The organism is Spirillospora sp. NPDC052242 (assembly GCF_040679555.1).
In the GTDB taxonomy this organism is placed as follows: Bacteria; Actinomycetota; Actinomycetes; order Streptosporangiales; family Streptosporangiaceae; genus Spirillospora.
Genome location: NZ_JBFAUZ010000041.1, coordinates 1 through 57,671 on the forward strand (window position 1 = coordinate 1; position 57,671 = coordinate 57,671).

The 57,671-nt window shown below is 74.2% G+C and carries 46 protein-coding genes (1 of these 46 running past the window's edge); 17 read left to right on the forward strand and 29 right to left on the reverse strand.

From position 1 onward, the window contains the following. Positions 1–67: 67 nt before the first annotated feature. The gene (locus AB0L25_RS29135) at positions 68–841 is read right to left on the reverse strand and encodes an NAD-dependent epimerase/dehydratase family protein (RefSeq protein ID WP_500175921.1); all 774 of its coding nucleotides are present in this window, start codon (positions 839–841) and stop codon (positions 68–70) included. A 9-nt stretch (positions 842–850) separates the two neighbouring features. After that, on the reverse strand, positions 851–2,275 hold the full coding sequence (locus tag AB0L25_RS29140) for an NDP-hexose 2,3-dehydratase family protein (RefSeq protein ID WP_500175922.1): 1,425 nt from the start codon (positions 2,273–2,275) through the stop codon (positions 851–853). A gap of 85 nt (positions 2,276–2,360) precedes the next feature. Here AB0L25_RS29140 and AB0L25_RS29145 point away from each other — a divergent pair, with 85 nt between their 5' ends. Beyond that, a complete protein-coding gene (locus AB0L25_RS29145; RefSeq protein ID WP_500175923.1) occupies positions 2,361–3,335 on the forward strand; it encodes a Gfo/Idh/MocA family protein in 975 nt (324 codons plus the stop codon). Positions 3,336–3,369: 34 nt separating this feature from the next. After that, a complete protein-coding gene (locus tag AB0L25_RS29150) occupies positions 3,370–4,227 on the forward strand; it encodes a phytanoyl-CoA dioxygenase family protein (RefSeq protein WP_500175924.1) in 858 nt (285 codons plus the stop codon). A gap of 9 nt (positions 4,228–4,236) precedes the next feature. On the opposite strand, the gene AB0L25_RS29155 is transcribed toward AB0L25_RS29150, so the two are convergent. Continuing rightward, entirely contained in the window at positions 4,237–6,324 is a 2,088-nt protein-coding gene (locus AB0L25_RS29155; RefSeq protein ID WP_500175925.1) for an MMPL family transporter, read from the reverse strand. A 104-nt stretch (positions 6,325–6,428) separates the two neighbouring features. Here AB0L25_RS29155 and AB0L25_RS29160 point away from each other — a divergent pair, with 104 nt between their 5' ends. Both AB0L25_RS29160 and AB0L25_RS29165 read left to right on the forward strand, forming a co-directional pair. Beyond that, complete coding sequence (locus AB0L25_RS29160; RefSeq protein WP_500175926.1) at positions 6,429–6,914, forward strand: MarR family winged helix-turn-helix transcriptional regulator; 486 nt, start codon at positions 6,429–6,431, stop codon at positions 6,912–6,914. Between the two features lie 290 nt (positions 6,915–7,204). Then, a complete protein-coding gene (locus tag AB0L25_RS29165) occupies positions 7,205–8,254 on the forward strand; it encodes an LLM class flavin-dependent oxidoreductase (protein ID WP_500175927.1) in 1,050 nt (349 codons plus the stop codon). A 96-nt stretch (positions 8,255–8,350) separates the two neighbouring features. Here AB0L25_RS29165 and AB0L25_RS29170 read toward each other — a convergent pair whose 3' ends face one another. From AB0L25_RS29170 to AB0L25_RS29180, 3 genes are read right to left on the reverse strand one after another with little or no spacing between them, the layout of a single operon-like run. Continuing rightward, complete coding sequence (locus tag AB0L25_RS29170) at positions 8,351–9,541, reverse strand: ferritin-like domain-containing protein (protein ID WP_500175928.1); 1,191 nt, start codon at positions 9,539–9,541, stop codon at positions 8,351–8,353. Next, positions 9,538–11,520 (reverse strand): GMC family oxidoreductase, encoded by a 1,983-nt coding sequence (locus AB0L25_RS29175; RefSeq protein ID WP_500175929.1) that lies wholly within the window; start codon positions 11,518–11,520, stop codon positions 9,538–9,540. Before AB0L25_RS29175 ends, AB0L25_RS29170 begins: the two co-directional genes overlap by 4 nt. Further along, positions 11,517–12,134 (reverse strand): hypothetical protein, encoded by a 618-nt coding sequence (locus AB0L25_RS29180; protein ID WP_500175930.1) that lies wholly within the window; start codon positions 12,132–12,134, stop codon positions 11,517–11,519. The genes AB0L25_RS29175 and AB0L25_RS29180 overlap by 4 nt, the downstream gene beginning before the upstream one ends. A gap of 240 nt (positions 12,135–12,374) precedes the next feature. Between AB0L25_RS29180 and AB0L25_RS29185 the strand changes: the two genes are divergently transcribed. Beyond that, positions 12,375–14,723, forward strand: a complete 2,349-nt coding sequence (locus AB0L25_RS29185; protein ID WP_500175931.1) for a glycosyl hydrolase family 95 catalytic domain-containing protein — start codon at positions 12,375–12,377, stop codon at positions 14,721–14,723. Between the two features lie 103 nt (positions 14,724–14,826). Here the strand turns inward: AB0L25_RS29185 and AB0L25_RS29190 are convergent, their stop codons facing one another. The 13 genes from AB0L25_RS29190 to AB0L25_RS29250 all read right to left on the reverse strand — a co-directional run bounded on the left by AB0L25_RS29190 (position 14,827) and on the right by AB0L25_RS29250 (position 27,547). Then, the gene (locus AB0L25_RS29190) at positions 14,827–15,885 is read right to left on the reverse strand and encodes a LacI family DNA-binding transcriptional regulator (protein ID WP_500175932.1); all 1,059 of its coding nucleotides are present in this window, start codon (positions 15,883–15,885) and stop codon (positions 14,827–14,829) included. After that, the gene (locus tag AB0L25_RS29195; protein ID WP_500175933.1) at positions 15,882–16,958 is read right to left on the reverse strand and encodes a Gfo/Idh/MocA family protein; all 1,077 of its coding nucleotides are present in this window, start codon (positions 16,956–16,958) and stop codon (positions 15,882–15,884) included. The genes AB0L25_RS29190 and AB0L25_RS29195 overlap by 4 nt, the downstream gene beginning before the upstream one ends. A gap of 14 nt (positions 16,959–16,972) precedes the next feature. Then, positions 16,973–17,824 carry an amidohydrolase family protein gene (locus AB0L25_RS29200; protein WP_500175934.1) on the reverse strand — a complete coding sequence of 284 codons (852 nt, stop codon included), beginning with the start codon at positions 17,822–17,824 and terminating at the stop codon, positions 16,973–16,975. Further along, positions 17,821–18,165: an L-rhamnose mutarotase gene (locus tag AB0L25_RS29205; RefSeq protein WP_500175935.1), complete on the reverse strand. Its 345-nt coding sequence runs from the start codon at positions 18,163–18,165 to the stop codon at positions 17,821–17,823. Before AB0L25_RS29205 ends, AB0L25_RS29200 begins: the two co-directional genes overlap by 4 nt. After that, positions 18,162–18,653, reverse strand: coding sequence for a VOC family protein (locus AB0L25_RS29210; protein WP_500175936.1), 492 nt, complete (start codon positions 18,651–18,653; stop codon positions 18,162–18,164). Before AB0L25_RS29210 ends, AB0L25_RS29205 begins: the two co-directional genes overlap by 4 nt. Positions 18,654–18,657: 4 nt before the next feature. After that, a complete protein-coding gene (locus AB0L25_RS29215) occupies positions 18,658–19,935 on the reverse strand; it encodes an ABC transporter permease (RefSeq protein ID WP_500175937.1) in 1,278 nt (425 codons plus the stop codon). Continuing rightward, on the reverse strand, positions 19,925–21,520 hold the full coding sequence (locus tag AB0L25_RS29220; RefSeq protein WP_500175938.1) for a sugar ABC transporter ATP-binding protein: 1,596 nt from the start codon (positions 21,518–21,520) through the stop codon (positions 19,925–19,927). Before AB0L25_RS29220 ends, AB0L25_RS29215 begins: the two co-directional genes overlap by 11 nt. Further along, entirely contained in the window at positions 21,502–22,491 is a 990-nt protein-coding gene (locus AB0L25_RS29225) for a sugar ABC transporter substrate-binding protein (RefSeq protein WP_500175939.1), read from the reverse strand. Before AB0L25_RS29225 ends, AB0L25_RS29220 begins: the two co-directional genes overlap by 19 nt. 45 nt (positions 22,492–22,536) lie before the next feature. Then, positions 22,537–23,571: an alpha-ketoacid dehydrogenase subunit beta gene (locus AB0L25_RS29230; protein WP_500175940.1), complete on the reverse strand. Its 1,035-nt coding sequence runs from the start codon at positions 23,569–23,571 to the stop codon at positions 22,537–22,539. Further along, positions 23,564–24,520: a thiamine pyrophosphate-dependent dehydrogenase E1 component subunit alpha gene (locus tag AB0L25_RS29235; protein ID WP_500175941.1), complete on the reverse strand. Its 957-nt coding sequence runs from the start codon at positions 24,518–24,520 to the stop codon at positions 23,564–23,566. The genes AB0L25_RS29230 and AB0L25_RS29235 overlap by 8 nt, the downstream gene beginning before the upstream one ends. Next, the gene (locus AB0L25_RS29240) at positions 24,520–25,878 is read right to left on the reverse strand and encodes a class-II fumarase/aspartase family protein (RefSeq protein ID WP_500175942.1); all 1,359 of its coding nucleotides are present in this window, start codon (positions 25,876–25,878) and stop codon (positions 24,520–24,522) included. Before AB0L25_RS29240 ends, AB0L25_RS29235 begins: the two co-directional genes overlap by 1 nt. Further along, entirely contained in the window at positions 25,878–26,642 is a 765-nt protein-coding gene (locus AB0L25_RS29245; RefSeq protein WP_500175943.1) for an SDR family NAD(P)-dependent oxidoreductase, read from the reverse strand. The genes AB0L25_RS29240 and AB0L25_RS29245 overlap by 1 nt, the downstream gene beginning before the upstream one ends. A gap of 254 nt (positions 26,643–26,896) precedes the next feature. Beyond that, entirely contained in the window at positions 26,897–27,547 is a 651-nt protein-coding gene (locus AB0L25_RS29250) for a DUF305 domain-containing protein (protein WP_500175944.1), read from the reverse strand. A 217-nt stretch (positions 27,548–27,764) separates the two neighbouring features. Here AB0L25_RS29250 and AB0L25_RS29255 point away from each other — a divergent pair, with 217 nt between their 5' ends. Then, the gene (locus tag AB0L25_RS29255; protein ID WP_500175945.1) at positions 27,765–29,153 is read left to right on the forward strand and encodes an LVIVD repeat-containing protein; all 1,389 of its coding nucleotides are present in this window, start codon (positions 27,765–27,767) and stop codon (positions 29,151–29,153) included. Positions 29,154–29,244: 91 nt separating this feature from the next. On the opposite strand, the gene AB0L25_RS29260 is transcribed toward AB0L25_RS29255, so the two are convergent. Further along, a complete protein-coding gene (locus AB0L25_RS29260; RefSeq protein ID WP_500175946.1) occupies positions 29,245–30,504 on the reverse strand; it encodes an acyl-CoA dehydrogenase family protein in 1,260 nt (419 codons plus the stop codon). A 169-nt stretch (positions 30,505–30,673) separates the two neighbouring features. Then, positions 30,674–31,354, reverse strand: coding sequence for a TetR/AcrR family transcriptional regulator (locus tag AB0L25_RS29265; protein ID WP_500175947.1), 681 nt, complete (start codon positions 31,352–31,354; stop codon positions 30,674–30,676). A gap of 182 nt (positions 31,355–31,536) precedes the next feature. On the opposite strand from AB0L25_RS29265, the gene AB0L25_RS29270 reads away from it, so the two are divergent. The 6 genes from AB0L25_RS29270 to AB0L25_RS29295 all read left to right on the forward strand — a co-directional run bounded on the left by AB0L25_RS29270 (position 31,537) and on the right by AB0L25_RS29295 (position 38,546). Continuing rightward, on the forward strand, positions 31,537–32,088 hold the full coding sequence (locus tag AB0L25_RS29270) for an AMP-binding protein (protein WP_500175948.1): 552 nt from the start codon (positions 31,537–31,539) through the stop codon (positions 32,086–32,088). Beyond that, the gene (locus AB0L25_RS29275; protein ID WP_500175949.1) at positions 32,088–33,122 is read left to right on the forward strand and encodes an AMP-binding protein; all 1,035 of its coding nucleotides are present in this window, start codon (positions 32,088–32,090) and stop codon (positions 33,120–33,122) included. The genes AB0L25_RS29270 and AB0L25_RS29275 overlap by 1 nt, the downstream gene beginning before the upstream one ends. Before the next feature lie 26 nt (positions 33,123–33,148). After that, positions 33,149–34,162 (forward strand): cyclase family protein, encoded by a 1,014-nt coding sequence (locus AB0L25_RS29280; protein WP_500175950.1) that lies wholly within the window; start codon positions 33,149–33,151, stop codon positions 34,160–34,162. A gap of 248 nt (positions 34,163–34,410) precedes the next feature. Next, positions 34,411–35,037 carry a class I SAM-dependent methyltransferase gene (locus AB0L25_RS29285; RefSeq protein ID WP_500175951.1) on the forward strand — a complete coding sequence of 209 codons (627 nt, stop codon included), beginning with the start codon at positions 34,411–34,413 and terminating at the stop codon, positions 35,035–35,037. 26 nt (positions 35,038–35,063) lie between these two features. Further along, complete coding sequence (locus tag AB0L25_RS29290) at positions 35,064–35,564, forward strand: DinB family protein (RefSeq protein ID WP_500175952.1); 501 nt, start codon at positions 35,064–35,066, stop codon at positions 35,562–35,564. Positions 35,565–35,723: 159 nt separating this feature from the next. Beyond that, a complete protein-coding gene (locus AB0L25_RS29295) occupies positions 35,724–38,546 on the forward strand; it encodes an ATP-binding protein (RefSeq protein ID WP_500175953.1) in 2,823 nt (940 codons plus the stop codon). Between the two features lie 27 nt (positions 38,547–38,573). Here AB0L25_RS29295 and AB0L25_RS29300 read toward each other — a convergent pair whose 3' ends face one another. Both AB0L25_RS29300 and nirB read right to left on the reverse strand, forming a co-directional pair. Next, positions 38,574–40,085, reverse strand: coding sequence for an FAD-dependent oxidoreductase (locus AB0L25_RS29300; protein ID WP_500175954.1), 1,512 nt, complete (start codon positions 40,083–40,085; stop codon positions 38,574–38,576). Further along, positions 40,082–42,604 carry a nitrite reductase large subunit NirB gene (nirB, locus tag AB0L25_RS29305; RefSeq protein WP_500175955.1) on the reverse strand — a complete coding sequence of 841 codons (2,523 nt, stop codon included), beginning with the start codon at positions 42,602–42,604 and terminating at the stop codon, positions 40,082–40,084. The genes AB0L25_RS29300 and nirB overlap by 4 nt, the downstream gene beginning before the upstream one ends. Positions 42,605–42,795: 191 nt before the next feature. On the opposite strand from nirB, the gene AB0L25_RS29310 reads away from it, so the two are divergent. Continuing rightward, complete coding sequence (locus AB0L25_RS29310) at positions 42,796–43,167, forward strand: hypothetical protein (protein WP_500175956.1); 372 nt, start codon at positions 42,796–42,798, stop codon at positions 43,165–43,167. Positions 43,168–43,371: 204 nt separating this feature from the next. Here the strand turns inward: AB0L25_RS29310 and AB0L25_RS29315 are convergent, their stop codons facing one another. Beyond that, positions 43,372–44,763, reverse strand: coding sequence for an alpha/beta hydrolase domain-containing protein (locus AB0L25_RS29315; protein WP_500175957.1), 1,392 nt, complete (start codon positions 44,761–44,763; stop codon positions 43,372–43,374). Between the two features lie 315 nt (positions 44,764–45,078). On the opposite strand from AB0L25_RS29315, the gene AB0L25_RS29320 reads away from it, so the two are divergent. The 3 genes from AB0L25_RS29320 to AB0L25_RS29330 all read left to right on the forward strand — a co-directional run bounded on the left by AB0L25_RS29320 (position 45,079) and on the right by AB0L25_RS29330 (position 48,521). After that, complete coding sequence (locus AB0L25_RS29320) at positions 45,079–46,308, forward strand: PucR-like N-terminal domain-containing protein (RefSeq protein WP_500175958.1); 1,230 nt, start codon at positions 45,079–45,081, stop codon at positions 46,306–46,308. 198 nt (positions 46,309–46,506) lie between these two features. Further along, the gene (locus AB0L25_RS29325; protein ID WP_500175959.1) at positions 46,507–47,544 is read left to right on the forward strand and encodes an extracellular catalytic domain type 1 short-chain-length polyhydroxyalkanoate depolymerase; all 1,038 of its coding nucleotides are present in this window, start codon (positions 46,507–46,509) and stop codon (positions 47,542–47,544) included. 74 nt (positions 47,545–47,618) lie between these two features. Beyond that, positions 47,619–48,521: an NAD-dependent protein deacetylase gene (locus AB0L25_RS29330; RefSeq protein WP_500175961.1), complete on the forward strand. Its 903-nt coding sequence runs from the start codon at positions 47,619–47,621 to the stop codon at positions 48,519–48,521. A 7-nt stretch (positions 48,522–48,528) separates the two neighbouring features. Here AB0L25_RS29330 and AB0L25_RS29335 read toward each other — a convergent pair whose 3' ends face one another. The 4 genes from AB0L25_RS29335 to AB0L25_RS29350 form a co-directional block, all read right to left on the reverse strand. Then, positions 48,529–51,579, reverse strand: a complete 3,051-nt coding sequence (locus AB0L25_RS29335) for an FAD-binding and (Fe-S)-binding domain-containing protein (RefSeq protein ID WP_500175962.1) — start codon at positions 51,577–51,579, stop codon at positions 48,529–48,531. A 403-nt stretch (positions 51,580–51,982) separates the two neighbouring features. Continuing rightward, on the reverse strand, positions 51,983–52,618 hold the full coding sequence (locus AB0L25_RS29340; protein ID WP_500175963.1) for a TetR/AcrR family transcriptional regulator: 636 nt from the start codon (positions 52,616–52,618) through the stop codon (positions 51,983–51,985). A 149-nt stretch (positions 52,619–52,767) separates the two neighbouring features. Further along, a complete protein-coding gene (locus tag AB0L25_RS29345; protein ID WP_500175964.1) occupies positions 52,768–53,610 on the reverse strand; it encodes an ABC transporter permease subunit in 843 nt (280 codons plus the stop codon). Continuing rightward, on the reverse strand, positions 53,607–54,563 hold the full coding sequence (locus AB0L25_RS29350; RefSeq protein ID WP_500175965.1) for an ABC transporter ATP-binding protein: 957 nt from the start codon (positions 54,561–54,563) through the stop codon (positions 53,607–53,609). The genes AB0L25_RS29345 and AB0L25_RS29350 overlap by 4 nt, the downstream gene beginning before the upstream one ends. 220 nt (positions 54,564–54,783) lie before the next feature. On the opposite strand from AB0L25_RS29350, the gene AB0L25_RS29355 reads away from it, so the two are divergent. After that, positions 54,784–55,671 (forward strand): oxygenase MpaB family protein, encoded by an 888-nt coding sequence (locus AB0L25_RS29355; RefSeq protein WP_500175966.1) that lies wholly within the window; start codon positions 54,784–54,786, stop codon positions 55,669–55,671. A 68-nt stretch (positions 55,672–55,739) separates the two neighbouring features. On the opposite strand, the gene AB0L25_RS29360 is transcribed toward AB0L25_RS29355, so the two are convergent. Beyond that, positions 55,740–57,671, reverse strand: the 3' portion of a protein-coding gene (locus AB0L25_RS29360) for a DEAD/DEAH box helicase (RefSeq protein WP_500175968.1). It continues 861 nt past the right edge of the window; the window shows 1,932 of its 2,793 coding nt (coding positions 862–2,793); its start codon lies beyond the right edge, outside the window; it ends in the stop codon at positions 55,740–55,742.

The window sequence follows — 57,671 nt, forward strand, 5'->3', positions numbered from 1 at the left end:
CCACCAGCCGCGAGCGGCTCGGCGTCCCGGGGCCCGGGACCGGGCGGGACGGGCGGCGGCCCCGGCGTCAGGACGCGCGGAGCAGCGCGTCACGCGTGTAGGCGCCGATGTAGCGGTCGATGACCGAGCGGTAGTAGTCGGGGCCGAAACCCATCCAGGCGACCGCGGGCACGAGGGACGTCAGCCGGGTGAGGTCCACCGGCTCCTCGATGTTGCCGTCCGGCGGGTCGATCCAGTGCTTGTCGGCGGTGCGGCCGAGCCGCCGCTCGATGTGGGCGACGATGTCCTCGATCGGCACCGGCACCCCGGAGGCGATGTTGACGACCCGCCGGCCGATCCCCCGGAACAGCAGCGTGTCGAGGATCGCCACCATGTCCACGACGTCGAGCAGGTCGCGGCGGGCGCCCCGGTGCAGGGTCAGCGACCCGCGCAGCGCGCCCCGCACCAGGTGCGGGAACAGCTGGTGCGGGCGCTGGAACGGGCCGACCAGATGCGTCAGCCGGATGACGAGGTAGTCGATGCCCGCGGCGGCGAGGACGCCCTCCATCGCCAGGTTGTGCCGCCCGTAGGCCGACAGCGGGAACACCGGGGCGTCCTCGCGGCGCAGGCAGTCCGGCACCCCGTACATCGCGGCGGAGCAGGTGGAGAAGAACACCAGCCGCCGCCCGTCCGCCTTGCACCGGCGCACGACGTCGTAGAGCAGCACCGCCTCGCGGCGGAACTGGTCGTCCAGCGTCGTGCTCGTCGTCGGCACCCCGGCGGCGAACACCACCACGTCGTCGTGCGACCCGGAGATGGGCCGCAGGTTGCGCGCGATGAAGCCGCGCCCCACGATCTCCACGCCCGCTCCTCAGCCCGCCGGCGCCGGACCGGCGGGCACCGGCCCCGGCGCCATCGACCGCAGGCACGCGACGAGGCTGCGGGCCTGCATGTTCAGGTAGTGGCTGTGCCGGAGCAGCCCGGTGAGCTGGTGCAGGGTCATCCAGCGGTAGTCGTCCAGCTCGCCGATCATCTCGTCGATCTCGTCGCCGACCTCGATCACGAGGTAGCGGTTCTGGGCGTGGTGGAACCGCCCGCCCTCCTCCGAGAGCAGGACGTCGTAGCGGACCTGGCCGGGATCCACCGACCGGACGTAGTCCAGGAACGGCGGGCGGATCTCGGGCGGCAGGTCCTTGTAGTTGCCCGGGTTGAAGTGGACGGTGGGCGACAGCTCCAGCAGGTCCACGTACCCCGGCTCGATCCAGGCGTGCACGAGCACGTGCAGCACCCCGTCGATGGGCCGGGCGAGGAACGCGACGATGCCATGGCCGGTGGGCCGCAGCAGCGGCTGCGTCCAGCCCCTGACCTCCCGGGTGCTCGCCTCCACGTTGACGGCGATGACGTCGAAGTACCGCCCCTCGTCGTGGCTGATCGCCGTGTCCGTGCGGTGCCAGCGCTCCACCCGCCGCAGCGGGACGCGCTCGACCGTCACGGTGTGCCGGGCCTTCGCCGACGTCAGCCAGTTCAGCAGGTCGCCGACCGGGTGCAGCGGACGGGCGTCGGGCGCGAACGACCGCGCCAGGGCCGCGCGGAACCCGTCCCCGTCGATCCCGCCGGACGCGCGGCCGGGCAGGACGAGCGGCAGGTGCGCCATGACCGACCGGCTGTCCATGTTGAGGACGTTCGGCTCGTGCAGCAGCTCGTACAGGACGTCGAGCGGCACCCAGCGGAAGTCCTCGTCGGCCGGGACGTCCCCCTCCACCTCGACGATCATGTTGCGGTTCCGCTTGCGGAAGAACCAGGAGCCCTGCTCGGACTGCAGGACGTCGATGAGCATGCGCGACGGGGCCTGGCCGGTGAAGTACTCCAGGTACTTCACGCTGTTGCCCGCGTGCACCCGCGTGTAGTTGCTGCGCGTCGCCTGCACGGTCGGCGAGAGCTGGAGCGTGTTGACGTTGCCCGGCTCCATCTTCGCCTGCATCAGCGCCTCCCAGCCGCCGGCCGTCCGGCGCAGCGCGATCCCGACGATGCCGAGTTCGGGCTGCACCATGATCGGCTGCGACCAGGCGGTGACCGGGCCGAGTTCGGAGCGGACCGAGACGCCCTCCACCGAGAAGAACCGGCCGCTGTCGTGCCGCAGGTTCCCGGTGTCGGGGTCGAAGCCCCAGCCGCGCGTCTCCTGGAACGGGATGGGCGTCACCTCGAACGAGCCGGCCCCTCGACGCTCGTCGAACCAGGCCGTGAACTCGGCGGCGGACCGCACTCCTTGGGATGGACCTACCGTCAGCTTGGGCATGCCGTCATCGTCCGGAACGGCTCTCGAAGACCGCTCGACCCGGAATCGAGCCTGCCCGGCGACGCTGACGGCGGAGAGGAGCCTCATGGACGAGATCCGGTTCGGTGTGCTGGGCTGCGCGGACATCGCCGCGCGCAAGACGATCCCGGCGATCACGGCGGCGGGGCACCGCGTCGTCGCGGTCGCGAGCCGCGACGGCGCGCGGGCGGAGCGGTTCGCCGCGCGGTTCGGGGCCGAGGGCGTCGCCGGGTACGCGGCGCTGCTCGACCGCGGCGACGTCGACGCGGTGTACGTGCCGCTGCCGCTGTCGATGCACGCGGAGTGGACGGCGGCGGCGCTGCGGGCGGGCAGGCACGTGCTGGTGGAGAAGTCGCTGACCGGCGACGCCGGCACCGCCCGCGACCTGGTGGCGCTGGCCCGCGAACGCGGGCTGCTGCTGATGGAGAACTTCGCGTTCCTGCACCACGCGCAGCACGACGCCGTCCGCCGCCTCATCGCGGACGGCGCGATCGGCGAGGTCCGGTCGGTGACCGCCGAGTTCGGCATCCCGCCCGGCCCGCCGGACGCGGTCCGCTACGACCCGGCGCTCGGCGGCGGCTGCCTGCTGGAGACCGGCACCTACCCGGTACGGGCCGCACAGCTGTTCCTCGGGCCGGACGCCGAGGTCGCGGGCGCGGTGCTGCGCCGGGACGGCCGCGGCATCGACGTCGACGGGGCCGCGCTCCTGCGCGACGGCGCGGGCGTCACCGCGCACTGCACGTTCGGCTTCGACCACCACTACCGCTGCACCTACGCCGTGTGGGGGTCGGCGGGCCGGATCGCGCTCGACTGGGCGTTCACGCCGCCGCCGACCGTCCGTCCGGTGCTGCGGCTGGAGCGCCGGGACCTCCGCGAGGAGCGGGTGCTGGACGCCGACGACCAGTTCCGGGGGATGGTGACCGCGTTCGCGGCGGCCGTCCGCACCGGGGAGCACGCCCCGCACGGCGCGGCGATCGAGCGGCAGGCGCGGCTGCTCGAGGACGTCCGGACGCGGGCGGGCGGGACGCGAGCGGAACGATAGCCGTCCTTGAGCCGCCGGGCGCAAGCTGGCGGGCATGTCGAAGCCAGAGAGGGTCCCGGCGGCCGCGCCCGCCGGGACGATCATCGCCGCCCTGGAGCGGGACGGCGTCGTCATCGTCGAGGATCTGCTGGACCCGGACCTGCTCGCGCGGTTCAACGCCGAACTGGACCCGCTGCTCGAAGCCGCCTCCCCCGGGCACGACGCGTCGTTCATCAACGCGAGCGTCGCGGCGTTCTTCGGGGAGCGCACCCGGCACGTCACCGGGGTCGCGGGACGGTCGCGCGTGTTCGCCGCCGAGGTGCTCGTCCATCCGGTGCTGCTCGCGATCGCCGACCACGTCCTGCTCCCGGCGTGCGCGAGCTACCTGCTGAACGTCGCGCACGTCCTCGACCGGGGACCCGGCGCCGAACGGCAGTGGACGCACCGCGACGAGATCGTCTGGTCGCATCTGCCCGCGCCGCATCCCGAGATCGAGCTGTCGACCGTGATCGCGCTGAGCGAGTTCACCGCGGCGAACGGCGCCACGGTCGTCGCGCCCGGCAGCCACCGGTGGCCGGAGGGCCGCGAACCGTCCGAGGACGAGCTCGTCGCCGCCGAGATGGCGCCCGGTTCGGCGGTCGTCTACTACGGCTCGACCGTCCACGCGGGCGGCGGGAACACCACCGCGGACCGGTGGCGGCGCGGCATGCACATGAGCTACGTCGCCGGGTGGCTGCGCACCGAGGAGAACCACTACCTGAGCGTCCCGCCGGACCTGGCCCGCGACCTGCCGCGCCGCGCCCAGGAGCTGCTGGGCTACGGCGCGCACGACGCGCTGGCGTCCGGCGGGGGCTTCCTCGGTGCCCACGAGCTGCGCGATCCCCTCGACGCGCTGGCGGCGGGCCGCCTCTGATCCGCGCGGTCAGGCGTCAGGGGACGGGGCGGGGGCGCGGTCGCGGCGGCGCCACAGGGAGCCGGGCCACCACACGACCGGGCCCGCGTCGCGGACGAGCGCGGGCACCAGCAGCGAGCGGACCACCAGCGTGTCGAGCAGGACGCCGAACGCGACGATGAACGCGATCTGGACGAGGAACGCGAGCGGGATGACCACGAGGGCGGCGAAGGTCGCGGCGAGCACCACGCCCGCCGAAGTGATGACGCCGCCGGTCGTGGTCAGCCCGCGCAGCACGCCCTCGCGCGGCCCGTGCCGCAGCGACTCCTCCCGGACCCGCGTCATCAGGAAGATGTTGTAGTCGACGCCGAGGGCGACGAGGAAGACGAACCCGTACAGCGGCACCGAGGCGTCCGTGCCGGTGAACCCGAACAGGTACCGGAAGACGAGCGCGGACACCCCGAGCGTCGCGAGGTAGTTGAGCGCGACGGTCGCGACCAGCAGCAGCGGCATCAGCAGGGAGCGGAGCAGGACGACGAGGATCGCCACGATGATCGCGAGCACGACGGGGACGATCACCGTGCGGTCGTGCTGCGCCGCGGCCTGGGTGTCGACCTGCTGGGCGGTGTAGCCGCCGACGAGGGTGCCGTCGATGCCGTGCAGGTTGCCGCGCAGCCGCTCGACGGTGTCCCGCGCGGCCTCGCTGTCGGCGGCGTCGCTCAGCGTGACGTCCACCAGCGCGCGGCCGTCCACCACGAGCGGCTCGCCGGCCCCCGGACGTCCCGCGGTGCGCGGCGCCGCCCCGTGCACGCCGTCGGTGCGCTCGGCCGCGGCGACGACCCGCTGCACCGCGGCCGCGTCGGTCAGCACGACGGCGGGGTTGCCCTGGCCGCCGGGGAAGTGCTCGTCCAGGACCTCCTGGGCGGTCACCGACGGGGCCCCGCCGACGAACGTCTCGCTCAGCGGCACGCCGTCGGAGCGCAGCTGCGGCATGAAGGCCGCGCAGGCGACCAGCGCGATCAGGGAGCCCGCCCAGAGGCGGCGCGGCCGGTGGTCCACCAGGCGGGCGACGCGCTCCCAGACGGGGTGCGCGGTGCGGTCGGCGTGCGGCTTCGCGGGCCAGTAGGCCGCGCGTCCCAGCAGGGCGAGCACGGCGGGCAGGAAGGTGAGGGCGCTGAGCAGCGCGCAGCCGATGCCGATGGCGCCGACCGGCCCGAGCGCCCGGTTGTTGGACAGGTCGCTGAGCAGGAGCGCGAGCAGCCCGGCGGCCACGGTCCCGGCGCTCGCGGCGATCGCCCCGGCCGACCCCCGCCACGCGGCCAGCACGCCGGGCAGCCGTCCCGCCCCGGCCGCGAGTTCCTCGCGGTAGCGGGCGGACAGCAGCAGCGCGTAGTCGGTGCAGGCGCCGATCACCAGGATGAACAGGATGCCCTGCACCTGCCCGTCGACCGTGACGACGTCCCGTTCGGCGAGCCCGTACACGATCGCGCACGCCAGCGCGAGGGCGAACACCGACCCGAGGATGATCATCAGGGGCAGCAGCACGCTGCGGTACACGACGAGCAGGATCAGCAGGACGACCCCGACGGCGACGCCGAGCAGCAGGACGTCGATCCCGGCGAACGCGTCGCCGAGGTCGGCCTGCGTCGCGGCGGGCCCGCCGACGTACGCGCGGGTCCCGGGCACCCCCTCCGCCGCGGCGCGGACGCGGTCCACGGTGTCGGCGACGTGGTCCCCGGCGTCGGCCGGGATCTGCACGACGGCCTGCAGCGCGGCGCCGTCCCGCGCGGGGATCGGCGGCGACGGCTCGCCCGCGATGTACGGGTCGCCGCGCAAGGAGCCGAGCGCCCGCGCGGCCGCGGCCCGCTGCTCGGGCGTGACGCCGCCGTCGCCGGACGTCCAGACGACGATCGCGGGGAACGTCCGATCGCGTTCGAAGGCGGCCTGCTCCTCCAGGACCCGGGTGGACTCGGCGCCGGTGGGCAGGAACGACGACTGGTCGTTGCTGGAGACCTCACCGAGCTTGCCCGCGTACGGCCCGAACACGCCGCCGACGACGAGCCAGGCGAGCAGGAGCAGGGCGGGGACGGACCAGCGGGCGGCTCGTGGTGCGGGCATTTCCGTTCCTGGGGTCGCGGAGCCGGGCGGGCGCGGACGCGCTCCGCTCGGCGAGGGCACACGGAAAGTTACCTCAATAATTGAGATAACGCTATTCTGGGGGCGTGTCCTCGCCGCCCTCCCCATGCCCGGACGACGCTCTGCCGAACTCCGGCACCGACCTGCGGACGTTCGCGGAGCTCCTGCGCCGCGTGAACGCCGAACTCGGCCGCGTCACCCGCGACTTCGCCCGCGAGCACGGCCTGCACCACTCGGACGTGCAGGCGCTGGCCGCGCTCCTCGACGGCATCGCGACCACGCCCGGCCAGTTGCAGCGGCACCTGAGCCTCACGTCGGGCGCGATCAGCGCGTGCCTGCAGCGCCTCGAGCGCGGCGGACACATCGAGCGGGTCCGCGATCCGCACGACGCGCGGGTCGTCCGGCTCCGGTACACCGAGTCCGGCCGGGCCCTCGCCCGCGAGCACTTCCGCCCGCTCGCCCGCACGACCGAGGACGTCCGCCGCGGCTTCGACGAGTCCGAACTGCTGACGATCGTCCGTTTTCTCACGGAGCTGGCCGACGGTCTCGACGACGACCGGCGCACCCCGTAGCGCCCGGCGCCGCCCGCCTCCCCGTCTCCCGATCGTCGGTCCCGTCTCGGACGGCCCGACGGTATCGGCGGTCGGCCGTCGGCGCCAGGTCCGATGATTTCGGGGAGTCCGGAAATCGGGCGGCAATTCGTGGGCGATTCCACGAATGGACGCCGCATGGCGTTCGCGCAGGTCAGCGCGCCGGTCGAGCACCATATTGCGTAGGCCCGCGCCTTTCAGCACACTGGCCGTCGAAGATCTCCCGACCCCCCGACCGTGCGCGAATGCGCACTGCAAGGAGACGTTCCTCGGTGAAGTTCAGCTACGCCATGCTCCCCGATCACCCGGTCGCGGAGTCGCTGGCCTCCATCAAGCTCGCCGACGAGCTCGGCTTCCACGCGGTGTACGCGGCCGACGAGCCGTGGCACAAGGACCTGTGGCTGCTGTTCGCCGCCGCCGCGGCGAGCACCTCGCAGATCCGCATGGGCCCGTCGGTGTCGGCGGTCACCCTGCGCGAGCCGTCCCTGATCGCGCAGGCCGCCGCGACCCTCGACGAGCTCACCGGCGGCCGCGCCGAGGTCGTCCTCGGCAGCGGCAACTTCGGGGTGCTCGCCCAGTACAAGATCGACTGGGCGCGGACGAAGCCGCTCACCCGGGTGAAGGAGGCCGTCGCGGTCGTCCGGACCCTGCTGGACGAGGGCGCCATCACCCGCGACGGCGAGTTCTACTCCTACGACGGCCTGTTCACCTTCGCCCGTCCGGTCCAGGAGCGGCTGCCCGTGAAGATCGGCGCGATGCGCGGGCCGAAGTCGTTCGAGGCGGCCGGCGAGCTGTCCGACGGCGTGCACCACGCGCTCAGCTACTCGCGCGGCGCCTACGAGTACGCGGTCGAGCACTTCCGGGCGGGCGCCGAGCGCGCGGGCAAGGACTGGCGGTCGCTGGACGTCGGCGCCTGGGTGGTGTTCGCGGTCGGCCCCGACTCGGCGGCGGCGAAGGAGGCGGCCCGCAGCATGGTCGGGCTGTACGCGTCGGCGATGCCGGCCGAGCAGCTCGAGCGCAACGGCGTCGACCCGGCGGACATGGCCCCGATCATCGAGGCCATCGGCGCGGGCGACCTCGCCAAGGGCATCGAGCTGACCACACCCGAGATCACCGAGAAGCTGTCCCTGGCGGGCACCCCGGACGAGATCCGCGCCCGGATCGAGAGCGACATCGCCCCGACCGGCGTCAACCACATGATCTGCGCGATCACGGACCCCGTCCTGGTGAAGTCCTTCACCGGCCGCGACCTCACCGGCGTCCCCGGCGTGGACGGCCAGCTCCGGCTGATCCACGAGCACCTGATGCCCGCGTTCGCGTAACCCGCGGCGAGGCCCGGGGCCGTGACGTGCCTCGGGTCCCGGGCCTTGCTCCGGCGGCGTGCGCCGGAGCAAGGCCCCGGGGAAGATCGCGGACGGTCAGCCGAACCGCCGGCCGGGCGCGGCGGCCAGCGCGCCGAGGTCGACGGGTTCGCCCGTCCGGAGGCCGGCGGCGTCGACGGTGCGGCGGACGATCTCGCCGGCCTCGTCGAAGTGGGCCTGCTCGAGCTCGAAGGTCGGGCTGGCGTGGCACCCCTCGTCGGCGAGGTCCGGGTCCGGGTGCGGGTTGCGGTACATCCACTGGGCCCGGTCGCGCAGTTCGAGCATGGTGGGAACGGCCAGCGCCATGTGCCGCGGGTGGCCGTTGAAGGCCGAGTGCAGGTAGCCGAGGAGCCTCGCGTAGCAGGCGTTGAACCCGACGGCCTCCCGGTAGACGGCGCTCGTCTCCTCGTACTCCCGGTAGTCCTCCACCTTCGAGTCCCCGTAGATGGGGTACGCGTCGTCCCAGTCGACGTCCAGCAGCGGGCCGCTGGGCGGGGTGGACGGGAGATCGTGCGGCCCGTAGCCCCGCCCGGTGTAGATCTCGTTGAACCGGAAGTAGTGCGCGAGCTGCCGCTGCTCCCCGAAGATGCGGTCGTCGTCGGTGAAGATCGTGTCGTCCGCGCCCTCGCCCTGGTCGCTGATGACCTCGATCGCCTTCAGCGCCGTCGGCAGGCCGGTGACGGCGAACGCCTCGCCGCCGGAGTTGTAGAAGTCCTCGGGCCCGACCTGTTTCCGGGCGTCGCCGGTGAAGACCGCCGCCGGTCCGTGCTCCTCGACGAGGGCGACCAGGCCCCGCCGGATCGCGTCGTAGAACTGCCCGATGGACGTCCACCCCGCATCGTCGTCCGGGTTCGGGAGGAGCGAACGGGGCTTCTCGATCCGCAGGAACGTCTCGAGCGCCTCCGGGGAGAAGTGCCGCAGCCCGATGTACGGGATCGTGTCGCTGCTGAACGGCAGCTTGGCCGGGTACTCGGCCACGAACTCCGGATGCGCCACGTTCGGCTCGCCGCCGACCGCGTTGAGCAGGTTCGCGGCCAGCGTCATGTGCAGCATCTCTTCCAGCACGACGCTGCGGATGGTGAAGTACGCCAGGCGGTTGGTCCCCGCGCGGATCGTGTACATCCCGGTCATGTAGACGGGGATCGTGAGGTGCTCCACCTCGATGGCCGCCTGCAGATACGTCCGCAGCTCCGGGACGGTCGCGGGGATCTTGAAGCCCTGGGCGTGCAGGGCGCCGGCGTTGATCACGATGTCGCCTCCTGCCGGGCGGCGGGGTGCTGCCGGGCCGGGACCCGCACGGCGACGGGGCGGTGCAGGTCGGCCAGGTGCCGGTCGATGTGGTCGGCGCTGCGCAGCGCCAGCGCCGCCATGGTGACCGTGGGGTTACTGGTGCCGATGGACGGCATCGAGCCGCAGCCCGCGGCGTACAGGTTGGGGTGGTCGTGGGTGCGCTGGTAGGAGTCCACGACCGAGGTCTTCGCGTCGGTGCCCATGATGTGGGTGCCGGCGCCGTGGCCCGCGCCGCGGTACGCCAGGTGCACCTCCCGCCCGTCGTAGGTGTGGGTCAGGTGGCCGATGGGCGGCACGCCGTTCTGCGGGCGGTACGTGGTGTGGTCGGTCGCGCCGAGCCGCGCGAAGATCGCGCGGGCCACGTGCCGGGCCGCGACCATGCCGTCGCGGACGTGGCGGTCGAGGTCGTAGGCGATGATCGGGCGCGGGTTGCCCATGGGGTCCCGGTGGCGGCGCGGGTCGATCGTCACCCGGTTGGCCGGGTCGGCGGACTGCTCGATCGCGATCTGCAGCTGGAGCTGCCGTCCGATCACCGAGCCCAGCAGCCGGCGCAGCTCGGGCCCGAACGTGGGATCCGGCCGCACCTCGCCGTCCGCCGTGCCGCCGACGCCCAGCGCGGCGGCGACGTTGCTCATCGGCGCCCCGGTCGCCCAGCTCCACCCCCAGTTGCTGAGCTCGATGCGGAAGGGGGCCCGCGCGCGGCGGGCGTCGCCGAAGCGGAACACCTCCACGCCCGATGTGTGGCCGGGGCCGCGGTACGGGCCGACGGGCCCGTCCGCCTCGGCGCTCAGCGCCCACGCCAGCATCGTGGGGTGGTCCATCAGGTTCCTGCCGACCTGGCCGCTGGTGGCGGCGAGTTCGGAGAACAGCAGCAGGCGGGCGTTCTCGACGGCGTGCGCGGCGAGCACGACGATGTCGGCCTCCGCCGTGTACGGCTCGCTGACCGGCGTGGCGGGGTCGCCGTAGGAGCGGTACTCCACGCCCCGGACGGTCCCGCCGCGTCCCCGGAGCACGCGCGTGACGACGGAGCGCGTCGCGAGGGTCACGTTGCCGTTGAACCCCGCCTGCACCCGCAGCGGGGACGACTTCGCCTGCACCGGGCAGATCGGGACGCAACTGGCGTTGCCCACGCAGCGCTCGCCGTAGTTCGGCAGCCCGGCGGCGCCCGCGGGCCGGAACCCCCGGCCGCCGTCGTACGCCGGGTCGGGGGTGCTGTTGCGGGCCTGCGGCAGGGCGGTCACCCGCAGCTCGCCGGCCTGCCCGCCCACCGGTTCCGTCACCACGTGGCCGTCGAGCCGCTCGGCGCAGTAGCGGTCGATGTAGCTGGGCGGGACGGTGTGCATCGGGTAGACGTACGCGGGATCGCCGATCACTCCGAGCCCGCGCTGCTCGGCGGCGTCCCCGGCCACGCCCATCTCCCGTTCGGCCCGCGCGTAGTAGGGCTGCAGGTCCGCGGCGGTGAGGGGCCAGTCCCGCCCGTAGCCGTACCCGGCCCGCACGCGGAAGTCGTCGGGGTGCATGCGCGGGACGGCGCCCAGCCAGTGCATGCCCGCGCCGCCGAGCGCGCGCAGGTAGTCGGTACCGTAGGGAAGCGGGCCTTCCTGGACGAAGTACCCGTCCGCCGTGAACTCCTTCCCGCCCGGTTCCGTGGCGCGCACGGGGGCCATGTCCAGCACGTCGGGGGACGGCACGGCCCTGTTGGGGCGGTACGCCGAGTTCGGCACCTTCGCGACGGCCGAGTAGAAGGTGTCGAGGGAGTCCAGGTAGCCGGGCCAGGTCTCGGTGCCGCCGTTGCCGGCCTCCAGGACGAGCACGTCCCAGCCCTTCTCGCCGAGTCGCCGGGCGATGAGGCTGCCGGCCCACCCGGCCCCGACCACGACGGCGTCGTAGTGGCGGCGGGCCGCCGCGGCGGGCGGCACGGTCGGTGGCGCGGTCATATCTCGTCTCCCGGTACGTCGTCCGCGGTCATGACGGTGGACGGTGCGGTGCCGCGCGCGAGCAGCGGGCCGGGGAGCTTGGCCGCGGGCACGGCCGCCTCCTCCGCGGCCCGCTCCTCCGCGGCCTGCTCGGCGGGCGCGTCCGTCCCGGCCTCGCGCCGCGGCTCGGCGAGCGTGCGCGGGCGCGGCGGCCGCACGCTCCACGTCCCGTACCCGGGCGGTTTCGCCCCGGCGGGATGCCCGTCGAACGTGCGCCAGACCAGGCCCTCGACGTAGGCGGCGGGCGCGGCGACGAACTCGACGTTGGCCTTCTCCCGCCGCAGGGCGGCGTGCGCGGCCGGCGCCATCCGCGGCCACGCGCCCGTGTACCAGAGGTAGGTCACCGCGCGGGCGATCTCCAGGTGCGTCGGCGACAGCGCCGCCGCCCCCTCGCCCTCCTCGACGGCGGCGATCCAGGCCCGCAGGAATGCGGCGAAGTGCTCCTCCCCCACCTGCGCGCGGGCGGTGTCCAGGTAGAGGTCCGCCATGCCCGTCCCGTACAGGTCGTACTCGGCGAATCCGGTGAGCGGTACGCACGATCGGACGAACTCGCGTACGTCCGCGGAGATGGCCATGTAGCCCCGCCTTCTCGCTCGATCAACTCGGCACGATCCGAAGATCAGCTTAGAGTCGCCAGACGACTACTTAAAGCGACATTGGCCTTGCCCGGCGGCTGCAGAGTCGACTCCTCGCCGACACCCGCCCTCCTCACCTGCGGAAACAAAGACGGATCTTGTCGGCCCCCGGGACGCCGTGGGAAAATCTAGTCAATCGATTGACCAATCCGAGGAGGACGGCTTGAGAGGACCGAGAACGTGAGGCGGGCCGGCAGGCGGGCCGGCAGGCGGGCCGGCAGGGTCGCGGTCGCGCTGCTCGCGGCCGGGGCGCTCGCGGGGACGGGCGTGCCCGCCGCGGCCGCGGACGGGCCCCGGCGGACGACGGCGTGGCGGGACGGGTCGCTGCGGGTGGACACGGCCGGGGTCGTGTCCCGGTCGGACTTCGTGCTGAAGAAGCCGTCGTGGCGGGCGTACCAGAGCATGCCCGTCGGCAACGGGACGCTGGGCGCGGCCCTGTGGGCCGAGAACGGGTTCACGGCGCAGTTCAACCGCGCCGACACCTTCCCGGACCTGAAGTCCGCCGGGCAGCTCACCGTGCCGGGGCTCCGCCCGCTGATGGAGGCGGCGGACTACCGGGGACGGCTGCGGCTGCACGAGGGCGACGTGGTGCAGCGGGGCGGCGGGATGTCCGCGCGCGGCTACGTGCGGGCCGACCGGGACCAGTTCGTCCTGGAGGTGACGGGCGCCGACCCGGACCGCGTGCAGACGGCCGACCTGCGGCTGTGGGACGGCCGCACGCCGACGGCGCACGCGGGGAACGGCGTCGCGGCGCTGGCCGAGACGTTCGCGGACGAGCAGTCCGGGAGCCTCACGGGCGCCGTCGCGGCGATGTCCGCCGACGGACGGGACGTCACGGCGGAGGTCGTCGACGAGCTGACGGTGCGGCTGACGTTCCGGCCGCGGGGGGACGGGAGCTTCCGCATCGTCACGGGCGTCCCCGCGTACACCGGCGGCGACCTCGGCGCGGCGGCCGCGAAGGCGCTCGGCGGCGCGTGGGACCGCGACCGGCGGCACCGCGGCTGGTGGCACCGGTTCTGGCAGGGCGCGGCGCCCATGCGGATCACCTCGCGGGACGGCTCCGGCGAGTACATGGAGCAGCTCCGCGCGCAGCAGCTCTACATGACGGCCGCGACGATGCGCTCGGCGGTGCCGAGCAGCCACGGCGGCGTGATCAACATGTTCTCGCCGTGGCGGGACGAGGTGCACTGGTCGGCCGACCACTGGTGGCACTTCAACCTGCGGCAGCCCGTCTACACCAACTTCGGCGCCGACACCGAGGAGTTCAACGAGCCGTACTTCCGGCTGTACCTCGACCGGCTGGAGGAGATGCGGGAGTGGACGCGGGCCCACTGGAAGGGCTCCGAGGGCGTGTGCGTCGCCGAGTTCCTGCGCTACGACGGGACGGCCGAGGCCTGCGACAGCGAGCGGCCGCCGGACTGGCTGAACCGGATCGTCACGACCGGGCCGGAGGTCGTCCACAACCTCTGGCTCCAGTACCGGTACACGGGCGACCGCGAGATCCTGGACGAGGCGTACCCGCTGATGCGGGACGTGGCGCGCTTCTACCTGTCGATCCTTGAGGAGGGCGAAGACGGGAAGCTGCACCTCCACAACGTCAACGCCATGGAGACCCAGTGGGACGCGACCGACCCCGCGCCCGACCTCGCCGCCATGCGGATGATCTTCCCGATGATCGCGGAGCAGGCGGACCGGCGCGGCGACCGGGGGCTGGCGCGGGAACTGCGGGCCGCCCTGCCGAAGATCCCGGACTTCCGCACCGTCGTCCGCGACGGTGAGCGGGTGATCGCGTGGTCGGCCACGGACGAGGAGGCGCACAACACGCAGAACCCCGACACCGAGCCCCTGTTCCCCTGGGGCCTGTACGGCCGGGACTCCGAGCTCATGCAGGCGACGTTCCGCAAGCGGGTGTTCGTGAACACGCGGGAGTGGGCGGAGGACGCGCTGCTCGCCGCGCGGCTCGGCCTCGCGGGCGAGATGCGGAGCCTGCTGCTCCGGGGCACCGGCGACTTCCAGATCTTCCCGAACGGTTTCGGCTCGCACAGCGTCGACGACGACCCGACGGAGATGACGAACTACTACAACGGCTGGAACGCCGTGGTGGGGTCGTCGCTGCAGGAGTCGCTCGTCCAGTCCTACGAGGGCGTCGTGCGGGTCGCGTCCGCGTGGCCGGAGGGCTGGGACGTCGCCGGGTCCGTGCGGGTCGAGGGCGGCCACCGGGTCAGCACGGAGGTGCGGGACGGCGCGCCGAACCTCGTCGGGATCGAGGCCGGGAGCGACGGCGCGATCGCGGTCGCCAACCCGTGGCCCGGGCGGCGCGTGCGGGTCGTCGACGGCGGCACCGGGCGGGGACGGCCGGTGGTGCCGCCGACCGCCGACGGGGTGATCCGGTTCCGGGCCGAGGAAGGACGGTCCTACGTGCTCGAACGGGCCGACGCCCCCTACCCGTCGTTCCGCTTCGAGGGGATCGACGGCGTTCCGGCGACGGACGTCCGGCGGCTCGGCGACCGCACGCTCGGCGTCGAGTGACGTAGACGCGAGGACGGCCGCGGCGCCCGGGCGCCGCGGCCGTTCCGTGTGTTCGGGTGTTCGGTGGGTTCGGGTGTTCGGTGGGTTCGGGGGCGTGCGGGCGTCAGAGGGTCCGGGGGCCCTGGCGCGGTCCGGCGGTGGACTGCCGGACGACCAGTTCGATCGGCTCGCGCACGACCTCCTCGACGAGCTGGTCGGCCGGGACCGACAGCAGCAGCCGGGTGGCGCGGGCGCCGAGCGCGCGCAGCGGCATCCGGACCGTGGTCAGCGGCGGGATGAGGTGCTCGGCGAGCGGCAGGTCGTGCACGGCGACCACCGACATCTCGTCCGGCACCGAGACGCCGCGGGCGCGCAGCGCGCTGAGCACGCCGATCGCGGAGGTGACGTTGGCGACGAACAGCGCGGTGGGCGGTTCCGGGCCGTCCAGGAGCTTCTGCACGGCCTGCACGCCGCTGCCGGGACCGTAGCTGCCCTGCACGACGAGCCGCGGGTCCTCCTCGAGGCCGGCCGAGCGCAGCGCCGTCGCGTAGCCGTCGCGGCGGCGGTGCGCGGTGTCGGCGCCGGCCGGGCCGCCGACGTGGGCGATCCGGCGGTGGCCGAGGTCGAGGAGGTGCCGGACGGCCAGCCGGGCGCCGAGCTCGTCGTCGAGGACGACGTGCCGGCCGGCGCCGGGCCCGCGGCGGTTGACGAACAGCCACGGCAGCCCGCGGTCGGCCAGGGTCGCCTGCTCCTCGTCGGTGATCGTCCCCCCGGCCAGCAGCAGCCCGTCGACGCGGCCCTGGCCGAGCAGGTCGAGGTAGCTCTGCGCGCCGCCGCGCCCGGCGGTGGACGAGCCGACCATCAGCGCGCAGCCCCGTTCGGCGGCCGCGCTCTCCGCGCCGGTGATGATCTCGGCGTAGACGGGGTTGGCGAAGTCGGGGATGAACAGCCCGACGGTCCCGGCCCGCGCGGTGCGCAGGCTGCGGGCGGCGACGTTCGGCCGGTAGTCGAGTTCCTTGAGGGCCGCCGTCACCCGGGCGCGCGTCTCGGGACGGATGTTCAGCATCGGGTCGTCGTTGACCACGCGCGACACGACCGCCTTGTCGACGCCGGCCCTGCGGGCGACGTCGGCGAGGGTCACCCGGCGGGTGCGCGCACGACCGCCCCCGGTTGACTGGGTCACAGTTGCTGCGCCTCACCGGTGTTAATGGATGCGTACAGTGCCTCGACGAGTGCAAGCGTACCGAGATTCTCCCGCGCCGCCGTGGGGGACGGCTCGTCCTCGGCGATCCAGCGGAGCAGCCCGGCCATGGGCCCGGCGAACGCCCCCGGGATCCAGCGCTCGGTCACCGGGTAGGCGACCCACCCGTCGGTCGGCGCCGCGGTGCTGGACACCTCGAGCGTGTCGGGACGGCCGTGCGGGTAGTCGTACAGCAGCCCGAGCGTGCCGCGGATCGCGCCCGCGTCGCCGTCGATGCGGAACTCGGCGCGCGGGTCGCCGGTGCGGTTCTCGTGGTTGACGTGCAGGATCGCCCGGGCGCCGCCGTCGAACAGCAGGGTGCTCATCGTGCGGGACTCGCCCGTCTCGGCCTGCCCCGGGGTGCGGGACGCGGCGCAGAAGACGCGGGACGGGTCGCCCAGGACGCTCCGCACCGCGTCGAGGTAGTGGATCGAGTGGTACATGATCTCGAGGCGTTCGGAGCGGACGAGCCAGGACCAGCCGCTCCAGTCGGTCTTCACGTCGACGGTGAAGGACATCGCGGTCGGCGTCCCGATCCAGCCGGCGCGGACCATGGCGCGGGCCGCGGCGATGCCCTCGTCCCAGCGGAGCTGCTGGTTGACGGCGAGCCGGCGGCCGCGCGCCTCGGCGAGCTCGGTGAGCCGCCGGGCCTCCGCGAGGTCGGGCGCGAGCGGCTTCTGGCACAGCACGTGCTTGCCCGCCTCGAGCGCGGCGCGGGCGATCGGCGGCTGCGCGTGCGGGACGACGGCGACGTCCACCACCTCCGCCTCCTCGTCCTTCAGCAGGTCGTCGAGGGAGTCGTAGACGCGGGGCACGCCGTGCCGGGCGGCGACGTCCCGCGCGCGCTCCGGGTCGAGGTCGTAGATGCCGCGGACGGGCAGGTCGTGCGAGGCGTACGCGGGCAGGTGCGCGACGTCGACGATGGCGCCCGCGCCCACGACGGCGATCGGGCGGCGGTGGCGGCCGGGCACCGAGATCCGGGTCTCGGCGGCGATCGGCGCGAACAGGTCGAGCATGGGGCGGCTCCGGGTCAGGCGGGGTCGGGGATGCGGTAGACGTCGACGGCGGTGCCGCCGAGGAGGCGCGCCCGGTCGCCGGGGTCGAGCGCCAGGTCGTCGAGGAGCTTCACCGTCTCGTCCCACACCTTGCGGTAGCCGCCGGCGAGGACGGAGATGGGCCAGTCGCCGCCGAACATCAGCCGCCCGGCGCCGAACAGGTCGAGGGCGTGCTCGACGTAGGGGCGCAGGTCGGCGGCCGTCCAGGTCTCCGGGTCGGCGGCCGTGTTCAGCCCGGACACCTTGGCGTGCACGTTCGGGTACTCCGCGGCGCGGGCGAGCAGCCCGGCCCAGGGTTCGCGGCCGCGCGCGGCGATCGGCGGCTTGGCGAGGTGGTCGATCACCAGCCGCAGGTCCGGGTGCCGTTCGGCGAGCGGCGGGACGTGCTCCAGGTGGCGGGGCAGGACGGCGACGACATCGAACGTCAGCCCCCGTTCGGCGAGCGCGTCGAGGCCGTCCCGCACCTGCGGCCGCAGCAGCCAGTCGGGGTCCGGTTCGTCGTGGATCAGGTGCCGGACGCCGACGTAGCGGGGGTCGCGCCGGTACCGGTCGAGCGCCGCGGCGGCCTCGTCCGGGCGGGTGAGCGGCACCCAGCCGACGACCGCCCGCACGCGCGGCCAGCGGTCGGCGACCTCGAGCATGTAGTCGGTGTCGGCGTAGGAGTCGGCGGACTGGACGAGCACCGTCCCGTCGATCCCGCACGCGTCCAGGTGCGGTTCGAGGTCGCGCTCCTCGAAGGTGTGGTGGATGGGCCCCTGGTCGGGCGTCAGCCACGGGTAGGCGACCCGATCCAGGTTCCAGAAGTGCTGGTGGGCGTCGATGATCACGGTTGCTCCTCTCCGGCGGGCGGCGGCTGCTCCCGCAGGTTCCACACCCGCGCCAACGCGCCCGTCCGCTCGTCCTCCCCCGGCTCGAAGCCCTCGACGAACGCGGCCATGTGCTCCTGCCACGCCCGGTCGGCGGGATCGTCCGCGAGGATCTCCTTCGCCCGGGCGAAGTCGTCGGCGTCGACCAGGTGGAACAGGTGGCGGCCGCTGCGCCAGATCGTCCAGTCCCGGATCCCGGCCCGGCGAAGCGCGGCGAGCAGGTCGTCCGGGACGGCGGCGTGCTCGCGGTCGTAGTCGTCCTCGCGCCCCTCGCGCAGGACGCTGTGCAGCGCGATCCTCACGGACGGCCTCCCGGGAGCAGCGGCGCGCGGTGCGGCGGCGGCTGGACGAGTTCGAGCGTGATGTCGTCGGGGTCGAGGAAGTAGCAGGCGGCGCCGCCGGTGTTGGCGCCCGCGGTGATGCGGTTGGGCGGCGAGACGAACCGGACGCCGAGCGCGGCGAGCCGGTCGTGCTCGGCGCCGATGTCGGCGACCGCGAACGCCATGTGCGCGGCGCCGGGGTGGTGGCGGGCGGGGTCCTGCCGCTCGCCGCGCGGGACCACGTACTCCACCAGCTCCAGATCGTGGGTGCTGACGTGGTCGCGCGGCCCGGGGACGGCGAGCTGCGCCACGCGCAGGCGGGCGTCGGGGTAGCCGACGAGGGCGCGCGTGTACGCGTTGTCCTGGTCCTGGACGTGCACGAGCTCCATGCCGAGGACGTCGCGGTAGAACGCGATCGACCGGTCGAGGTCGGCGACGTGGAAGCTGAAGTGCCAGATCGCTGCGAGCACCGTCTCACCCGTCCTTCCGGTCGGCCGCGCCGCCGTGCGCGGAGGCCGCCAGTTTCCCAGGCGGGCCGGGCGGCCGCGGACCGTCGCCGTCCGGGGCGTCCGGGCCTGGCGACTCGGCCTCCCTGATGCGCCGGGTCCGGCCGCGCCGCAACGAGATCGTGTAGACGCCGGCGGCGACGATGAGGACGACGCCCTCCACCAGGCCCTGCCAGTTCGCGCCGAGGTTGAGGATGTTGAACCCGTTCCGCAGCGTGATCAGGATGAACGCGCCGACCAGCGACTTGCCGACGCTGCCGAGCCCGCCGAACAGCGACGTCCCGCCCAGGATGGCCGCGGCGAGGGCCGTCAGCTCGAAGCCGGACAGGGCGCTGGGGTTGATCGAGCCGAGCCGGGCGGCGTAGAGCACCCCGACGAACGCCGCGACCGTCCCGTTGAGGACGAACGCCACGACCTTGTACCGGTCGACCGCGATGCCCGACAGCCGCGCCGCCTCGGGGTTGCCCCCGCTCGCGTACAGCCGCCGGCCGATCGTCGTGTACCGCAGCACCCAGGCCGCCAGCAGCGCGAGGACCAGCAGGTAGAGGGTGCGCTGGGTGATCCGGATCGTGAAGATCGCGACCGGGGACGCGGCGACCAGCACCGCGCCGGCCGCGAGCGGCACCAGGATCCGCGGCGGCCGCCACTGCCGGGCCCGCACGGCCCGCCACGCGCCGACCGCGAGCACGACGATCCCCGCGAGCAGGTACAGGTTCGGGGTGATCCAGGAACCGCCGTCCACGGCGCGCAGCCCGTCGCGGACCGCGCCGTCCGGCGCGGTGACGGTGCGCCCGTCCGTGACGATCAGGACGATGCCGCGCACGGCGGTCATCGTGCCGAGCGTGACGATGAACGCGTTGATGCCGAAGTACTGCACCACCACGCCGTTGAACAGGCCGATGAGGGCGCCGACGGCGAGCGCGGCGAACAGCGCGGGCCAGAACCCGATGTCGTCCGCGAGGCTCAGGCAGACCGCCGCGCCGAGCGCGGCGACGGCGCCCACCGACAGGTCGAAGTTCCCGCTGATCAGCACGATCGTGGTGGTGATCGCCATGAGGCCGATCAGCGTTGTCTGGTCGAGGACGTTGGCGACGTTCGTCGGTCCCAGGTAGAACACCCGGCCCTGCGCCTCCGCGGCGAAGGTCAGGACCAGGACGAGCAGGACGAGGGCGTAGACGACGCCGGCGTTGCCGAGCCGCAGCGCGGCGGGGAGCCGCCGCCGCCCGGAGGCCGCTTCAGTGCTCACGGGGCACCTCTTCTTCTTCGTTCGGGTCGGACGGCGGCGCGGCGGCCCGCCGCGTCCGCAGGCCGTGGGCCAGCATGAGCAGCTCCTCCTCGCTGGTGGACGACGCGGGCCGTTCGGCGACGATCCGCCCGCCGCGGACGACGAGCACCCGCGTGGCCACCGACAGCAGTTCCTCGAACTCGCTGCACACGAGGACGACCGCCTTGCCCTGGGCCGCGAACCGGCGGACGAGCCGCAGCAGGTCGGCCTTCGCGCCGACGTCGACGCCCGCCGTGGGCTCGTCGAGCAGCCACACGCGGGTGTCGGCGTACATCCACTTCGCGAACACGACCTTCTGGGCGTTGCCGCCGGACAGCTCGCCCGGGACGGTGTCGACGCCGGCGGTGACGATGCCGAGGTCGGCGACCGCCCGCTCGGCGCGGGCCCGCTCGTCGGCGGTGCGCGGGACGAGCCGCCGGCGGGACAGCCGGGCGAGGTCGGGCAGGGAGATGTTCTTCCAGATCGGCAGGCCGCCGTGCAGTCCCTGCCCGGCGCGGTCCTCCGGCACGTACGCGATGCCCGCCGCGACGGCCGCCCGCGCGGAGTTCTTCACCTCCTCGCCGCCGACGGCGACGGTGCCGGTGGCGGACGGGTCGTCGCGGAACACGGCGCGCAGCAGTTCGGAGCGCCCGGCGCCGAGCAGCCCGGCGATGCCGACGATCTCGCCCGCGCGAACGTCGAACGAGACGTCCCGCACGCCGGTCGCCGACGACAGGCCGGAGACCCGCAGGACCACGGGCGCGCCCGCGTCGGGCTCGCCGCCGCCCGCGCGCCCGGCGGCGAGCAGCTCGCGGCCGGTGACCGCGCGCACGAGCATGCCCTCGGTGATCGCCTCGGTGGCCTCGTCGAGGACGGTGCGGCCGTCGCGGATGACCGTTGTCCGGTCGGTGAGCTCGAAGATCTCGTCGAAGAAGTGGGAGATGTACAGGAACGCGGTGCCCTGCGCCGACAGCCGGCGCACGGCGTCGAACACGACCCGCCGCTCCTTCTCCGACAGCGACGCGGTGGGCTCGTCCATGACGACCAGGCGGGCTCCCGCCGCGAGCGACTGGAGCACCGACACCATCTGCCGGGCGCCGATGGGCAGGTCGCCGGCCACGGCGTCCGGGTCGACGGGGTAGCCGAGCCGTTCGACGAGCGCGTCGAACTCCGCGCGCAGGTCGCGGGTCATCCGCCACGCCCCCGACCGGTCGAGGAAGACGTTCTCGATGACGCTGAGCGTGGGGACGAGCGGGACGTGCTGGTGGATCGTCGCGATGCCCGCCCGGCGGGCGTCGCCGGGGGTGTGCCGGCGGCGGTCCCGGCCCGCCCAGCGGAGCACGCCGCCGCTCGGCGGATGCGCCCCGGAGATGATCTTGACGAGGGTGGACTTGCCTGCCCCGTTGGCGCCGACGAGCCCGTGCACGCTGCCCGGCCGCACGGCGAGGGAGACGCCGCGCAGCGCGCGCGTCCCGTTCGGGAACGTCTTGGTGACGCCGTCGAGGAGCAGCAGCGGCCCGTCGCCTTCGGCGGCGCGCTCGGCGGGCCTCACCATTGCGGCGCGCACTCGCCGACGTTGGCCTTGGTGATCGTCGGGGTGTCGTAGGTGACGAACTCGGCGTCGTGCTTCTTCGCGCCGGTGAGCTGCTCGTGCAGCACCCGCATGGCGCGCGCGCCGAGGTCCTCGGGCTTGTAGCAGACCGTCCCGTACAGGTCGCCGCTCTCGACGGCGTCGATGCCGAGCTTGGAGCCGCCGACCCCGATGACGGCCGCGTCCGAACCGGCCGCCTTGACCGCCTTGGCGCAGCCGACGCCCATGTCGTCGCTCTCGGCGTAGAACAGCTTCACGCCGGGGTGCGCGGCGAGCATGTTCTGGCACGCCGACTGGGCCTTCTCCGGCAGCCAGTCGCCGGGCTGCCGGGCGACGACCTTCAGCTCGACGCCCTTCTCCTTCGCCGGCGCCTCGAAGTCGCGGTAGCGCTGGTGGGTCTCGGCGAACCCGGCGGTGCCCTCGACGACCGCGATCTCGCCGCCCTCGGGCAGCACCTGCAGCGCCAGCTCGCCGGCCTTGCGCCCGGCGGCGTACTCGTCCTGGGTCGCGAGCGCGACGAGGCCGGGGTAGACGTCGTCGAGCTCGCGGGACTTCGGGTCGCCGACCTGGGACGCGACCGCCACCGTCGGGATCCCGGCCCGCTTCAGGCCGTCGGCCATCCCGGCGGCCACGCTCGAGTCGACGGGCAGCAGCAGGACGCCGTCCGGCTGCTGGCCGATGAGGTCCTGCACGTCGCTGGACTGCTTCTGCGCCTGCCCCTGCGCGTCGACCTCGATCACCTCGACGCCGAGCCGGCCGGCCTCGGCCTTGATGCCCTTGGTGACGGCGGCGGGGAACGGGAAGCTCTGCCCCAGGGTGGACACCCCGACGGTGAGGTCGTCCCCGCCGGCCGCGGCCTCCGTCTCCCCCGCCTGCCCGCAGCCCGCCGCCAGCGTCATCGCCGCGAGGACCGCCGCCGCGGCCGCCATGGTCTGCCTCCGTGCCATCGCGGCACCTCCGTTCTAACGTTTGACTAACTGGGCGCGGCCCGGTCAGGCCACCAGTGCGGCGATCCGGTCCGCGATCGGCCCGGCGGCGGGCAGCAGCGCCTCCGCCAGCACCGGCGCCGCGGGGATCCGCACGTCCGGGGCGCCGATCCGCAGCGGCGCCGCGGCCAGGCCGATCCCGGCCTCCGCGACCCGCGCGACGATCTCGGCGCCGAAGCCCCCGGTCACGTTCGCCTCGTGCACGACGGCGAGCCGCCGCGTCCGCGCGGCGCTGGCGAGGACGGCGTCCATGTCGGCGGGATTCAGCCAGGGCAGCTCGAGCACCTCGGCCTCGATCCCCCGCCCGGCCAGCCCCGCGGCCGCCTCGAGCACCCGGTCGGTGACGGCGCCCCAGCTCACCACCGTCACGTCGCGGCCCGGGCGGCGCAGGTGGGACCAGCCCATCGGCCGCGGCGCGCCGCCCAGCTCGACCTCGGCCTTGTCGCCGAAGTACAGCGTCCGGTTCTCGACGATGATCACCGGGTCGTCGGCGTGCACGGCGGCGACCACCGCGTCGTGGGCGTCCTGCGCGGTCCGCGGCATCACCAGCCGCAGCCCCGGGACGTGCAGGAACATCGCCTCCAGCGACTGCGAGTGCTGCGCGCAGGCGCCGGGCGCGTTGCCCTGCTGGGTGCGGACGACGATCGGCGCGGGCGCGGCGCCGCGCGACACGTACCGGGCGTTCGCCGCCTGGTTGACGAGCTGGTCGAGCGCGACCAGGGAGAAGTCGGCCCACATGATCTCGACGATCGGCCGGGCGCCCATCAGCGCCGCGCCGACCGCGCTGCCGAGGATCGCGGCCTCGCTGATCGGCGTGTCGAACACGCGCTCGCCGAACTTGCGGCGCAGCCCGCGGGTGACGCCGAAGACGCCGCCCGGCTTGCCGACGTCCTCGCCGTACAGCAGGGTCTGCGGCACCTCGGCCAGCACCCGCGCGAGCGCGGCGTTGACGGCCTCGCCGTACTTCAGCTTCCGGGTCTCCGGCGCGGGCGCCGCACCGGCGCCCTCCCGCGCGGCGACCTGCGTGGTGGGTTCAGGCATAGACGTGGTCCTTCGCGGTCGCGGGGTCGGCGGGCGGCGCGGCCAGCGCCGCCGCGGCGGCCTCCTCCATCTCGGCGCGGGCGCGCTCCCGCGCGTCCTCGATCTCGGCGGCGGGGACGCCCGCCGCCGCCAGCGCCCCGGTCAGCCGGGCGATCGGCTCCTCCTCGCGGGCCCGGTCCAGCTCGCCCGGCCTGCGGTACTGCTCGACGTCGCCGATGTAGTGGCCGACGAGCCGCTGCGTCATCAGCTCCAGCAGCGTGGGCCCGCCGCCGTCGCGCGCCCGGGCGACGGCGTCCCGGACGGCGTCCCGCACGGCGGCCGGGTCGTTGCCGTCCACCCGCGCGCCGGGCATGCCGTAGCCCGCGGCGCGGCGCCACAGCTCCGGCTCGCCGACCATCTCGTCGATGGGGGTCAGCTCGGACCAGTAGTTGTTCTCGCAGACGAACACGACCGGCAGCTTGAAGGCGGCGGCCATGTTGAGGGCCTCGTGGGACGCGCCCTGGTTGAGCGCGCCGTCCCCGCAGACCGTCAGCGCGACCCGCCCGCTGCCGTCGAACCGCCCGGCCAGCGCGGCGCCCACCGCGATCGGCAGCCCGGCCCCGACGATCGAGTTCTCGCCGTGGAAACCGTGCTCGGGCGCGGTGAAGTACGCCGACCCGCCGCGGCCCCCGTTGACGCCGGTGGCGCGGCCGGCGCACTCGGCGATGATCCCCTCGGCGGGGACGCCGCGGGCGAGCGCCCAGCCGTGCCCGCGGTAGGTCGCGAACAGCGCGTCGTCCGGTCCGAGCTCGGTGCAGGCGCCCACCGGCCCCGCCTCCTGGCCGATGCACAGGTGCACCGACCCCACGACCGCGTCCCCGGCGACCCGCAGTTCCCGCACCTTCTCCTCCAGCGCGCGGACGCGCCACATGGCGTGCAGGTCGGCGAGCCGCCGCTCCGTCCCGTCCATCACTTGCCTCCCTCGTCGCGTACGGTCTTCCATTCGCGGAGCGCGCCCGCCGCGACCGCCGGCGCCTCGCCCAGGTAGCCCGACGGGTCCAGCGGCAGCGGGCCGATCCGCGTGCGCACGTCCGCGGGCAGGTCGCGGACGCACGCGTCGACCAGGTCGCCGCCCTCGGCGCGGGTGCGCGCCGCGGCCGCGTACACCAGGTCGTGCGCCCGCTCGCGGCCGAGCGCCGGGGCGAGCCGCATCATCAGCGCCTCGCTCATCAGCAGGCCGCCGTCGAGCTCCACGTTGGCGCGCATCCGCTCGGGGAAGACCCGCAGCGAGCCCGCCGTCTCCCCCGCCAGCCGGACGGCGGCGGCGGTGTACTCGGCGACCTGCGGCACCGCGAGCCACTCGACCTGCCACTCGCCCGCGCTGCGCTCGTGCCCGGCCTCCATCGCCCGGCCCAGCAGCGCGGACGCCCCGGACGCCGCGACGCCGTACCCGATCACGGCCTCGGAGTAGATCGGGTTCACCTTCTGCGGCATCGTGGACGACGCCCCGCGGTGGTGCCCGTCCTCCTCGCCGACCTCCCCGATCTCGGTCCGCGACAGGTCGACCACCTCCCGGGCGAACCGCACGCACGTCGCGGCCAGCAGCGAGCAGGCCTGGCCGAACCGCGCGATCCGGTCCCTGGCCACGTGCCACGGCACGTCGGTGTCGGCGAGCCCGAGCCGCCGCGCGACCCCGGCCCGCACCCGCGCGCCGTCCTCGCCCATCGCCGCGTTGGTGCCGCCCGCGCCGAACAGCGACACCACGCCGACGCCGGCGCGCGCCCGGCGCAGCTCGGCGACCTCGCGGGCCACCTCGCCGAGGAACACCGCCGTCTTCGCGCCGAACGTCGTCGGGACGGCCTGCTGCGCGTGGGTGCGCGCGGCCGTCACCACCCTGGCGTTCGCGCCGGTCAGGGCCGCCAGCGCGTCCCCGAACGCCACCGCCAGCTCGATCAGCCGGTCGCAGGACCGGACGAGCTGGAGGGCCAGCGCGGTGTCCATGATGTCCTGGGTCGTGGCGCCGTAGTGCACCCGCCCGTCCGGTCCCTGCGGCAGGCGGCCGGCGATCTGCCGGACGAGCGGCAGGATCGGGTAGCCGACGGTGCGCGCCTTCTCCCACAGCGCCTCGAGATCGATCAGCTCGGGGCGGCACGCGGCCTCGATGGCCGCCGCGTCCTCCCGCGTCAGCAGGCCCGCGTCCGCCTGCGCCCGGGCGAGCGCCGCCTCGGTCCGCAGCCAGGCGGCGACGGTCTCCTCCGGCGACCAGATCCGCACCATCGGCGCGTCGTGGTACAGCGCGGACAGCAGCCGGAACGCCTGACCCGCCATCAGTCCATCTCCAGTCCGCCGTCGACGTTGAGCGCCTGCCCGGTCACGTAGGAGGCGAGGTCGCTGAGCAGGAACGCCACCACCCCCGCCAGCTCGTCGGGGCGCCCGTCCCGCTTGAGCGCGGTCGTGGCGGTGACCCGGTCCAGGTACTCCCGGCCGGCGCCGGCGCCGAACCGGCGGTCGCGCTCCGCGATGATCCCCTCCCACATCGGTGTCATGAACACGCCGGGGCAGACCGCGTTCACCCGGATCGCCGGCCCGTAGGCGAGCGCCGCCGACTTGGTCAGCGACAGCAGCGCCGCCTTCGACGCCGCGTAGTGCGCCGCGTCCGGACGGCCCGAGCGCGCGGCGACCGAGGCGAGCGTGACGATCGCCCCGCCGTCGGTCATCAGCGCGGCGGCCTGCTGGACGACGTGGAAAACCGAGGTCAGGTTGAGATCGATGATCCGCCCCCACTCCTGCGGCGTGACCTCGGCCAGTCCCTTGGTCTGCATGGCGCCCGCGCAGTTGACCAGCCCGTCCAGCCCGCCGAGCGCCTCGGCCGCCCGGCCGGGCAGCGCGCGGGCCTGCTCGGTGTCGGCGAGGTCCGCCGCCAGTGGCACGGTCCCGGCGGGCTCGCCAGGGTCTCCGGGCGCCGCGCGCAGGTCGGCGGCAGCCACCCGGGCGCCGCACGCGGCGAGGCGTTCGACCACCGCCCGTCCGAGGCCCCCGGCGGCACCGGTCACCAGGATCCGGCGTCCGGTGAGAGCCAGCTCCACGGTCACGTTCGCCCTCCGTTCAATCGATTGAACACTGCGGAAACGTAACCGACGACACATGCCGGGCACAAGACCCGCGCCGGGACGAATGATCGCCGGACGTGCGCGTGCGCGCGCTCGTCCGCGATCCGGCGCGGTGGACGGCCCGCGGGCGCGGGGCGCGGGGGTGGTCGTCCAGGCGGGGATCTGCACCCGCTCCGGACCGCCCGGGGCGCGAGGTGCAGAGGCGGCGGGCGCCGGACCTCCGCGAGCGGTGCCGGTCAGGCCTCCAGCAGGCCGCGCATGCGCTCGATCTCGGCCGCCTGGGTGGACTGCACGTCGCGAGCCATCTCCTGGACCGTGACGTCCGTCCCCTTGTCCAGGACGTCGTCGACCATGGTGATCGCGCCCTGATGGTGGGTGATCATCAGCTGCAGGAAGAGCTCGTCGAACTCCGCGCCCTTCGACCCCCGCAGCCGTTCGAGCTGCTGCGGCGTGGCCATCCCCGCCATGCCGGTCGTGTGGTTCCCGCCGTGGCCCTCGCCGTGCGCCTTCAGGACGGCCTCGGGGTTCTCCTCGAGCCACGAGCGCATCACGTCGATCTCGACCTTCTGGGCCGCCTCGATCCGGGAGGCCAGCGACCGCACCCGCTTGTCGGACGCCCGGGACGGCGCCAGCGCGGACATCTCGAGCGCCTGCGCGTGGTGCGGGATCATCATCTGGACGAACCGGACCTCGGCCGCCGTCGGCGGCGCCGCCTCGCGCGGGCCCGCGACCCGGGTCTCGTTGGGCTCGCCCGGACGGTCCGGGACCAGCACGGTCCGCGGCGGCGCCGGCGCGGGGTCGTCCTCGCCGCCGAAGCCGCCGAAGAACGCCACGGCCCCGGCGGCCAGCAGGACCACCGCGCACACCACCACGATCCGATGCCGCATCGAACCTCCCACGTCCAGCCCGCACCGTACCCACAGAGCGACGGGCAGCAAAAGGGCCTTTGATCTCTAGAGGCTTACATTTGCGTTCAGACCTATGCACGGCACTCAAATCCCTACATACTCCGGAAGATCAGAACCTGTACACCGGGGGACGTGTAGACAAAGGAGTCATGGGGTGGCGCCAGTTCCCAAGCGAAGAACCAGACGCAGGACCCTCGTGGGGGCCCTTTCGGGCATCCTGCTGGTGATGTCGGCCGTGCTCGTCCCGCCGGCCTCGGCCGACGGCGTCCCGGGCCGGGACGAGATCGACAAGAGCCGGAACATGCATCTCGTGGCGAACATCCCCAAGCAGGGGCCGCTCGCCGCTCCCAACGCCTACGGCTCGGACTGGGCCTTCCAGGGCCGCTACGCCTTCGGCGGCAACTACGAGGGCTTCACGATCTACGACATCAGCCGGCCCACGCGGCCGAAGGTCGTCACGGTCGTCCACTGCCCGGGTTCCCAGAACGACGTGTCGATCGCCGGGAACCTGCTGTTCCTGTCGACGGACAGCTCGCGGAGCGACGACTCGTGCCGGTCCGTGCCCAAGCCCGCGACCGAGAAGTCGTCGTGGGAGGGCATCAAGATCTTCGACATCAGCGACGTGCGCAACCCGCGCTACGTCAAGGCCGTCGAGACCAAGTGCGGCTCGCACACCAACACGCTCGTCCCGGGCAAGCGCGGCACGGCCTACATCTACGTGTCCTCGTACTCCCCGAGCGACACCTATCCCGACTGCAAGACCCCGCACGATCTCATCTCGATCGTGAAGGTCCCGCTGAAGGATCCGCGCGCGGCGCACGTGGTGGCCGAGCCGGTGCTGTTCCCGGACGGCGGCAACCCCGGTGACCCGCCGGGCACGCCGTGGCCGAACGAGACCCGCGCCACGTCGGGCTGCCACGACCTCACCGCCTACCCCGACCGGGACCTGATGGCCGGGGCCTGCATGGGCGACGGCGTGCTGTTCGACATCTCCGACCCGGTCAGGCCGCGCACCATCACCAGCGTGCGCGACGACGAGAATTTCGCGTTCTGGCACTCGGCGACGTTCAACAACAACGCCACCAAGATCGTCTTCACCGACGAGCTGGGCGGCGGGTCGGCCGCCACCTGCAACGCGGAGGTCGGGCCGGAGAAGGGCGCCAACGCGATCTACGACATCGTCGGCAAGGGCGATGACCGGAAGCTGAAGTTCCGCAGCTACTACAAGATTCCGCGCCACAACGCCGACAGCGAGAACTGCGTGGCCCACAACGGCTCGCTGATCCCGGTCAAGGGCAAGGACATCATGGTGCAGGCCTGGTACCAGGGCGGCATCTCGGTCATGGACTTCACCGACTCCCGGAACCCCAAGGAGATCGCCTGGTTCGACCGCGGTCCGTGGGCGGACGACCTGAGCACCCTGGCCGGAACGTGGTCGGCGTACTACTACAACGGCTACATCTACTCCAACGGCATCCAGCGGGGCATGGACGTCATCGACATCCGCGACCACCGCACGAACAAGGCCAAGCGCGTCCGGCTCGGCGAGCTGAACGCCCAGTCGCAGCCGAACTACTTCGACTGACCTGACGGGACGGGTCCCCGTCCTCGCGGAGCATCGGGCTCGGCGGGGACGGGGACCCTCTCGCTTCCGGGGGCTGCGCGGGCGGGCCGCCTCAGCCGTCCGTCCTGCGGGGCCCGGTGAAGCCGAACAGGTAACCCGCGACCTTGCGCATCTGGATCTCCTCGGCCCCCTCGGTGATCCGGTAGCGCCGGTGGTGGCGGTAGATGTGCTCGAACGGCGTGTGCCGCGTGTAGCCGAGGCCGCCGTGCACCTGCATCGCGCGGTCGGCCGCCTCGCAGACGAACCGGTTGGCGCGGTAGTTGCACATCGACACCCGGTCGCTGATCTCCATGTGCGGGAGCCGGTCCAGCTCCCACGCCGTCTTGCGGACCAGGCCGCGCAGCATCTCCGCCTCGGTCTGCAGCTCCACCAGCGGCCACTGGATCGCCTGCCGCGTCGCCAGCGGACGGCCGAACGTGGTGCGCCGCCGCGCGTACTCGACGCTGCGGTCGATGCAGTACTGCCCGGCGCCCACGCCGGACGCGGCCTGCCGGATGCGGTTCTCGTGCACGAACGTCTGCGCGACGGCGAGGCCCTCGCCCTCCGCGCCGAAGATCACCGAGTCCGGGACCCGGACGTCCCGCAGGGTGACCTCCGCGTGGTCGGTGGGCATGTTGAGCGTCCACCAGTGGAAGTCGACCGACAGGCCCGGCGTGTCCACCGGGACGATGAAGGCGGTGATGCCGCGCGCGTCCCCGGGCTTCCCGGACGTCCTGGCGAAGATCACGTCGTGGGTGGCCGCGTGCATGCCGGAGTTGAAGCGCTTGGCGCCGTTGATCACCCAGTCGCCGCCGGAACGGACGGCCGTGGTCTCCATCCAGGTCGCGTCGCTGCCGTGGTCGGGTTCGGTGAGCCCGAAGCCGACGCGTTTCCCGCCGGTCAGCATCGGCTCCAGGAACTCCTGCCGCTGCTCGGCGGAGCCGTACTCCAGCATCATGTGGACGAACGGGAAGTTGCCCACGACCGAGGACTCGTTCTGCAGGTCGTTGTGCAGGCCGATCCCCTTGTGCGCGAGGTGCTCGCGTATCACCGCCATGTCGAGGTTGGTGCCGTCCGAACCGCCGACCTCGTTCGGCAGGCCGTAGCGCAGCCAGCCGGCGGCGTCGGCGCGCCGGAACATCTCGCCCAGCAGTTCCTCCCACTCGGGCCGCGGGACGCCGCCGTTCTCGAAGTCGGTGCGGGCGTACTCGCGGCGGTGGTCGAAGAACCGCTCATTGTCGTCCTGCTCCTGGAGCGGCACGATCTCCCGGTCGATGAAGTCGTCGAGGTCGGCCAGCAGGCGGGTCAGCTTGCCGGGCAGCGCGAAATCCACAAGTCCTCCTGAACGCTCGTTCAACCAGCATGGCATCGGCCGCGGTGCCGAGCCAAGAGGAGGGCACGGATACGCGAGATCTCTTAGGCAGGGGACGCCGGGGTCGCGACGCCGATCATCGACCCGGACGACCTGAACGCTCGTTCATCCGCAGGAGCGGGGACGGGTCCTAGCGGTCGCGCGGAGGGTCCTGCGGGGCGCCGTGCCGATGGCCGACCGTGTCGAGGGCCATCCGCTGGTAGACGGCGGCGACCTCGTCCGGCGACATCGGCCCCGACTCCCGGAACCAGGTCGCCACTGCCGTGCAGGCGGTGACGATCATCCGGGCTGCCTCCTTGGGGTGCGGGGTGGTGAACGCCCCGCGCACCACCCCGTCCCGGACGACCCGGTCGAACATCCGCTGCTGGGTGTCCCGCTTGGAGATGATCAGCCGCCGGGCCTGCTCGGTGAGGCTGCGCAGCTCGGTGTTGCCGAGCAGGCTCTCGCGGCGGAACCGGGTGTGCGCCAGCACGTGCTGCCCGACGATCGCGCGCAGCCGGTCGGCCGGGTCGTCCCCGGCGTGGAACAGCGCCTCCTCGGTGCTCTCCACCAGCCGGTCCATGCCGCGGTCGAGGATGGTCAGCAGCAGGTCGTGCTTGGAGCCGAAGTGGTGGTAGATCAGGCCGGGGCTGACCCCGGCCGCCTCGGCCAGGTCGCGCACCGAGGTGCCGTGGTAGCCGTGCCGGGCCATCACGTCCACCGCCGCCATGATGATCGCCTCGGCGGCGGGGTCGTCGCCCTCCACCAGCGCGTTGCTCGGCGCGCGGCCCGTGGCCGGCCGCGGCCGCTCGCCCTTCCCCGCTGCGCCCATGCCGCCTCCCGCCTCTCGAGCGCCATCCTATCGACCCCGAACGCTCGTTCAGTTCGTCCGCCCGAAGGACAAGCACGCCGGAGTAAACCCATCTGAGGGCCTTGTGATCTCACGCACCTCGACGTACGTTCGCTTGAACGATCGTTTAGCGACGGTCGGACGCACACGCAAGGGAGCGAGGCATGGCACAGGACGCGCGCACCCCGGCCGACGTCGCCGTCGGCGCCGCCCGCCGGATGACGCTCGGCGAACAGCTCGCCCGCGCCGCGCGGCTGTACCCCGGCAAGACGGCCTTCGTCTGCGAGGGCGACGAGCGGACCTACGCGCAGACGGACGAGCGCGTCACCCGCCTGGCCCGCGCGCTTGCCGACCGGGGCGTCGGGCGCGGGGACCGCGTCGCGGTCCACATGCACAACGGCCTGGAGGTGGTCGAGGGCTACCTCGCCGCCTGCCGGCTCGGCGCGATCGCCGTCCCGGTCAACTTCCGGCTCGTCGCCGACGAGGTCGCGCACGTCCTCACCGACTCGGGGGCGCGGGCGCTGCTCGTCGACGCGGCGCTGGCCGGGCTCGCGGCGGAGGTCCGTCCCCGCGCGCCCGAACTGGAGACCGTCCTCGCCACCGGCGGCGGCGAGCGGGCCCCGGCCTCGGCGCCGAACCGTACGAGCGGGCGCTCGCCGAAGCGGGCGACGCCCCGCTGTACATCGACGTCGACGAGAACGACCCGGCGTTCCTGATGTACACGTCCGGTACGACCGGCCGTCCCAAGGGCGCCGTGCTCACCCACCTCAACCTGGTGATGAACACGGTCAACTGCGCGATCGCGCAGGGGATCCAGGGGCCGGACGAGATCTGGCTGGCGGGCCTGCCGTTGTTCCACATCGGCGGGCTGAACGGCGTCCTGTTCTACCTGATGGTCGGCGGCACGTCGATCATCACCCGGTCCGGGGACTTCGACGCGGCCGCGACCGTCGATCTGCTGGTGGAGCGGCGGGTCACCGCCTGCTACTTCGTGCCGAGCCAGTGGCGCGAGATCTGCGCGGTGCCCGGCGTCCGCGACCGCGACCTCGCGCTGCGGCGCATCTCGTGGGGCGCGTCGGTCGCGCCGCCGTCGATCCTGGAGGCGATGGCCGAGACGTTCCCGGGCGTCCCGAACTACAACATGTTCGGGCAGACGGAGATGAGCTCGGTGACGTGCGTGCTGCGCGGCGAGGACGCGATCCGCAAGATGGGCTCGGTCGGACGGCCGGTGGTCAACGTCGAGGCCCGCATCGTCGACGCCGACATGAACGACGTGGCGCCCGGCGAGGTCGGCGAGATCGTCTACCGCGGGCCGACCGTCATGCACGGGTACTGGCGGCGGCCCGAGGCGACCGCGGAGGCGTTCGAGGGCGGCTGGTTCCACTCCGGCGACCTGTGCCGGACGGACGAGGACGGCTTCGTCTACGTCGTCGACCGCAAGAAGGACATGATCATCTCCGGCGGCGAGAACATCTACTGCGCCGAGGTGGAGGCGGCCGTCGACGCCCACCCGAAGGTCGCCGAGGTCGCCGTCGTGGGCGTCCCGCATCCCCGCTGGGTGGAGACCCCGGCCGCGGTGATCGTCCCGGCCGACCCCGCCGATCCGCCCACCGAGGCGGAGATCGTCGAGCACTGCCGGGCCCGGCTCGCCTCCTACAAGAAGCCCACCGTGATCCGCATCGTGGACGCGCTGCCGCGCAACGCGACCGGCAAGGTCCAGAAGTTCCGGCTGCGCGACGAACTCTCCTGACCGCCCCACCCCCGGGAGGAGCACCCATGAGCACCACCGACAGCGGCGCCTGGACGCCGGCCTGGCGGCCGCCGGACTACGAGGTCGACGAGAACGGCAAGATCATCGGCTGTGTGAACGACCGCTCCCCCAACAACTGGGGGCGCTGGGGCGAGCTCGACGAGCGCGGCACCGTCAACTTCATCACGCCCGAGCTGGTCGCCGCCGCGGCCGGGCTGGTGCGCACCGGCGAGGCCTACAGCCTGGCCGTCCCGCTCGACTCGACCGGGCCGATCCACCCCACCCGCGCGGGCATCGTCCACCTGTACGGCTACACCGGCGCCGACTTCATCGCCGGTTCCTCGGCCGGACGGATCTACCCGCACTTCCAGGGCAGCGACGACTACATCTTCATGCCGCTGCAAGGCTCGACCCAGTGGGACGGCCTGTCGCACTTCTTCTACCGCGACACCATGTACAACGGCTTCTGGGCGGGGGCCGTCGAGGCGTTCGGTGGCGCCCGGCGCGGCTCCATCCACCTGATGAGCGGGCACCTGGCCGGACGCGGCGTCCTGCTCGACCTCGCGCGGCACCAGGGCGTCGAGCGCCTCCCCGGCGGGCACGCCATCACCTCCGCCCAGCTGGACGCGTGCGCCGACGCCCAGGGCGTCCGGATCGGCACCGGGGACATGCTGCTCCTCCGCACCGGGCACGTGCCCTGGTACTACCGGCTCGCCGACAAGTCCGAGTTCTGGGCGGGCGGCGCCCCGGGCCTGTCGATGGAGACCGTCGGCTGGATCCACGAGCGCGAGATCGCGGCGCTGGCGGTCGACAACATCGCCGTCGAGGTGGAGCCGTTCGAGGAGCCCTACGAGCACGTCTATCCGCTGCACGCCCGGCTGATCCGCGACCTGGGCCTCACCCTCGGCGAGGTGTGGTGGCTGGACGACCTGGCGGAGGCCTGCGCCGCCCGGGACCGGTGGGAGTTCTTCCTGTCCGCTCCCCCGCTCAACATCACCAACGCGTCCGGCTCCCCGATCAACCCGATCGCCTACCTCTGACCCCGGCGGCCCGCCGGGCGCGGGCGCTGGCCGTACCGACCACGGAGGTTGTGAACGCGGCGGCACGGTCTAATGGTCTTCGCCGTTCCCGGCGGCGCCGCCCCCGGCGAGTACGTCGGCCAGCGCCTGCTGGAGTCCTGAACGGCCGGGCGGACGTCCCACCGGGGCGTTTGCCGTAACCGCAACATTACGTGCCGGATCGGCGAGCTCCTGGCAAGACTGGACGCACATCGACGTGAGGAGTCTTGATGAGCACCACCGATGCGGTCGCGTTCTGGGACGACGTCCACGGGGCGCGGGAGGCGGCCCGCGACCCGCGGCCGAACACCCGGCTCACCGAGGTGGTGGACGGCCTCCCGTCGGGCGACGCGCTCGACCTCGGGTGCGGCGCCGGCGGCGACGCGCTGTGGCTGGCCCGCCGGGGATGGCGCGTCACCGCCGCCGACATCTCGGCCGTCGCGGTCGACCGGCTCGCCGCCCTCGCGCGCTCGCACGGCCTGGACGACCGGATCACCGCCGAGCGGCACGACCTGCGCGACTCGTTCCCGCGGGGCGCGTTCGACCTCGTCAGCGCCCACTACCTGCACACCCCGTTCGACCTGGACAGGGCGGCCGTCCTGCGCGCGGCCGCGCACGCGCTGCGCCCGGGCGGGCGGCTGCTGGTCGTCGACCACGGCTCGACCGCGCCGTGGTCGTGGGACCGGGATCCGGACGTCCGGCACCCGAGCCCCCGGGAGGTCGCCGACGGCATCGCCCTGGACCCGGCGGGATGGACGGTCGAGCGGGCCGACGCGCCCCGCCGGATCGCGACCGGACCGGGCGGCCGCACCGCCGAGGTCACCGACCACGTTCTCGTCGTCCGCCGCGCCGCGTGACCCGGGGGCCGGAGAAGGAGGCCATCGTGCCCGGCGGCACGCGCCGCGACCGCCGCGGCGACACCCCGCCCCCGCGGACCGGAACCGGGGAGGCCGCGACCCTGCGCGGCTTCCTCGACTACCTGCGGGCCTCGATCGCCGCGAAGGTCGACGGCGCGCCCGAACCGCAGGCGCGCACGGCCGCCGTGCCGTCCGGCACGAACCCGCTCGGCCTGCTCAACCACCTGACCTTCGTGGAACGCTCGATCTTCCTCGGGGAGGACGTCGCCGACTGGCGGGCGACGTTCGAGGCCGCGCCGGCCGACACCGCGGCCGACGTCGTCGCGCGCTACCGGGACGCGGTCGACCGCGCGAACGACGTCCTCGACGGGTGCACCGATCTCGGCGCGCCGCTCCCCCGGCCGCGGCCCGGCCGTCCCGCCCCCGGCGTCCGCTGGGCGCTCACCCACATGATCGAGGAGACCGGCCGCCACGCGGGCCACGCGGACATTCTCCGCGAGCTGATCGACGGCACGACCGGCCGCTAACTCCCCCGTCCACACGGCGCCACGGGAAGCCGACGTTCCGGTCATTGGTGACGCCGCCCCTCGCACAACGATTGAGGCAGCAATTTCCTGCCGTGTCTCGACCACCTCACCAGAAACGGAGAGTGTTTCTTTAGTCACGCATTGTTATATTGTGGGACGGTGAGCGTCCGTTACGAGTTCGGAATCCTGGGGCCCCTCGAGGTCACTCGCGACGGCGTGAGCGTGCCGCTCCGCGCCGGTCAGCAGCGCAACCTCCTGGCGGCGCTGCTCATCGACACCGGCCGGGTCGTGTCGGTGGACGCCCTGGTGTGCAGGCTGTGGGGCGAGGACCCGCCGCGGGGCGCGCGGAACGCCGTCCAGAACTACGTGCTGCGGCTGCGCCGCACCCTCGGCCCCGGCGTCGTCGTGACCGATCGCCGCGGCTACCTGGTCGACGTGCCGCCCGACGACGTGGACGCGCGCCGGTTCGAGGCCCTCGCCCGGCAGGGGGCCGCCGCCGCGGCCGCGGGCAATCCCGAACGCGCCGCGGCGCTGCTCGGGGAGGCGCTCGGGCTGTGGCGGGGCGAACCCCTGGCCGACCTGCCCGCCGAGCGTTTCCGGGACGTCGTCCCGGCGCTGTGCGAGCAGCGTCTCGCGGCGCAGGAGGCGTGGATCGACGCGGTGATGCGGTGCGGCCGCCCCGCCGAGGTCCTGCCGGAGCTGCGGCGGCTGACCGAACGCCACCCGCTGCGGGAGCGGTTCTGGGCGCAGCAGATGCTGGCCCTCTACCGGTGCGGGCGGCAGGGAGAGGCGCTGGAACGCTACCGGGAGGTCTCCCGCGTGCTCGCCGACGAGCTGGGGATCGATCCGGGCGACGAGCTGCGCACCCTGCACCGGCGGATCCTCACGTCGGCCCCGGAGCTGGCCTCGGTGCGCCGCAGGCCGCCGGGCGGCGCCGGGAACCTGCCCGTCGAGACGACGTCGTTCATCGGCCGCGAGCGGGAACTGGCCGAGACGCGGCGCCTGCTGCGGGCGTCGCGCCTGGTCACCCTGACCGGGGTGGGCGGCGTCGGGAAGACGAGGCTCGCCCTGCGGGCCGCCGGGCAGGCGGAGCCGTCCTTCCCCGAGGGGGTGTGGCTGGCGGACCTCGCCGCGCTCACCGACTCGACGCTGGTGGCGCGCGCCGTCGCCGAGGCGCTCGGGCTCCGCGACCAGTCCGTGCGCTCCGCGATGGACGCCCTCGCCGACCACGTCCGCGACCGGCGGCTGCTGCTCGTCCTGGACAACTGCGAACACCTGATGGACGCCGTGGTGCCGCTCGTCCAGCGGCTGCTGTGCGCGGCGCCGGGCCTCCGGGTGCTCGCCACCAGCCGCGAGCGGCTCGGCGTCCCGGGCGAGCACGTCTTCCTCGTCTCCGGCCTGACGCTCCGGAACGACGCCGGCGGGGGCGCGTGCGAGGCCGTCCGGCTGCTGAGCGACCGGGCCGCCGCCTGCGCCGCGCCCGTCCGCGACGGCGGCGCGGCCGCCGAGCTGTGCCGGCGTCTCGACGGCATCCCGCTGGCCATCGAACTGGCGGCGGTCCGCCTGACCTGCCTCACCGTCGAGGAGATCCTCGAACGCCTGGAGGACCGCTTCCGGCTGCTGTCCGTCCCGCAGGCGCCCGCGACGAACCGCTACCGGCGGACGCTCCGCGGCGTCATGGACCTGAGCCACAACCTGTGCACGCCCGGGGAGCGCATGCTGTGGGCGCGCCTCTCGGTCTTCGCGGGGAGCTTCGACCTCAAGGCGGCCGAGGCCGTCTGCGCGGGCGACGGCATCGACGGGGCCGACATGCTCGACCTGATCAGCGGCCTCATCCGCAAGTCCGTCGTGGTGCTCGACGGCACCGGCCGCGCCGCCCGCTACCGGCTGCTGGAGACCATCCGCCAGTACGGGCTGGACCGGCTCCGCGCGGACGGCGAGGCCGTCGCGTACCGCGTCCGCCACGGCGACCACTACCACGCCCTGGCCAGGGAGGCCGCCGCGGACTGGTGCAGCCCCCGCGAGGCCGACTGGCTGGACCGGCTGCGCACCGAGCTGCCCAACTTCCGCGCCGCCCTGGCGTTCTGCCTCGCCCGGCCGGACCGGGCCCGGATCGGCGCGGAGACGGCCGCCGATCTCACCCGCACCCGCTCCTGGTTCTTCAGCGGCACGCTCGGGGAGGCGCGCCACTGGCTCGAGAGCCTCTCGGCCGGCCTCGGCCCCGGCCTCTGCGAGGCGACGATCATGAAGACCTTCATCGCGTGCCTCCAGGGGGACGTGGCGGCCGCCGCGGCGTTCCGGCGCGAGTACCTCGCCGACCCGGCGGCCGCGCAGGCCCCGCCCGTCGCCTACGTCGAAGGCGTCCACGCGCTGCTGGCGCACGGCGACCCCGCGTCCATCGAACGGCTCGCCCGGGCGCGGGACGGGTTCCGCGCCGCGGGGCACACCGGCGACGCCCACATGGCCACGATGTTCTGGGCGATCGCCGCCGCGTTCCTCGGCCGCCGCGGCGTCGCGGCGTCCGCGTGCGGCGTCTACGTCGCCGAGGCCGACGCCTCCGGAGCGGAGTGGGCGCGCACCTGGGCGCAGTGGTGCACCGGCCTCACCGAACTCCTGCACGGCGACCCCGCCGCCGCGCTCGCGCCGCTCTGCGCCGCCCTCGTCCGGCAACGCTCCATGGACGACCGCTGGGGCCCCGCGTGGGACCTCGAGGTGCTCGCGTGGACGGTGAGCGCGCTCGGCCACCACCGTCACGCCGCCCGGCTCCTCGGCGCCGCCCACCGCCAGCGCCAGGTCACCGGCGCCGCGCTCACCGGCCTCAAACCCATCCTCCTCCACCACACCCGCACGAAGGACCGGGTGCGCGAGCACCTGGAGCCCCGGGCGTACACCGAGGCCTGGCGGTGCGGCGCCGACGCCGAGGACGGCGTCGCGCTGGCGCTCGGCATCGCCGACGAACTGCGCCACGGCACGACCGTGTGACCGCGGCGTGCGCCCCGCGAGGGAGCGTCACCGGGGCGCGGCGGCCGCCGGTTCCGGCCGGGCGGGGGCCTCCTGGTCGGCGAGCCATCCGAGGATGCCCTCGACGGCGTCGCGGCAGCCGCCGCAGCCGGTCCCCGCGCGGGTCTCGCGGGCGACGTCGTCGGCGGTGCGGGCGCCGTCCTCCCACGCCTCCCGGACGCGGCGCTTGGTGACGCCGTTGCACTGGCAGACGGTCGCGGCGTCCGGCATCCGCAGCGGCGAGTCGGCCCGCGCCCCACCGCCGTCCCGGCCGCCGGCGCCGGGGAACAGCAGCGACAGGCGCTCGGCGGGCAGCGGGGCGGCGCGGTCGTAGAGCTGGGTGAGGGTCCCGGCGGCGGCGGTCTCGCCGAGCAGGATCGCGCCGATCAGCCGGCCGTCCCGGATGACGGCCTTTTTGTAGGTGCCGCGGGAGACGTCGGTGAACCGGACGACCTCGACGCCGTCGTCCTCGTCGCCGAAGTGGGTCTCCCCCATCGACGCGAGCTCGATCCCGGCGGCCTTCAGCCGGGTGATCTGCCGGGCGCCGGTGAAGCGGGCGCCGGGCTCGGTGCCGGCGAGCAGCCCGGCGAGGATCCCCGCCTGCTCCCAGGCGGGCGCGACCAGCCCGTACACCTCGTCGCGGTGCTCGGAGCACTCCCCGATGGCGCGGACGGACGGGTCGGCGACCGAGCGCAGCTCGTCGTCGACGATCACGCCGCGGCCGACGGCGAGCCCGGCGGCGCGGGCGAGCCCGGTCTCGGGCCGGACGCCGCAGGCGACGACGACCAGGTCGGCGTCGATCGTCTCGGCGGCGCCGCCGGCGTCCAGGTCCACGCCGGTGACCCGGCGGTCGTCGCCGGTCCCGGACGTGCGCACGCCGGTGACGCCGACGCCGACGCGGGAGCCGACGCCGAGCCCGGCGAGCGTCCGCGCCAGGACCCGGCCCGCGGCGGGGTCGAGCTGCCGTTCCATCAGGTGGCCGGCCAGGTGCAGGACGGTGACGTCCAGGCCGCGCCCGGCGAGGCCGCGGGCGGCCTCGATGCCGAGCAGCCCGCCGCCGATCACCACGGCGCGGCGCGCGGTGTCGGCGAGCTCGCTGATGCGGCGGCAGTCGTCCAGGGTGCGGAACGCCAGCGCGCCGCGCGGCAGGCCCTCGGCGAGGCCGGGCATCGGCGGGACGAACGCGGTGCTGCCGGTGGCGAGGACGAGCGTGCCGTACGGGGTGACGGTCCCGTCGGACGCGTGCACGGTGCGGGCGGCGCGGTCGACGCGGGTCACCTCGACGCCGAGGCGCGCGTCGACGCCGTGCGCGGCGTACCAGGCGGCGTCGACGAGCGCGATGTGCTCGGGGTCGGCGGCCCCGGCGAGGACGTTCGACAGCAGCACCCGGTTGTAGGGCCGCTGCGGCTCCGCGCCGAACACGGTGATCGGGACGGACGGGTCCCGGTCGCGCAGCTCGCCGACGAACCGGGACCCGGCCATGCCGTTGCCGACGACGACGACGCCGGGCGCGGCGCTCATCGGCCCACCGCCTCGGGCCGCCGCGTGTCGATCTGCAGCAGCGGCTTGATCTGCTCGCGCTCGACCTCGAACTCGATGCTGGGGTCGGGCGTCTCGGGCGCGTTGACGAACGAGACGAACCGGCGGAGCCGCTCGGGGTCGTCCAGCACGTCGCTCCACTCGTCGGAGTAGGACGCGACGTGCCGTTCCATGGCGGCGTCGAGTTCGGCGCAGATGCCGAGGGCGTCGTCCATGACCACCTCCCGCAGGTAGTCGAGGCCGCCGTCCAGGTCCTCCAGCCAGCTCGCGGTGCGCTGCAGCCGGTCGGCGGTGCGGATGTAGAACATCAGGAACCGGTCGATCGCGGTGATCAGCTCGTCGTCGGACAGGTCGCTCGCGAGCAGGTCGGCGTGCCGGGGCCGCATGCCGCCGTTGCCGGCGACGTAGAGGTTCCAGCCGTTCTCGGTGGCGATGATCCCGAAGTCCTTGCTCTGCGCCTCGGCGCACTCGCGGGCGCAGCCGGACACGGCCGACTTCAGCTTGTGCGGGGCGCGCAGCCCCCGGTACCGCAGCTCGAGCCGGATGGCCATGGCGACCGAGTCCTGCACGCCGTAGCGGCACCAGGTCGAGCCGACGCACGACTTGACCGTCCGCAGCGACTTGCCGTAGGCGTGCCCGGACTCGAACCCGGCGTCGACGAGCCGCCGCCAGATCTGCGGGAGCTGCTCGACGCGGGCGCCGAACAGGTCGACCCGCTGCCCACCGGTGATCTTGGTGTAAAGGCCGAAGTCGCGGGCGACCTCCCCGATCACGATCAGCTTCTCGGGGGTGATCTCGCCGCCGGGGACGCGCGGGACGACCGAGTACGTGCCGTTCTTCTGCAGGTTGGCGAGGAAGTGGTCGTTGGTGTCCTGCAGGGCGGCCTGCTCGCCCTCAAGGATGTGCCCGTTGCCGAGGCTGGCGAGGATGGACGCGACGGTCGGCTTGCAGATGTCGCAGCCCCGGCCCCGCCCGTGCTGCTCGACCAGGCGGGTGAAGCTGGTGATGCCGCTCGCGCGGACGATGTCGAACAGCTCGGCGCGGCTGTGGTCGAAGTGCTCGCAGATCGCCTTGCTGACCTCGACGCCCGCCGCGGTCAGCTCGGCGTCCAGGAGCTTCTTCACCAGCGGGACGCAGCTCCCGCAGCTCGTCCCGGCGCGGGTGCAGGACTTGACCTCGCCGAGATCGGTCAACGACTGCTCCGTGACCGCGCAGCGGATCGTCTCGGCCGTCACGTTGTTGCAGGAGCACACCACCGTCGCGCCGGGCAGGTCGCCGCCCGCGGCCTCGGTGCCGCCGAACAGGACCTGGTCGGGGGTGCCGGGCAGCGCCCCGCCGACCTGGGCGCGCAGCACCGCGTAGGAGTCGGCGTCGCCGACCAGGACGCCGCCCAGCAGCGTGCGGGCGTCGTCGCTCACGACGATCTTCTTGTAGACCTTCGCGACGGGGTCGGTGTAGGTGACGCCGAGCGCCCCGCCGTCCCGGTCGGCGAACGGGTCGCCGAAGCTGGCGACGTCCACGCCCATCAGCTTGAGCTTCGTGGACGAGTCGGCGCCCTCGAACACCGCGGGGGCGTCCGGTGCCAGCAGCCGCCCCGCGACGGTCTCGGCCATGGCGAAGCACGGCGCGACCAGCCCGTACACGACCCCGTCGACGAGCGCGCACTCGCCGATCGCGAAGATCGCGGGGTCCTCGGTGCGGCAGGCGGAGTCGACGACGATCCCGCCGCGCTCCCCCACCGGCAGGCCGCAGCCGCGCGCCAGCTCGTCCCGGGGCCGGATCCCGGCGGAGAACACCACGAGCCCGGCGTCCAGCACGGCGCCGTCGGCCATCCGGACGCTCGCGACGGCGCCGTCCGGCCCGGCCTCGAGCGCGCTCATCGGGGTGCCGGCGCGCACGTCCATCCCGAGGGCCTCGATGTGGCGGCGCAGCATCGCGCCGCCGCCCTCGTCGAGCTGGCGCGGCATCAGCCACGGCGCGACCTCGACCACGGCGCTGCGCAGCCCGAGGCCCTGCACCGCGCGGGCCGCCTCGAGCCCGAGCAGCCCGCCGCCGACGACCGCGCCGGTCGTCCGCCCGGCCGCGTACGCGCGGATGGCGTCGAGGTCGTCGATCGTCCGGTAGACGAAAACGCCGGGCAGGTCGGCGCCGGGCACGGGCGGGACGAACGGCGCGGAACCCGTCGCGAGGACGAGCGCGTCGTACGGCACCTCGCGTCCCGCGTCGGTGGCGACCGTCCGCGCGGCGCGGTCGATCCCGGTGACCCGCTCGCCGGTGATCACGGCGACCGCGTCGTCGTGCGGCGGGTACGCGAGGTCGGCGCCCTCCAGGTGCGTGGTCAGCGCCACCCGGTCGTAGGCGGTCCGGCCCTCCTCGCCGATGACGGTCACCTGCCAGGTCCCGGCGGCGTCGCGCTCGCGCAGGACCTCCACCAGGCGGTGCGCGGCCGGGCCGTGGCCCACCACGACCAGCCGCCGGACGATGTCGTTGTCGGCTCCCATGCCGCCGATCATCGGGTGGGCGTATTTCCCGTACAGGTCCCGGATGTCACTCGTGCGTTAACTGGCCCTCACCGCCCGCGTCCCGCCGACACGGGCCCGTAACGTCCGCTTCCTCGCCGTCCGTCCTCGTTAGTCCCGGGTCGGGCGGGGAACACACCCCCGACAGCCGAACGACTCGAAGGGGGAGCCCGATGGGCGAGTCGAACCACCCGATCCGGGGCGAGCATCGCCACGAGCAGCAGGTGACCTCGGCGGACGAGCACGAGGAGCGTCCCGGCAAGAGCCTCGTCACCACCGACCACGAGGTCATCCGGCGGTGGGCCGAGGAACGCGGGGCCGAGCCGTCGACCGTGCCCGGCAGCGAGTACGAGGGCCGCCCGGGGCGGCTCCGCTTCGACTTCCCCGGCTACGGCGGCGAGAACCTCGAGCACATCTCCTGGGACGACTGGTTCCGCACGTTCGACGAGCGCGAGCTGAACTTCATCTACCAGGAGCACAAGAAGGACGGCGCCCAGAGCAACTTCTTCCGCCTGGAGAACCCCGGCCGGGGCGAGGACCGCTGACGCCCCGGCCGCGGACGGCGCGTTGCCGCCCGCGGCCGGGGGAGCCTGTGCGACGGCAGGCTGAGGCCGGGCCGCGGCTCCAGCGCCGCCGCCCTTTACGCAGTAAGGTAGCGGCGGACTCCGACGCCGCCGCTGCCCACTCCTGCCCGAGCGAAGTGGGGATCTTCACCGAGGCGCTGTGGGCCATGCCCGCCGCCACGGCGGTCAGGGGCGCGGGATGTCGACCTCGTGGGCGGCGCGGGCGTTCGCCCAGGCGTCGGCCGGGAGGAGGTAGCCGGAGCGCAGGTTGCGCGCGTCGGACCGCAGGACGGCCGCGGTGTAGCGAGCGTCCGTCCCGTACCGCGCCGCGAGCTCGGCGCCGCCGAGCGGGACGTGCGTGCCGAACAGGACGCAGAACGTCTCGCCGGTGTTCTGGCCGGTGTTGAGCGCGGTGGGCGCCTCGACCTGCGAGAGGCGCACGCCGCCCTTGGCGAGGCCCAGCTCGTCGCGCGCGAGGCGGCCGTCGGGGGCGAACTCCAGCGGCGGGGCCGACGGCGGCGGGGCGCCGTCCCCGATCCACCGTTCGAGATGGACGTACGCGGCCGCGATCACGTGGTGGAGCGGGACGCGGCTGAACGGGGGCCGGTCGCACTCATAGGTCGGCGCCGCACCGAGGTCGCGGTCGAGGATCGACCGGCGGTACGCCTGCCCGTGCCATCCGGAGTGCGCGGAGCCCGCGACCTCCCACCGGCGGTACACCGGCGTGTCGGGCATGCGGTCGGGGGTGCGGACGTCGGTCTCGGACAGGATGTGGAACACCGGCTCGGCGCCGCGGCGCGCCGGGGCGGGGCCGACGACGAAGGCGTACCCGTCGAACACCTTCGCCGTCCGCGGCAGGACGGCGTCGTGGTAGACGGTCATGCGGCCCGCCGACTGGGACGCGCCCGCGCCGACCAGTGTGCGGGCCCGGAGCCCGCCGAGCGGTCCCGCCCGGTCGTGGCGGCGCAGGGTGCCGGCGACCTGGGCGTAGATGTCGTAGGAGAGTTCGTCGCGGGTGAACCGGCCGCCGCCGGTGACGTCGAGGCCGCCGTAGCGGGCGGGGCTCCACGCGCGGAGGTGCTCGACGCCGACCCGCTGCGCGGAGATCCCCGCCCACGCGTACCCGGCGCGGGTGATCTGGTCGGTGGACCACAGCGCGTCGATGTCGTATCCGGCGCTGACGTTCTGCCATTCGGCGACGACGGTGCCGTTGAAGGCGGACGGGCGCGCGGGCCGCCGCACGATCACGCGGGTGGAGTAGGGGACGTCCTCGGCGAGGATCTCGCCCGCGGCCGAGTAGGCGTCGGCCTCGCCGGAGACGACGAACTCCTCCTCGACGTAGCCGCGGGCCTCCAGGTCGACGTCGGTGGCCATCCAGGGGTGGGTCTCGGCGATGTCCGGGGACGACGGGTCGCCCGGCGGGGTCCCGGGCAGCGGGCCGCGCACGGCCGGGGCGGGGCCCCGCGGCGCGCGGCCGTCCGCGGCGGCGGGGCCGGCGAGCACGCCGGCGGTGAGCAGGCCGGCGGCAGCGGCGGCCCCGAGGGCGCGGGGCCGGAGCCGCGGGAGAGACGGGTGCATCGGGTTCCCTCCGTCGGGTGGGCGGACCTCCGGATGCTCCCCGCGACGGGCGCGGCGGTCGGCTCACCCGCGCACGAAATCGCCCCGGCGTTTTGCTCGGCGGACGCATTGACCGGAAGGGGCCCGACGGCCCGCACATGCATCGGAACGGTCCAATCGCTCAATTCGCGATGAGGGACCGCCGGATTCCGTTGCCGCCGCCCAATCCGGGTGTGCGGCCACACACGTATTTCCGCGTTCCCTTGATCTCGCCGTGGGAGAAGCGAGACTGGCGAGCCCGAAAGCCAGGTGCGTTTCCGATCCCAAGGAGAACTCGTGGCCTCCCCGCCCCTGTCAGTCCGGCGAACCCGCTCCCCGCTCCCGTGCCATCCGCAGCGGATCCGCATCGGCGACCTGCTCCGCCCGCACCTCGACGCGGTCGTGCAGGAGATCGCCGGCGAGATCCGCCGCCAGCTCCCCGCGTACGCCCACCCCGCCGACAGCGTCCAGGGCCGGCAGATGGTCCGGACGATCGCCACGACGGTCCGCGGCTTCGTGGACTCCGTGGACGACCCGGCGCCGGACTGGTCGCCGCTCACGAACCTGTACGCGCACATCGGCGCCCGCGAGGCGTCCGACGGGCACGGCCTCGACGGCCTGGAGGCGGCGCTGCGGCTCAGCAGCCAGATCACCTGCCGCCGGTTCATCGGCCACGCCTACGACTTCGGCTGGAACCAGGAGACCCTGTCGATGCTCACCGAGGCGCACTTCGGGCTCCTCGCGATCCTCGTCGACGCGGCCGCGGAGGGCTACGCGTCGGCGCGGGAGGAGCTGGCGACGCGGCGGGAGCGGGCCCGCGGCCGGCTCCGCGACGTCCTGGTGGCCGACCCGCCGATCGGCCGGGAGGCGATCCGTGAGCTGGCGAAGGCCGCGGACTGGACGGCGCCCGAGACGATCTGCGCGGTGGCGCTGCGCGGCCCGGTGGTCGGCACGGCGCGGCTCGTCCCGCCCACGGTGCTGGCGGACTGGTCGGGCGACGCCCCGTACCTGGTGGTGCCCGACCCGGACGGCCCGGGCCAGGAGCGGCTGATGGCGGCGCTGGCCGACGCGTGCCCGGGGGCGGTCGGCCCGACGGTCCCGGTGGACCGCGGCGCGGTGTCGCTGCGGTGGGCGCGCCGGGCGGCGGCGCTCGCCGAGGAGGGCGTGCTGCCGGCGGACGGGACGGTCCGCTGCTGCGACCATCTCGCGACGCTGATCACCGCGGAGGCGCGGGACCTGGTGGAGGCGGCCGCGCCCCGGTACCTGCGGCCGCTGCTGGAGCAGCCGTCGCCGCGCCGGGAGATGCTCGCGGAGACCCTGCTGACGTACTTCAACAGCGGCGGCAACGCGGTCGTCACCGGCCGGCAGCTGCACATCCACCCGCAGACGGTGCGCTACCGGATCCGGGTGATCCACGAGATGTTCGGCGGCGAGCCCGCCGCCCCGGAGACCAAGCTCGCCACCATGATCGCGCTCAACTCGATGCTGCGGATCTTCCCGGACACCGTCCCCGGCCCGCCCACCTGACCCGCCCACCTGACCCGCCCACATCGCTTCCACGCGGGCACCGCCCGACGAGCCGGGCGCTGTTCTCCCTCCCTCGTCCGGGGCGGCGGGGGCTCACTCGGGTGAGCGGAGGGGGCGGCCCGGTTTGGCGGGAGGTTCAGGGTGGCGGCGCGGCCGGGGGGCGACCATCCGTGGATCCCCTCTGAGAAAGGCCGACGCATGAATCTCCTCCGCTCGGGCGGACGTTCCCTGCGCGGGTCCGCGGCGCGCGCGGCCGCGGCGACGCTGGTCCTCGCGGTCGCCGCGGCGGCGTGGTGCGCGGACGTGCCGCGGGCCGCCGCGGCCCGGACCGGGTTCCACGAGGTCGCGGACTTCGGCGCGAACCCGGGGAACCTGACGATGTACGCGTACGTCCCGGAGAGCGCGCGGGCCGGGGCGCCCGTGGTGGTGCTGTTCCACGGGTGCGGCGGCGACGCGCGGGACCTGGACGTCGACACCGGCTGGCGGAAGTACGCCGACGCCCTCGGGTTCACGATCGTGTTCCCGGAGCAGAAGGACGAGAACGTCGGGTCCGGCGGGATCATCCCGCACAAGTGCTTCAGCGCGTGGAGCGAGGAGGACCGCACGCGCGCGGGGAACGGCGAGGCGCGCTCGGTCGTGCAGATGGTCGAGTACATGAAGTCGGCCCACCGGGCGGACGCGTCCCGCGTGTTCGTCACCGGCTACTCGGGCGGCGGCGCGGCCACGAACGTGATGCTCGCCGCGTACCCGGACGTGTTCAAGGCGGGCGCGGTGTTCTTCGGGATGGCGTACGGCTGCGCCGACTCGGAGTTCGTCTACTTCGTCACGCCGCCGTTCGGGCCGTGCTCGGGGCGCTTCAACTTCACGTCCGCGCGGGAGTGGGGCGACCGGGCGCGGAGCGCGTACCCGGGCTACGCGGGCCCGCGGCCGCCGGTGCAGATCTGGCACGGCGGCGCGGACCCGATCATCGTGCCGCGGTCGCTGGAGTACCAGACGGCGCAGTGGACGAACGTGTTCGGGATCGGCGGCGCGCCGACGTCCACGACGGCGCCCGCGAGCGGTGTCACCAAGCGCGTCTACGGGAGCGGTCAGCTCGAGACGTACCTGATCGACGACATGGGCCATGAGCCGCCGATCGATCCGGGCTCCGGCGCCGAGCACTGCGGGACGGCGGGCGCGGGGCACGACGCGCTGTGCGGCCCTTACCACGCGTCGCGGTTCTTCGGGCTGGCCTGACCGGCCCTCCCCCGCCCGGGCTCCGGCGCCGCGCCGGAGCCCGGGCACGCGTCCGCGTCGGGCACCATGGAGGGGTGACGCAGGTTGTGGAGCGGGAGGCCGGGCTGCGCGCTCTGGCGGACCTCGTCTCGGACGGGGACGTCGTGGTGCTGAGCGGCGCCGGCATCTCCACCGAGTCGGGCATTCCGGACTACCGCGGTGAGACGGGACGCAGCCGGCAGCGGGGCGAGCCGATGACGTACCAGGCGTTCACCGGCGGCGCGGAGGCGCGCCGCCGGTACTGGGCGCGGAGCCATCTGGGGTGGCGGCACATCAAGGCGGCGCGGCCGAACGCGGGGCACCGGGCGGTCGCGGAGCTGCAGCGCCGCGGGCTGCTGTCGGGGATCATCACGCAGAACGTGGACGGGCTGCACCAGGCGGCGGGGGCGTCCGGGGTGATCGAGCTGCACGGTTCGCTGGACCGGGTGGTGTGCCTGGCGTGCGGGTCCCGCACGCCCCGCGGCTATCTGGACGCGCGGCTGCGCGCGGCCAACCCGGGGTTCGGGGAGCGGCCGGGCGGGCACGCGGGCGGGCATCCCGGCCTGCACGGGCAGGACGGTTCGGTCAACCCGGACGGCGACGCGGAGCTGGACGACCGGGAGATCGACGGGTTCCGGGTGGTGGGCTGCGACCGGTGCGGCGGGCCGCTGAAGCCGGACGTGGTGTTCTTCGGGGAGAACGTGCCGCCCGCGCGGGTCGCGGACTGCTTCGCGCTGACCGAGCGGGCGGGCGCGCTGCTGGTGCTGGGGTCGTCGCTGACGGTGATGTCGGGGTACCGGTTCGTCCGGCACGCGGCGCGGCACGGGATCCCGGTCGGGATCGTGAACCGGGGCCCGACGCGGGGCGACGGCGACGCGCTGGTCACGCTGGACGCGCCGCTGGGCGCGACGCTCGGCGCGCTGCTCGGGGAACTGCCCGAGCCGGCCCCGGCTCCCTGACGTCCGCCTACGGGAGCAGGTCGGCGAGGAGTTCGGCCAGGTGGCGGGGCCGGGCCTGGGTGCCCGCCTCGATCTGGGTGCGGCAGGAGAAGCCGTCGGCCAGGACGGTCGTGCCGGGTCCGGCGGCGCGGACGGCGGGCCAGACGCCCTGTTCGGCGACGGCGGTGGACACCTCGTGGTGGCCGCGTTCGAAGCCGAAGTTCCCGGCGAGGCCGCAGCATCCGGCGTCAAGGGTGTCGGCCTGCACGCCTGCGCGCTCCAGGACCCGTTCGTCCGCGCCGAATCCCATGATCGCGTGCTGGTGGCAGTGCGGCTGGGCGATCGCGCGGGCGGCGGGGCGGCCGGACGGGGCGGCGGGGGGCTGCGTCCCGTGCTCGTCGAGCAGTTCGGCGAGCGTCCGCGTCCCGTCGCGGAGCCGCTTGACGTCGTCCTCGGCGGGGTCGCCCTCCAGCAGTTCGGGCGCGTCGGCGCGGAACACGGCGGTGCAGGACGGTTCGAGTCCGACGACGGGGACGCCGTCGCGGAGGCGGGGCGCGAGGGCCCGCACGGTGCGGCGCAGGACGCGCGACGCGACGTCGAGCTGGCCGGTGGAGATCCAGGTGAGGCCGCAGCACAGCGCGACGGGCGGGACCTCGACCTTGTATCCGGACGCCTCCAGCACGCGGACGGCGGCGCGGCCGATGTGCGGGTGGAAGTTGTTGGTGAACGTGTCGGGCCACAGCACGACGCGGCGTCCGGTGGCGGGGGCGTCGCCGGGTTCGCGGTGCTTGAACCAGTCGGTGAACCGCTGGCGGGCGAACCGCGGAATCGTCCGTTCCCGGGCGATGCCGCCGGCGAGCTTGGCGGCGCGTTCGGCGCCGGGCAGGCCGAGGGCGCCGTTGGCGGCGCGGGGCGCGGCGGCGGCGAGCCGGGCCCACAGCGGCAGCCAGCCCATCGAGTAGTGCGCGGCGGGGCGGAGCCGCCCGGCGTAGTGGTGGTGGAGGAACTCGGCCTTGTAGGTGGCCATGTCGACGTTGACGGGGCAGTCGCTCTTGCAGCCCTTGCAGGCGAGGCACAGGTCGAGGGAGTCGAGGACGTCCGCCGAGCGCCAGCCGTCGGTGATGACGACGGCGCCGCCGGGGCCGGACACGGCCGGGTCGGGGATCGCCCCGGCGGGCCCGGCGCGCTCCCCGCCGGGGGCGGGCGGCATGCCGCGCATCATCTCCATGAGCATGCGGGCGCGGCCGCGGGTGGAGTGCTCCTCCTCGCCGGTGACGCGGTAGCTGGGGCACATGACGCCGCCGGAGGAGGCGCGGCATTTGCCGATGCCGACGCAGCGGGCGGCGGCGTGCGTGAACCGGTGGCGGTCGTCGGGGTAGGCGAACGCGGTGTCGGGTTCGTCCGGCCGGTAGGCGAGGTGGTCGAGGTTCTCGTCGAGCCGGTACGGGTCGACGATCTTCCCGGGGTTCATCCGCCCGCCGGGGTCGAAGATCGCCTTGAGGCGGCCGAACAGCGCGACGACGTCGTCGCCGAACATGATCGGCAGCAGTTCGCCGCGGGACTGTCCGTCGCCGTGCTCGCCCGACAGGGAGCCGCCGTAGGACGCGACGAGCCGCGCGGCGCGTTCGACGAACTCGCGGTATCGTCCGGCGCCGCGTTCGTCCTCCAGGTCGAACGGGATGCGGGTGTGGACGCAGCCCTGCCCGAAGTGCCCGTAGAGGGAGACGGGGTCGTAGGCGAACTCGCGGACGAGGCGGCGGAAGTCGCGCAGGTAGTCGCCGAGCCGCTCGGGCGGGACGGCGGCGTCCTCCCAGCCCTCGTGGGTGTCGGGGCGGCCGCGCGGGTAGGCGGTCGCGCCGAGCCCGGCCTCGCGGACCTTCCAGAGCCGTTCCTCGACGGCGGGGTCGCGCAGGAACGCGCGGCGGGGCTTCAGGGGCGCGTCGCGCATGGCGTCGGCGAGGTCGCGGCCGCGCCGGTCGGCCTCCTCTTTCGTGTCGCCGCCGAACCGGACCATGAGCCAGCCGGACCCGTCGGGCATGTCTGCGAGGACGTCGGGCCCGGCGAGGCGGTCCTCCTCCGCGAGCCGCAGCAGCGTGTCGTCCATGCCCTCGAGGGCGAGCGGCTCGAACGGCAGGATCCGCCGCACCGCCTCGCCCGCGTCGGCGATGTCGTCGTAGCCGAGGACGACCAGCGACTGGTGGGGCGGCACCGGGAACAGCCGGATCTCGGCGCGCAGGACGGTGACGAGGGTGGATTCGGAGCCGACGAGGGCGCGGGCGACGTCGAAGCCGTTCTCGGGCAGCAGCGCGTCGAGGTTGTAGCCGGACACGCGGCGGGGGATGTCGGGGTAGCGGGTGCGGATCTTCTCCATGCCGTCGTCGCGCAGGTCCCGCAGGGCCCGGTAGATCTCGGCGCGGCGTCCGCCCTCCTCCTGGATGCGGGCGTACTCGTCCTCCGAGGTCGGCCCGACCCACATGCGCAGCCCGTCGTAGGTGAGCACCTCGAGGCGCAGCACGGAGTCGGCCATCTTGCCGTAGGCCTGCGCGGAGGCGCCGCAGGAGTTGTTGCCGATCATCCCGCCGATGGTGCAGGTGTCGTGGGTGGAGGGTTTCGGGCCGACCATGAGGCCGTGCGGCGACAGCTCGCGGTCGAGGTCGTCCAGGCAGGCGCCGGGCTCGACGATCGCGGTGCGGGCGCCGGGGTCGACGGACAGGAGGCGGGTGCAGTACTTGGACCAGTCGATGACGACGGCGGTGTTGCAGCACTGCCCGGCCAGGCTGGTGCCGCCGCCCCGGGACAGGACGGGCGCCTCGTGCTCGGCGCAGACGCGGACCGCCTCGGCGCCGGCGTCGACGGTCCGCGGGACGACCACGCCGATGGGCGGCTGCCGGTAGTTGGAGGAGTCGTGGGCGTAGACGGCGCGGGATCCGGCGTCGAACCGGACCTCGCCGTCGACCCGGTCGGCGAGCGCCCGCCGCAGCGCGGCGCTCCCCTCCCCCGGCGCCGCGTCCCGGCGCCGCCCCTTCCGCCCGTTCCGCCCGGGCGTGCCTCGTGCGTTGCGTTCCGCCGATACAGCCATGACCTTCGCGATACCCGCGCTGTACGGTTCAATCCGGCGAGGCGGGCGTCGCGCGGCGCGATGGTGTCCTCGCAGGACGGGACGGCGGCGCGCCAGTCGCGTTCGGTGGCGTCCCACAGCGCGCCGGGGTCGAGGCGGCCGCCGGTGGCGGCGCCGGTGGTGATCTCCAGGACCAGGTCGCGTTCCTCGTCCTCGGCGAGGCCGAAGGCGAGGGCGAGGACGGGCGCGCCGGCGGCGGCGAGTCCCAGGCGGGGAAGCCCAGTCAGGCGTGCTCGCCGCCCGGGCCGACCAGGGCGCCGCGCTCCCCGTCGGCGATCATGGCGTGGTCGCGCAGCGCGCGGGGCCGGAATTCCCCGGTCACTTGGCCCTCCCTCGTCCCGGCGGTCACCCGGTCACGCCCGGGTCACTTCCGGGGGGACGGGCCGTGATCCCCCGCGGCGGCGGGCGGTCCGGTGCTGCGGAGCAGGCCGACGAGCCCGGCGGCGGCACCGGCGGCGTCGGCGCCGGGGTCGACGACGGCGTGCAGCAGCAGGCCGTCGAGCAGCGCGGCGACCACCAGGGCGAGGCCGGCCGGGTCGGCGTCGGGGCGCAGCCCGCCCGCGGCGCGCTGCGCGGCGAGCCGGTCGGCGAGCGCGCCGCGGAACGCCGCGAGCCGCTCGACGGTCGCGCCGCGCAGCTCGTCGTCGTGCAGCCCGTGCACGAGCGCCTCGGTGATCACGCGGAGCCGGGGGGCGCCCGTCCCGTCGCCGGTGGCCTGCGGGGCGGTGAGGCCGGTGATCGCGGCGACGATGCCGTCGAGGACGTCCGGGGCGTCCAGGATCGCCGAGACCGGGCCCTCGAGCTCCTGATCCAGCGCGTGCAGGACGGCGGCGCGGCGCAGCGCGTCCACGGACCCGAAGTAGTAGTGGACCAGCGCGTTGTTCACCCCGGCGCGCTCGGCGACGCCCCGGGACGTCAGCGCGGACCGGCCGCCCTCCCCCATGACCGCCACGGCCGCCTCCAGCAGGCGGACCCGCGTCGGCGCCCCCGAACCCGGCATCCCCGACCTCCAGTTTGGTCACGTGCTGCAAGCACCTGGCCGAAACCGTAGCGTCTCCCCCGCCGGGCGCGGACGTCCCGGCGGCAACGGAAGGACCGGCCCCGCCGGAGCGGGACCGGTCCGTGCGCCGGTGTTCGCGCGGCCGTCCGTCAGGCGTCGCGGCGCTTGAGCAGGTACGCGGCGGCCGCCAGCAGCGCGGCCGTCCACAGGGCGAACACCCCGTACCCGGCCCAGGGCGACAGGACGGCGTCGTCGGACGGCACGGCCGCGGTGATCGCCATGCCCGCGACCGACGGCAGGTAGCCGTGGACGTAGTCGCCGAGGGAGCCCGGCAGCAGCGACGCCAGCGGCGACAGCACCAGCACGAACGCGATCACGCCGGTGATGGCGCCCGCGGTGTGCCGCACGATCGCGCCGATCGCCAGCGAGAACAGCCCGAGCATCGCCAGGTACAGGCCGCCGCCGAAGACGGCGCGCAGCACGCCCGGGTCGCCCAGCCCGACGGGGAGCCGGTCGCCGAGGATCGCCGAGCCGAGGAAGAACGACCCGAACGACACGACGACGCCCAGCACGAGGACGAGGGCGGCGAACACGACGGCCTTCGCCCACAGCATCGGCAGCCGGGTCGGAACGGCCAGCAGACTGGAGCGGATCATGCCGGTGGAGTACTCGGAGGCGATCAGCAGCACGCCGAGCACGCACACCGTCAGCTGGCTGTAGGACAGCCCGGCGCCGAGGAAGAACCCGGCCGGGTCCTCGCCGATCATGGCGCGGTCGCCCTCGTTCATGCTGTCCCACTGCGCGGCGAACACCGCGGCGAGCAGCCCGGTGAAGCCGAGGTGCAGCAGGACGAGCAGGACCAGCGACCACAGCGTCGACTGCACGGTCCGGATCTTGGTCCATTCGGCGAGCAGCAGCGCACCGAAGCCGGGGCGGCGCGCGCCGGCGCCGGGGACCGAGGGCGGCGCCGCGTCGGCGGGGGCGGCGGTCATCGGGTCTCCTCCTTCGCGGGGACGGCGGCCTGGCCGGCGGGCGCGGCGGCGGCGGACGTCCCGTACTCGACGGTGTCGCGGGTGAGCTCCATGAAGGCGTCCTCGAGGGAGCCGCGCCGGGGGGTGAGCTCGTGCAGGACGAGGCCCTCGGCGGCGGCGAGCTCGCCGATCCGGGCGGCCTCGAGGTTCGCGACGGACAGCGCGCCGTCGTCCGCGGCGGTGACCTTGCCGCCCTCACCGGACAGGACGCCGGTGAGCCGTTCGGCGTCGGGGCTGCGGACGACGACCGTCTTGTCGGTGCTGCGCTCGATGAACTCCTCGGTGGAGCAGTCGGCGATGAGGCGGCCGCGGCCGATGACGATGAGGTGGTCGGCGGTGACGGCCATCTCGTTCATGAGGTGGCTGGAGACGAACACCGTCCGGCCGCCGGCGGCGAACCGCTGCATGAGCTGGCGGATCCAGACGACGCCCTCGGGGTCGAGGCCGTTGACCGGCTCGTCCAGGATGAGCACCTCGGGGTCGCCGAGCACCGCCGCGGCGATGCCGAGCCGCTGCCCCATGCCGAGGGAGAAGCCCTGCGCCCGCCGCCCGGCGACGTCGGTGAGGCCGACCAGTTCCAGCACCTCGTCGACCCGCTTGGCGGGGAGGCCCTGGGTCTGCGCGAGGCACAGCAGGTGGTTGCGGGCGCTGCGGCCGGTGTGGACGGCCCGCGCCTCCAGCAGCGCGCCGACGGTCCGCATCGGGGCGGGCAGCCGGCTGTAGTGGTGTCCGGCGATGCGGGCCTCGCCGCTGGTGGGCCGGTCGAGGCCGAGCAGCATCCGCATCGTCGTCGACTTGCCGGCGCCGTTCGGCCCGAGGAAGCCGGTCACCCGGCCGGGCTCCACGGTGAAGGAGAGATCGTGCACGGCGACCTTGGCGCCGTAGCGTTTCGTGAGGTTCTTGGCCTCGATCATGCAGGAGTCCAGGGGGTTGTCGTGAAATTCGGTGACCGTGACGACCCTATCGGCGCGAAATGTCCGGCGGCCTCATTCTCAGGTCGACCCGGCCTCCGACCTGCGCAGTAGGCGCCGCGGGCCGGGACCGCCGCCCGCACCCATTATTGACGTGCCGTCAATAATGGGTGAGGATGCGGGGCACCAGGATCCGGCCGCCGACCGTCCGGGAGGCCCCCCCGTGCCCACACCGCCGATCCCGTCCCCCGAGGCCGCCGCGGATCCGTCGCCGCCCGGCACGGCCGACCTCGCCGCCCGGCTCGCCGACCGGGACGTGCTGCGCGCGTTCGGCGCCGAGCCGATCGTCGGGCTCGGCGCGGGCCGCGCGCTGCTCATGCAGCTCGCGCATCCCGGCGTGGCGCGGGGCGTCGCCGAGCACAGCGACTTCGCCGCCCGGCCGCTGGCGCGGCTGTTCGGCACCCTCGACTTCCTGCTGATCGTCTCCTTCGGGACGCCCGAGGAGGTCGCGAGGATCGCCGCGAAGGTCCGCGGGATCCACACGTCCGTCCGCGGCGAGGGGTACTCCGGCAACGACCCCGACCTGCAGCTGTGGGTGAACGCGACGCTGATCGACTCGGCGCTGTACCTGCACGAGCGGCTGGGCCGGCCCGGCCGCCCGGATCCCGGGCAGGCCGAGGAGTACTACCGGCAGGCGCGGGTCGTCGCCGAGGTGCTCGGCTGCCCGCCGGAGGAGCAGCCGCCCGACCTGGCGTCGTTCCGCGCCTACATGGACGAGATGGTCGCGTCTCTCGAGGTCGACGACAACGCCCGGAAGGTCGCGGCGGCCGTCCTGCACCCGAGGAAGCTGCGCGCGCTCGGCCCGGGCCTCGCGGTGTTCCGCGTCGTCACGGCGGCGCTGCTGCCGGAGCCGCTCCGCGAGCAGTACGGGCTGCCGTGGGAGGCGCGGCACCGCCGCGCCGCCGGGCTGGTGCTGGGCGCGGCCGCTCTGGGCCACCGGGTGACGCCGGGGCCGCTCCGCCGCCCGCCGCAGCCGCTGCTGGTCCGGCTGGCCCGGCATCGCGTCGAGCGGACGCTGCGCGAACGCCGCGCCCGCCGCCGCACCCCCTGACCCCTCCCCCCACCCCCCGCATAAAGGCGACCGACGGCCGGACGGCCGCCAGGTCACCCGATCCGGGGTCAGGTCACGGAGGAGTAGGCGACGACGCCGCGGCGCATCGCGTCCATCGCGCGGCGGGCCGTCTTGCGGACGTGCCCGTTGGCGGGGGACGCGTCGGCGACCTGGCCGAGCAGGTCGAGGAGCTGCTTGACGGCGCGGACGAAGTCGCCGGCGGTCATGTCGCTCGCGAGGAGCACCTCGTCGAGGTCGTCGCCCTTGGCCCACCGGTACGCGGTCCACGCGAACCCCAGGTCGGGCTCGCGCAGGAACGACACGCGGTTGTCGCGTTCGACGGCGTCGAGTTCGCCCCACAGCCGCACCATCGCGGCGAGGGCGTCCTCGGCGCGGCCGGACGGGGCGCGGTGCGGCCCGGTGTCGTCGTCGCGCCGCGACTCGTACACCAGCGCGGACACGCACGCGGCCAGTTCGGCGTGGTCGAGCTTGTCCCACAGCCCGGCGCGGAGGCTCTCGGCGGTGAGCAGGTCGAGTTCGTTGTAGATCTGCCCGAGGCGGCGGCCCTCGGCGGTGACCTCCCCGTTCCGGAGGTAGCCGAGCTGTTCGAGGACGGCGCAGACGCGGTCGAAGGTGCGGGCGATCACCTGGGAGCGGCCTTCGACGCGGCGCCGCAGCTGCGCGGTCTCGCGGTCGAGGCGGTGGTACCGCTCGGCCCAGCGGGCGTGCTGCTCGCGTTCGTCGCAGCCGTGCACGGGGTGGCGGCGCAGTTCGGCGCGCAGCGCGGTGATCTCGGCGTCGTCGGCGGCGGCGGAGTCCCCGCGGGACCGTTTGCGTTCGCGGGCGTCGTCGGGGACCTTGTTGCGGAGGGTGGAGGCGAGGTCGCGGCGGTCCTGCGGGTTGCGGGGGCTGAACGACTTGGGGATGCGGATCCGCTCGACGGGTTCGACGGCGCGGGGGAAGTCCTGGATGGACAGCCGCTGCACGGACCGGTTCACGGTGAGGACGAGCGGGGCGGGCCCGTCGGAGCGGCGGCCGAGGCCGGGGTCGAGGACGACGGCGAGGCCGGAGCGGCGCCCGGACGGCACGAGGATCACGTCGCCGGGCCGGAGCCGCTCGAGGGACTTGGCGGCTTCGGCGCGGCGGGACGCCGACCGTTCCCGGGACAGCTGCGCCTCCCGGTCCGACAGCCGCCTGCGCAGCGCCGCGTACTCCATGAAGTCGCCGAGGTGGCACTGGGCGGCCTCGGCGTACCCGGCGAGCGCCTCCTCGTTCTTGTGGACTTGCCGGGCGAGGCCGACGACGGCGCGGTCGGCCTGGAACTGCGCGAACGACTCCTCGAGGAGGGTGCGGGCCCGTTCGATGCCGACGGCGCCGACGAGGTTGACGGCCATGTTGTAGGACGGGCGGAAGCTGGAGTTCAGCGGGTAGGTGCGGGCGCCGGCGAGGCCGGCGACGGACGCCGGGTCGACGTTGGGCGCCCACACCACGACGGCATGGCCCTCGACGTCGATGCCGCGCCGCCCGGCGCGTCCGGTGAGCTGGGTGAACTCGCCGGGGGTGAGGTCGACGTGCGCCTCGCCGTTCCACTTGTCGAGCTTCTCGATCACGACGGTGCGGGCGGGCATGTTGATGCCGAGCGCGAGCGTCTCGGTGGCGAACACCGCTTTGATCATGCCGCGGGTGAAGAGCTCCTCGACGATCTCCTTGAACGTCGGGAGCATCCCGGCGTGGTGCGCGGCGACGCCCCGCTCGAGCGCGGCGAGGAAGTCATCGTAGCCGAGGACCCGCAGGTCGGCCGGGGGGATGTCGGCGGTGCGCAGCTCGGCGTGGGCGCGGATCTCCTCCGACTCCTCCTTGGAGGTGAGCCGGATCCCGGCGGCGAGGCACTGCTGGACGGCGGCGTCGCAGCCGGCGCGGGAGAAGATGAACGTGATCGCGGGGAGCAGCCCGGCGCGGTCGAGCCGCTCGATGACGTCCGGGCGGGCGGGGGGCCGGTA

Bases quoted from the DNA above. Each gene is read 5' to 3' on its own strand.
- AB0L25_RS29140 (WP_500175922.1), bottom strand. From the start codon at position 2,275: ATGCCCAAGCTGACGGTAGGTCCATCCCAAGGAGTGCGGTCCGCCGCC.
- AB0L25_RS29145 (WP_500175923.1), top strand. From the start codon at position 2,361: ATGGACGAGATCCGGTTCGGTGTGCTGGGCTGCGCGGACATCGCCGCG.
- AB0L25_RS29150 (WP_500175924.1), top strand. From the start codon at position 3,370: ATGTCGAAGCCAGAGAGGGTCCCGGCGGCCGCGCCCGCCGGGACGATC.
- AB0L25_RS29155 (WP_500175925.1), bottom strand. From the start codon at position 6,324: ATGCCCGCACCACGAGCCGCCCGCTGGTCCGTCCCCGCCCTGCTCCTG.
- AB0L25_RS29175 (WP_500175929.1), bottom strand. From the start codon at position 11,520: ATGACCGCGCCACCGACCGTGCCGCCCGCCGCGGCGGCCCGCCGCCAC.
- AB0L25_RS29180 (WP_500175930.1), bottom strand. From the start codon at position 12,134: ATGGCCATCTCCGCGGACGTACGCGAGTTCGTCCGATCGTGCGTACCG.
- AB0L25_RS29195 (WP_500175933.1), bottom strand. From the start codon at position 16,958: ATGCTCGACCTGTTCGCGCCGATCGCCGCCGAGACCCGGATCTCGGTG.
- AB0L25_RS29225 (WP_500175939.1), bottom strand. From the start codon at position 22,491: ATGGCACGGAGGCAGACCATGGCGGCCGCGGCGGCGGTCCTCGCGGCG.
- AB0L25_RS29230 (WP_500175940.1), bottom strand. From the start codon at position 23,571: ATGCCTGAACCCACCACGCAGGTCGCCGCGCGGGAGGGCGCCGGTGCG.
- AB0L25_RS29235 (WP_500175941.1), bottom strand. From the start codon at position 24,520: ATGGACGGGACGGAGCGGCGGCTCGCCGACCTGCACGCCATGTGGCGC.
- AB0L25_RS29240 (WP_500175942.1), bottom strand. From the start codon at position 25,878: ATGGCGGGTCAGGCGTTCCGGCTGCTGTCCGCGCTGTACCACGACGCG.
- AB0L25_RS29250 (WP_500175944.1), bottom strand. From the start codon at position 27,547: ATGCGGCATCGGATCGTGGTGGTGTGCGCGGTGGTCCTGCTGGCCGCC.
- AB0L25_RS29265 (WP_500175947.1), bottom strand. From the start codon at position 31,354: ATGGGCGCAGCGGGGAAGGGCGAGCGGCCGCGGCCGGCCACGGGCCGC.
- AB0L25_RS29270 (WP_500175948.1), top strand. From the start codon at position 31,537: ATGGCACAGGACGCGCGCACCCCGGCCGACGTCGCCGTCGGCGCCGCC.
- AB0L25_RS29275 (WP_500175949.1), top strand. From the start codon at position 32,088: ATGTACACGTCCGGTACGACCGGCCGTCCCAAGGGCGCCGTGCTCACC.
- AB0L25_RS29280 (WP_500175950.1), top strand. From the start codon at position 33,149: ATGAGCACCACCGACAGCGGCGCCTGGACGCCGGCCTGGCGGCCGCCG.
- AB0L25_RS29285 (WP_500175951.1), top strand. From the start codon at position 34,411: ATGAGCACCACCGATGCGGTCGCGTTCTGGGACGACGTCCACGGGGCG.
- AB0L25_RS29300 (WP_500175954.1), bottom strand. From the start codon at position 40,085: ATGAGCGCCGCGCCCGGCGTCGTCGTCGTCGGCAACGGCATGGCCGGG.
- nirB (WP_500175955.1), bottom strand. From the start codon at position 42,604: ATGGGAGCCGACAACGACATCGTCCGGCGGCTGGTCGTGGTGGGCCAC.
- AB0L25_RS29310 (WP_500175956.1), top strand. From the start codon at position 42,796: ATGGGCGAGTCGAACCACCCGATCCGGGGCGAGCATCGCCACGAGCAG.
- AB0L25_RS29315 (WP_500175957.1), bottom strand. From the start codon at position 44,763: ATGCACCCGTCTCTCCCGCGGCTCCGGCCCCGCGCCCTCGGGGCCGCC.
- AB0L25_RS29325 (WP_500175959.1), top strand. From the start codon at position 46,507: ATGAATCTCCTCCGCTCGGGCGGACGTTCCCTGCGCGGGTCCGCGGCG.
- AB0L25_RS29335 (WP_500175962.1), bottom strand. From the start codon at position 51,579: ATGGCTGTATCGGCGGAACGCAACGCACGAGGCACGCCCGGGCGGAAC.
- AB0L25_RS29340 (WP_500175963.1), bottom strand. From the start codon at position 52,618: ATGCCGGGTTCGGGGGCGCCGACGCGGGTCCGCCTGCTGGAGGCGGCC.
- AB0L25_RS29345 (WP_500175964.1), bottom strand. From the start codon at position 53,610: ATGACCGCCGCCCCCGCCGACGCGGCGCCGCCCTCGGTCCCCGGCGCC.
- AB0L25_RS29350 (WP_500175965.1), bottom strand. From the start codon at position 54,563: ATGATCGAGGCCAAGAACCTCACGAAACGCTACGGCGCCAAGGTCGCC.